Origin of the sequence: Streptomyces sp. P6-2-1, from assembly GCF_050613165.1 — a bacterium.
Taxonomy (GTDB): Bacteria; Actinomycetota; Actinomycetes; order Streptomycetales; family Streptomycetaceae; genus Streptomyces.
In genome coordinates this window covers 775344-831827 of sequence record NZ_CP192513.1, presented here as the reverse complement: position 1 = coordinate 831827, position 56484 = coordinate 775344, and the positions used below count along the sequence as shown (strand labels likewise).

Here is a 56484-nt window from a genome sequence, read left to right as displayed (position 1 = left end):
CCGGGGCACTCGGCCTCGGGCTCGCCGCCTGCGGCTCCGACGACGACTCCGCCAAGAGCGGCTCGGGCGACAGCGACAAGGCGCTCGTCGTCGCCGCGTCCCCGACCCCGCACGCCGACATCCTGAAGTACGTCCAGGACCACCTGGCCGCGAAGGAAGGGCTCAAGCTCAAGGTCAAGGAGGTCACCGACTACGTGACCCCCAACACCGCGACGCAGGACGGCTCCGTCGACGCCAACTTCTTCCAGCACAAGCCGTACCTCGACGACTTCAACAAGAAGAACGGCACCGACCTCGTCCCCGTGACCGCCGTGCACCTGGAGCCCCTCGGCGCCTACTCGCACAAGGTCAAGAGCCTCGACGAGCTGAAGAAGGGCGCGACCGTCGCGCTCCCCAACGACGCCACCAACGAGGCCCGCGCGCTCAAGCTCCTCGAAGGCAACGGGCTCATCACGCTCAAGTCCGGCGCGGGCGACGACGCGACCCCCTCGGACATCGCGAAGAACCCGAAGAACATCTCCTTCAAGGAGCTGGAGGCCGCGCAGGTCCCGCGCTCCCTCGACGACGTCGACGCCGCCGTCATCAATGGCAACTACGCCGTCGAGACGGGCCTCAAGCCCGCGAAGGACGCGCTCGTCCTGGAGAAGGCGAAGGACAACCCGTACGCGAACCTCCTCGTCGTCAAGGACGGCAAGGAGAGCGACCCGCGCGTGAAGAAGCTCGCCAAGCTCCTCCACTCGCCCGAGGTGAAGAAGTTCATCGAGGACAAGTACGAGGGCTCGGTCATCCCGGCCTTCTGAGCACGGCACACAGCCGTACGCGCCCGACGGCCCCGGCCCCCGACCCCGTTGCGGGCGGGGCCGGGGCCTTCGCGTGCCCCGGTGGTGCGCCCCCCTGGCCCCATGCTGCATGCTGGACCACCCGGCACAGCGGCCCCGCGGGCCGCCGAAGACACCGACCAGGCCCGACCATCACGGAGCGGCGCATGACTTCCCTCTTCCCCGATGTCTCCCTCAGTACCGAGCGGCTGGTCCTGCGCCCCTTCGAAGCCGACGACGCCGCCGCCTGCGCCGACATGATGAACGACGATCCCGTGGCCGCCTGGACCACGCTCCCGCACCCCCTCACGCCCGCCCACGCCCGCGACTGGATCGCCCATCAGGCCCCCGGCGCGCGGCTCGGCGGTGACGGACTCGTCCTCGCCGTCACCGAGTTCCTCACCCAGCGCCTCGTCGGCCTCGTCCGGCTCAGCCGCACCGACTGGGACCTGCGGGCCACCGAACTCTCCTGCGTCACCGCCTCCTGGGCGCGCGGCGAGGGCTACGCGGCCGAGGCGGCGCTCGCGATGGCGCAGTGGCTCTTCACCGGCCAGCGCTTCGCCCGCGTCGAACTGCGCACCGCGGCCGACAACACGGCCGCGCAGCAGGTCGCGCAGCGCATCGGCTGCGTCAGCGAGGGCGTGCTGCGCGGCGCCTGGATAGCCAGGCACCGCGACGCCACGGGTGTCCTGCGCCCCAGCCGCACCGACCTCATCGTCTGGAGCCTGCTCCCCGAGGACCTCGACGAGGACCTCGACGCCCCCGCCGTCCACGAGGAGACGCGCTCCGGGCACGGCCCGGTCCGCGCCTACGCGGACTGGAACTGACGGCGGCAGGAGGGGCGTACGCGCCCGGCGGGCGCACCGGTCCGGCGCGGGAATGGGCCTGAGGGGGACGCGCCCGTCCCGGCGCGCGGGCACCGCGCGCACGGCCCCCACCCGGACACGCGTGCGAGGCCACGGGGCGACCGGTACGCTCACCCCTGCCCGTACGGCCCCGCACCCTCACCGGGCCCCCGCTCAGCCCACACCCACAGGAGACTCACGAAGATGGCCGACCGGGTCACGGTGATCGGCTGGGACGGCTCGCCGCTGACCGAGGCGGCCCGCTCCGCGCTCGGCGCCGCGACGCTCGTGGCCGGGGCCGCCCACCACCTCGCCCTCCCCGAAGTACCGCGGGACGCCGAGCGCATCAGGCTCGGCAGCGTCCACCTCGCGGCCCGCCGCATCGCCCTCCACCGGGGCAGCGCCGTCGTGCTCGCCGACGGCGACCCCGGCTTCTTCGGCGTCGTCCGCGCCCTGCGCGCCGGCGAGCACGGACTGGAGGTCGAGGTCGTGCCCGCGGTCTCCGCCGTCGCCTCGGCCTTCGCGCGCGCCGGGATGCCCTGGGAGGACGCCCAGGTCGTCGTCGCCCACCCGCGCACCCTGCGCCGCGCCGTCAACGTCTGCCGCGCCCACCCCAAGGTCGCCGTCCTCACCTCGCCGGGCGCGGGCCCCGCCGAACTCGGCCTGCTCCTCGAAGGCGTGCACCGCACCTTCGTGATCTGCGAGGAACTCGGCACCGCGCGCGAACGCATCACCGTCGTGACATCGGACCGCGCGGCCGACCACGCCTGGCGCGATCCCAACGTCGTCATCGTCATCGGCGGCAACGCCGCCGCGGGCGGCACCGACAACGGCTGGATCGCGGGTCGCGACCCCGGCGGTCCCGTGCGCGGCTGGGCGCTTCCCGCGCGCGAGTACGGGACGGGGGAGCCCCTGGAGGGTGAGGCCCGCGAGCTGCGCGCCGCCCAGCTGGCCCGTCTCGGCCCGCGTACCGGCGACCTCGTGTGGGACATCGGCTCGGGGACCGGGGCCTTCGCCGCGGAGGCGGCCCGCTTCGGGGCCGCCGTGCTCGCCGTCGACGCCGACCCGGACGCCTGCGCCCGCACCACCGCGTCGGCCCGCCGCTTCGGCGCCCGTGTACAGGTCGTGCACGGCAGCGCCCCGCACATACTCGAAGACCTGCCCGAACCCGATGTCGTACGGGTCGGAGGCGGCGGCGAACCGGTCGTCTCCGCCGTCGCCGACCGCCGCCCGGCCGCGATCGTCACCCACGCCGGGACCCGCGACGAGGCCGAACTGCTCGGCCGCACCCTGGCCGAGCACGGCTACGCCGTCGAGTGCGCGCTGCTCCAGTCGGTCGCCCTCGATGTGGGGGAGTGGACCGAAACCGAACGTACCGTCGTGTTTCTCCTTTCCGCCCACCGTCCTGATCGCGCCCCGTGAACCAGTGGCCACAGCCAGCGGGGTAGGCTGGCCGATCGTCGTACAGCTTTCCGAGCTGCCCCCGGCACCCCGAACCGGCCCGTAAACCCCAGGTCGGCCCCGTGATCCGGGGCCCTGAGGGGCGGGCGCGCGCCGACGTGGCGCAGTCCACAGCCGACTGTGGCGGAAAGTGGCCGTCACAACCGTGCCGGGACCGGGAGAATGCCCCGGGACGGCAGGGTTCTGCCCGCATCGTGCCGCAGGGCGCGTGCGCTCGTTGCTCCCCGTGGGAGGCCGAAGGGCCTGCCGGTGAGCGACGGAAGGACCCGGCCGTCGGCGGCAGGTCCCGGAAGGCACGGGAAGCCGGTACGACCGGAGACAAGCGAAACAGCTGACACGTGGGCGAGGGGTACGCATGACGGACACCGGCAAGGGCCCGGCCGAGGGGCAGCCGGAGGCTGCGGCACAGCCGGGCCCGTACCCGTACCAGGGGTACGCCGCAGCTCCGGCCGAGGACGACGACCTCCTCTTCATGCCGGGCGCGCAGGGTGCCTGGACCGAGGCACAGCCCGTACTCGCCCAGCCGGTGCAGGCGCCCTACCAGGGGCCCGGCACCGAGGGGAGCGCGCAGGGGAGTTACGGGGCCGGGCTGCCCGGCACGGAGGCGGTGGGCGGCTACGCGGCGCCCCTCGCCGACGGCGCCGTACCGCAGGCGGCCGCGCAGGCCGTGCCCGTGGCCCCGCTCCCGCAGCCGGCTCCGGTGTCGCCCGTACCGGTCGCCGCGCCCGTCGCCCCGCTGGAGCAGCCGAATCCGGACGGCCTCGCGGTGACGCCGGAGCACGTCCAGGGATATGCCGGGACCGAGGGGTTCGCCGGGCCGGAGGTCTTCGCCGTCCCCCAGCCGCAGGCCACCGGGGGCGCGGCCGCCGAGGCCGCTCCCGAAGCCCGGGCCGAGGAAGCCCCGGTGGCGGAGAGCCAGGCGCCGGAGAGCCAGGCGGCGGAGAACCAGGTGGTGGAGAACCAGGTGGCGGAGAACCAGGCGGTGGACGTTCCCGCCTTCGAGGACGCCTCCGCGCAGCCGCACGCGCCCGAGCCGCACGAGACCGACGGCCGTGACAGCGGCGCCGTCGACCTCTCGGCCGTCCGGGCCGCCGCCGCGCCCGCCCAGGCGCCCCAGCGCCGTCCGCTTCACATGGGCCCCGCGCTCCCCGACCCGCGCAACAGCCCGGTCCGCACGCTCGCCGACCGGGGCCCCGCCGCCCCGCGCCCCGAGTACGCGACGACTCACAGCGGTACGGGATGGACGACCGTTCCCGCGCAGCCCCCCGCCCCGGCGGCGGTCGCGCAGGATGTGACGGGGTGGCAGCCCGTGGCCGACGCCGTCGCCGTCGCCTCGCCCGAGGCCGAGGAGGCCGAGGAGACTCTGCGGACCGCGCCCGCCGTGGAGTCGCAGGCCGCTCCCGCCGAGGTGGCCGCCGCGCCGTCCGCCGCCGAAGCGGAGGCACGGCAGGCCGCCGGGCCGGAGTCCGCCGGGGAAGCGGCGCCGGGTCGCGAGGCCGAAGCGGCGGTGGCGGATCAGGCCGCCTCGGCGGAGGCGGCCGTCGTGGCCGGGCCGGCCGCGGTACCCGAACAGGCCGCCGAGCAGGAACCGCTGGCCGAACCGGAGCCCGCCCCCGTGGCCGAACCTGCCGCCGAGCGGACGCCCGAGGCGGGACCCGCGCCGGTCGCGCCCGCCGAGTCTGTCGCCGCCGCGGGCGCTGTCGACCCCGTCGCCCCTGCCGACCCTGTTGCCTCCGTCGCCGCGGAGCCCGTGCCTGCCGAAGCGGCCGCCGAGCCCTCGGCGGCGCCCGCCGGAGCCGAGGTGCCCGGCCCGGCCGTGGCGATTCCCGCGCAGCAGGCGGCTCCCGCCACGGCCGAGGAGGCTCCCGCGCCGGAGACGCCCGAGCCCGCCGAGACCTCCGAGCCCGCTGAGCTGCCCGCCGAGCCGTCCGCCGCCGAGCCGTCCGTCGCGGCCGCACAGCAGCCCGTACCGGAGCGGCCCCTCGCCGAGGAGCCCTCCGCCGAGCGGCCCGCCGCCCCGGCGGAGACCGCTCAGCCGGTGGCTCCCGAGCCCACCACGGCGGAACCCGCGGCCGAAGAGCCCCCCGCCGCCCACGCCATGACCCCGCCCGCCCCCCTGCCCCACCTCCCCGGCACGCCCGTCGGGGCCGCGCACTGGCCGAGCCCCGCCGGGACCGTGGGCGAGCAGGACCCGGAGGACGTGCCCGAGGTCGCCCAGGACGAGCAGGGCCCGTCCGGCGCCGCCACGCCACCCGAGCCCGAGGCCACCGAGCCCACGACGCGCGAGCCCGCGCCCGAGGCGGAGGCCGCGCCCGAGGTGGAGGCCGCGCCCGAGACCACTGCCACGAACGAGGCCGCCCCCGCCCCCGTCGCGCCCGAGGCCCCCGCAGGGCCGCCCGCGCCCGGGTACGACGAGGCCGAGCGCGAAGCCGTGCTGCGCGTCATGCGCGAGCGCCGCGACATCCGCAACGGCTTCCGCTCCGACCCGATCCCGCACGACGTGCTGCTCCGCGTCCTGGAAGCCGCGCACACCGCGCCCAGCGTCGGGCACTCGCAGCCCTGGGACTTCGTCGTCATCCGCTCCGAGGACACCCGGCGCGCGATGCACGAACTCGCCGAGAAGCAGCGCGACGCGTACGCCGCCTCGCTCCCCAAGGGCCGTGCGAAGCAGTTCCGGGAGCTGAAGATCGAGGCGATCCTCGACACGCCCGTCAACATCGTCGTCACCGCCGACCCGACACGCGGCGGCAGGCACACCCTCGGCCGCCACACGCAGCCGCAGATGGCCCCGTACTCCTCCGCGCTCGCCGTCGAGAACCTGTGGCTCGCCGCGCGCGCCGAGGGCCTCGGCGTCGGCTGGGTCAGCTTCTTCGACGAGCGCGAGATGGTCCGCGCGCTCGGCCTGCCCGAGCACCTGGAGGTCGTGGCGTACCTGTGCGTCGGGTACGTCGACGAGTTCCCCGACGAGCCCGAGCTGACGCAGGCCGGGTGGTCCAAGCGGCGCCCGCTCTCCTGGGTCGTGCACGAGGAGACGTACGGCCGCCGCGTACTCCCCGGCGCCGAACCCGCCGATCTGCTCACCGAGACCGTGCGGCGCATCCGCCCGCTGGACGCGAAGGCGCTCGGCGAGGCGTGGGAACGGCAGAAGCGGATGACGAAGCCGCCGGGGGCGCTCGGGATGCTGGAGATCATCTCCGCGCAGCTCAGCGGCCTCTCGCGGGTCTCCCCGCCGCCCATCCCCGAACCGGCGGCCGTCGCGATCTTCGCGGGCGACCACGGCGTGCACGCCCAGGGCGTCACCGCGTGGCCCCAGGAGGTGACCGCGCAGATGGTCGCCAACTTCCTCGGCGGCGGCGCGGTCTGCAACGCCTTCGCCAAGCAGGTCGGCGCCGAGGTGTGCGTCGTGGACGTCGGCGTCGCGGCCGAACTGCCGCCCACGCCCGGGCTGCTGCCGCGCAAGGTACGGGCGGGCACGGCGGACATGACGGTGGGCCCCGCGCTCAGCCGCGAGGACGTCACCGCCGCGATCGAGGTCGGCATCGAGACCGCCAGGGACCTCGTCGCCGCGGGCAACAAGGCCCTCCTGACCGGCGAGATGGGCATCGCCAACACGACCGCTTCCGCGGCGCTCATCTCCGTCTTCACAGGGACCGACCCGGCCGAGGTCACCGGGCGCGGCACCGGCATCAACGACGAGATGCACGCCCACAAGGTCGACGTCATCCGCCGCGCGCTCGACCTGCACCGCCCCGACCCCGCCGACCCCGTCGGCGTGCTCGCCGCGGTCGGCGGCCTGGAGCACGCGGCGATGGCGGGGCTCCTCCTCGGCGGCGCCTCGCTGCGCACCCCGGTCATCCTCGACGGAGTGAGCGCGGGAGCGGCGGCCCTCGTCGCCCGCGCGATCGCCCCCGAGGTCCTGGCCGCGTGCATCGCGGGCCACCGCAGCGCCGAACCCGGTCACGTCGCCGCGCTCAACAGCCTCGGCCTGCGCCCCCTCGTCGACCTCGACCTCCGCCTCGGCGAAGGCACGGGGGCTCTCCTCGCCCTGCCCCTCGTGCAGAGCGCGGCGCGCGCGATGCACGAGGTCGCGACCTTCGACTCGGCGGGCGTCACCGAGAAGTAGTCCCTGGTGGGCGGTGCGGCACCCCCGCGCCGCCCACCCCCGGCGCACCCATCGGGCGCCGGTCCCACCCGCATTAAGCTGGCCCCCGCGGAGCGACGCCGCACCGCCTTCCCCCGCCCCAAGGAGCCGCTCCGCCATGCCCTCCGCCGTCACCGAGGTCACCCACCCCGCCTACCCCGCCGGACTCCGCCTCGCGGGCCGCAAGGTCGTCGTACTCGGCGGCGGCCAGGTCGCCCAGCGCAGGCTCCCGGCCCTCCTCACGGCCGGCGCCGACGTCCTCCTCGTCTCTCCCTCGGCGACCGCGTCCGTCGAGGCGATGGCCGCGGCGGGCGAGATCCGCTGGGAGCGCCGCCCCTACCGCGCGGGCGACCTCGAAGACGCCTGGTACGCGATCGTCGCGACCGACGACGACGCCACCAACGCCGCCGCATCCGCCGAGGCCGAGGAGCACCGCGTGTGGTGCGTACGCAGCGACGACGCCGACGCGGCGAGCGCCTGGACCCCCGCCACGGGGCACAGCGCCGGCGTCACCGTCGCCGTGCTCACCACCGAGCCCGCCGAGCGCGACCCGCGCCGTACCGCCGCCGTGCGCGACTCGCTCCTGCGCGCCCTGGACGAGGGCCGCGTCGCGGTGCCGAGGCGGGCGGCCGGTGACACACCCAGGGTCGCCCTCGTCGGCGGCGGCCCGGGCGACCCCGATCTCATCACCGTGCGCGGCCGTCGCCTCCTCGCCGAGGCCGACGTCGTCATCGCCGACCGGCTCGGGCCCCGCGACCTCCTCGCCGAACTCCCGCCGCACGTCGAGGTCATCGACGCGGCGAAGATCCCCTACGGGCGCGCGATGGCGCAGGAGGCGATCAACGAGGCGCTCGTCACGCACGCGAAGGCGGGCAGGTCCGTCGTACGGCTCAAGGGCGGCGACCCCTTCGTCTTCGGGCGCGGCATGGAGGAGGCCCAGGCGCTCGCCGCCGCCGGCATCCCCTGCACCGTCGTCCCCGGCATCTCCAGCGCGGTCAGCGTCCCCGCGGCCGCCGGCATCCCCGTCACGCACCGGGGCGTCGCCCACGAGTTCACCGTGGTCAGCGGGCACGTCGCGCCCGACGACCCGCGCTCGCTCGTCGACTGGCCCGCCCTCGCCCGGCTGCGCGGCACGCTCGTGATCCTCATGGGGGTCGACAAGCTCGGCGCGATAGCCGAGGCACTCGTGCGCCACGGCCGCGACCCCGAGACCCCCGTCGCGCTGATCCAGGAGGGCACCACGGCGGCCCAGCGCCGCGTCGACGCGCACCTTTCGACAGCGGCCGAGACCGCCCGCGCGCACGACGTCCGCCCCCCGGCCGTCGTCGTCGTCGGCGCCGTCGCGGCCCTCGGCGCCTGACAGACCCTCGTACGCACGACCCAAGGCGGCACACCGTGGCAGTACCCGAACGAGTCGACGACCCCGCCGACCCCCGGCTCGGCGACTACACCTCGCTCACCGACGTCCAGTTGCGCCGCCGCCGCGAGCCGGAGGAGGGGCTCTTCATCGCCGAGGGCGAGAAGGTCGTGCGCCGGGCCCTGGCAGCCGGGCACGGCATGCGCTCGATGCTGCTCACGGAGAAGTGGCTGCCGTACATGGCCGACGTGATCGAGGCGAGCGAGGCACCCGTCTTCGTCGTGAGCCCCGAGACGGCCGAGCGGGTCACCGGCTACCACGTGCACCGCGGAGCCCTCGCCTCGCTCCACCGCACTCCGCTGCCCGCCCCGGCCGACGTCCTCGCGGGCGCGCGCCGCGTCGCCGTCTTCGAAGACCTCGTCGACCACGCGAACCTCGGCGCCGCCTTCCGCAACGCCGCGGCACTCGGCGTCGACGCCGCGCTCCTCACACCGCGCTGCGCCGACCCGCTCTACCGCCGCGCGGTGAAGGTCTCGATGGGCGCCGTCTTCTCCCTCCCGTACGCGCGCCTGGAGAACTGGCCGAAGGACGCGGACACCATCAAGCGGGCCGGATTCACCCTCGCCGCCTTCTGCCTCTCGGACCGCTCCCTGACCCTCGACGCCCTCGTCGCCCGCGAGGACCCCCGCCTCGCCCTCCTCTTCGGCAGCGAGGGCCCGGGCCTGACTCCGGCGGCGCTCGAAGCGGCCGATGTGCACGTCCGCATCCCGATGGGCGCGGGCATCGACTCGCTGAACGTCGCGGCGGCGACAGCGGTGGTCTTCTACGCGACGCGAGCGACGAACGGCGACGAAGCCGGACCGTCCGGCATCTGACGAGTGGGGCCCGGAGCCCCGCGAGGTGCCCCCGCCGGAAGACCGACTACCGGCGGGCAGCAGGGCGGACCCTCAGCCCCGTGCCCTCAGCCCAGTCCCTGCACCAGCATGATCCCCAGCGCGACAATCAGCGTGACCACGCAGAAGACCACGAGCCGCTGCCGCAGCAGGCGTGGATTGGCGGGACGGCGGCCCGTGCCCGTACGGGTGCCGGGGCGGCTCCTGCCGTCGGTCCGGGCGCCTCCCGGGCGCCGCTGCCTGCCCTCGGTGGCACGCGGCGTACGCCCCGCGACGGCACTCCGCTCGGCGGCGGGGGAGGGACGGGTCTCGGGGCCGGGGCCCTGCGTGCCCGGGCCCTGACGCCGCGCCCCGCGCCCCGCGCCCGTGCCGGTCTGCGCCCGCCCTTCCCGTGCGGGAGCCGGACGCTCGCCGCGCGGCTTGGCCTGCGCGGGAGCCGCGGCCTCCGGCCTCCTGCGGCCGCGCGGCGCCGGGGTCACCGGGCGCTGCTGCGTCGCCTGCTCGGCGTACTGCTCGGCGAGGCGCCCGGTCGGCCGCTCCAGGACCTCCCGCTGCCCCGAGCCGCGCGCACTGCCGGGATGCCGCGTCTCGCGCGCGGCGATCTCCTTGAGCCGCAACGAGAGCTGAAGCGTGCTCGGCCGCTCCTCGGGGTCCTTCGCGAGACAGGCCCGCACGAGCGGGGCGAGCGCGTCGGGGACGCCGCGCAGGTGGGCCTCCTCGTGCACGACGCGGTAGAGCATGACCTCCGAGCTGCCCTGCCCGAAGGGGGAGTCCCCCGTCGCCGCGTAGGAGAGCGTCGCACCGAGCGCGAAGACGTCCGTCGCGGGTGTGACGGCCGCGCCGCGCACCTGTTCGGGCGCGAGGAAGCCGGGGGAGCCGACCGCGGTGCCGACGTGCGTGAGGGTGCTCGCCCCGGTCGCCCAGGCGATACCGAAGTCGATGATGCGCGGGCCCTTGGGGGAGAGCAGGATGTTCGACGGCTTGAGGTCCCTGTGCACGACCCCCGCCTCGTGCACGGCGACGAGCCCCTCCGAGAGCGCGGCGCCCACGGCGGCCACCTCGGCGGCCGTCAGCGGACCCTCCTCGGCGACCTTGTCGTGCAAGGAGGGGCCCGGTACGTACTGCGTGGCGAACCAGGGCCGCTCGGCCTCCAGGTCCGCCGCCACGAGCCGTGCCGTACAGCCTCCGCGAATGCGCCGGGCCGCCGAGACCTCACGGGCGAAACGCGAGCGGAACTCCTGGTCCTCCGCCAGATCCGGGCGGATGACCTTCAGCGCGACGCGCTGGCCCTTGCGATCGGAGCCCAGGTAGACGACGCCCATCCCGCCCGCGCCGAGTCGCCGGTGAAGCCTGAACGAGCCGACGACACGCGGGTCCTCGCGCCGGAGCCGCATCATCGTCATGTCCATCCCCGCTGCCCGTTACTGCTGACGAGCCACAGCTTACGTTTCCACGCGCCGGTGCGCGCTGAGGCCGCGCCCTCCGTGACCGAACGATTGTCTTCGCGGGACGCGCTGGTGAAGGACGCTCACGGTGACGCCCCTTCACCCGCCGTACGGTGTCCCCCTTTTCACCCAATTCCCGCAGGCTGGGGGCCTTTTCGCCGAGGGGGAGCGAGTCGCCCCGCGCCGCGGAGCCGCTGTCGCACTCGCCCCGGCGAGCGCCCGCGGCCCCACCCGCCCCCACCGGAATCCCGCCTTCCGCCCGTGATCCACATCACGGCTCTCAGGGGAGTCCCCCAGGGGATCTCCACCCAGGGGAGTAGGGGACCCCTCCGCCATCCTCCTGGGGGAGGCCCGGGATTCGGTACGAGGGCATGACGACCCCCTCTATCCCGGGGGGCGAGGATGGAGGCACAGCGACGGGAGCGCCACCCACCCCCCGAGGTCACGCCCCCGTCGCTCTCACGACCGACACCTTCGGCAGGAGAAGGACCGATGGCCACGACCGTGCCCGAGGCACCCCGTGCTCGCACGCGCCCCGCGCGCCGCCACCCCCTGGTGGCCGCCGCCATCGTCCTTCCCCTCGCGGCCCTGCTCGTCGTCGTCTTCGGCGGCTGGGAAGCAGTGGTCCTCCAGGCGTCGTCCGTGGGCATGATGCCGTGACGCGCGGTTAGCGTCACGGGCCCGGAAGAGCGGTCCGGGCGGGGACATCCATGCCCGTGAAACCCCGTGGGGACGGGGGTGCGGCGGACGGCAACAGATGCCCGCGCGGCTGGGGAGCCGCGCGGGCATCATTTTTGCCCGCCCGCGCGGAATCCGCGGAGATTCCCTAGGCTCGCACACGTGCACCCGACCACCCGGCCGTCCCTGTGACCGCCCCCCGGCCGCCCGCCCGCCCGGCTCCGCACGGCGAGAGCCAGGGGGCCCCGGCGAGGCCGCACGGCACGCGCCCGGGCGAAGGACGGGACAGCACGAAGGACTGCGCGACGGGCAGCGCGAGGGCGCGCACCGAGACCGAAGGGGCGACACCGTCCCGCTCAGGAACCCCCCGGACGGAGCCCCTGCGGCACGGGGCAGAAGCGGGGACGGGGACGGGCGCCGCCCGGGCCGGGACCGGAGCCGCCCGAACCCGGACCGCGGCAGCCCCTCGGGAGGCTGCCGCCGGAAAGCAGCGGGGCGCGGCCGCCGGGGAAGGCACAGGAACAGGCGCGGATGACGACGGAGCCGGGACACGGGCCGCGCGCCCCGGGCCCCTCCCCGGGCCCCCGCCCTCCGCCACGGACCCGGGTGGGAGCGGGGCCGGTGCCGCGGGGCCGCGCCCCGGCGGGCCGCCCGGCACCGCGGCGGCCGTGCGCGACGGCGGCGATCGCGACCGCCCCTCACCCGGCGCAGCCCGCGCGCCCGGCACGGACCCGCACGGCGAAAGCCCCGGAGCCCTCGCGGGGACGGAGAAGGGCGCCCTGCCAGACTCCCCGCCACCGCGGATCGGGGGCTCCGCCGCAGGCGGCGCCCAGGAAGGGGCCGCACGGGAGGACATCGCTCCGGCGCAGGGGAGCGGTGCCCTCGGTACGGGGGAAGGCGGCCCCGCGCGGGACGGCGGTCGCCCGGTCGGCGGACAGCTCGCAGGGGCGGGGCTGCCCGGGGATCGGGGCGGCCCCGCCCCGGCACGGGACGGTGACGGGCGGCGGACGGGAACGAGCGAAGACCGGGAGGCGGCCGCGGCCGAAGGACCCGGCGGCCCCTCCGGACCCGGGCACGCCGACGTCGTAGCGCCTGGGCACCCCGGCGTCGGGACGCCCGGGCACCCCGGCGTCGGGACGCCCGGGCACCCCGGCGTCGGGACGCCCGGGCACGCCGGGGTCGTGGCGGCGCGGCAGCACGAGGACACCGCGTTCCCCGCGCCTCCGGGGCCCGGGGCGCCCTCGGTGCCCCGTACCGCGGACGATCTCGTCACCGCGCTGCGCGGGCACGCCCGCACGGCCGCGCACCGCCTGGAAGGTCCCTGCTCCTGCGTCCGGCGCGCTGGCGCGGGCATCCCGCGTTCCCCTGACGTCGCCGAGCCCGTGCTCGCCGACCGGCCCGACGGCACCGTCGTACGGCACGGAGACGTCGTCGCGAAGGCGCACGCGCCCGGCACCCCGCCCGCCGAACTCAGCGCGCGCCTCGCGGTCGCCGCGCACCCCGCGCTCGCCGGGGTACTGCTGCCCCCGCTCGGCCCCCTCGCGCACGGCACCCGCCTGATCAGCTGCTGGCCCCACGGCTCCCCCGTGGACCCGCACGCCCCCGAACTGGCCCCCTGGGAAGAGGCGGCCGTCCTCCTGGCCCGCCTGCACACCGCCGACCCGCACGCGCTGCCAGGGCCGCTGCCCGCCATGCGCGGCCCGGTGAAGGCGGCCCGCGCCGTCGCGCGGATGCGGAAGGCCGCGCCGCAGGGCGGCGCCCTCGTCCTGCGCGCCTGGGCGACGCTGCCCGCCTGGGCGCGCGGCGAGACGGCAGGGCCCGCCCTCGCGCTGTGCCACGGCGACCTCCACCTCGGACAGCTCGTGCGCCACCCGGCCCCGCACGGCCCGTGGCGGCTCATCGACATCGACGACCTGGGCCTCGGCGATCCCGCCTGGGACCTCGCCAGACCCGCGGCCTGGCACGGCTGCGGACTGCTCTCGGCCGCCGACTGGTCCACCTTCCTCGGCGCCTACCGGGCCGCGGGCGGCAGCGCGGTGCCCGGCGAGGGCGACCCCTGGCCCCGGCTCGACGTCCCCGCGCGCGCCCTCACCGTGCAGACCGCCGCGCTCGCCCTGGCCAAGGCGACCGAGGCGGGCCGTCCGCTGGACGACGCGGAGACCGCGGTACTCGACGCCTGCGCCCGGATCGCCGAGCTGCCGCCCGCCCGTCCCGAGGGGAACTCCTGACCCCGTCCGCGCGTCCTGACAGGAGGAATGAGGACGGCCCGGTACCCGGGAAACCGTCGCGTCAGGCGAGGAGTTGGAGCCAGGATGCATTGTCCGAAGTGCGGTGCCCCCATGCACACGTACAACCGCAGCGGAGTCCAGATCGAGCAGTGCGGCGGCTGCCGCGGGATATTCCTGGACTACGGAGAGCTGGAGTCGCTGACCCGCCTGGAATCGCAGTGGTCGCAGCCGGCCCCGCCGCCGCAGGCATACCCCGCGGCCCCTGCCGCCCCCTGGGGCGCCCCGCACCACGGCGGTCACCACGGTCACCACGGCGGTCGCCGCGGCTTCGGCCGGATGCTCTTCTCCTCCTGAGCCCTGAGCCCTGAGCCGGGCGCCGGGCAAGCGGGCGGTCTCGTACGTGCGAGAGGCCGCCCGCGCGCGTACGAGACCGCCACGGCCCGCGCACCGCACCGCTCCGGGCCCCCGCGCACGAAGAAGCCCCCGGCCGCAGGGCCAGGGGCTTCGGTGCGTGGACGATACTGGGATTGAACCAGTGACCTCTTCCGTGTCAGGGAAGCGCTCTCCCGCTGAGCTAATCGTCCTCGGGACCACCCTCGCGACCCGAAGGCCGCGAGAGGTGAACTCACGTGCGCGATACTGGGATTGAACCAGTGACCTCTTCCGTGTCAGGGAAGCGCTCTCCCGCTGAGCTAATCGCGCGGGACGAGACGCGCGGCCCGGGGGCCCGGTCTCGGTGGACGATACTGGGATTGAACCAGTGACCTCTTCCGTGTCAGGGAAGCGCTCTCCCGCTGAGCTAATCGTCCTTGGAGGTGGAGACGGGATTTGAACCCGTGTAGACGGCTTTGCAGGCCGTTGCCTCGCCTCTCGGCCACTCCACCCCGTAATGAAGAACTCGGGAAGTCCTTCATCATCGAGCGGACGACCAGGTTCGAACTGGCGACCTCAACCTTGGCAAGGTTGCGCTCTACCAACTGAGCTACGTCCGCTTGTCGGTGTCCGGGGCACTTGGCGCGTCCCGGCGACGAGTGGAACTCTAGCGGATTCCCGGGCCAGTACAAAAACGCGTTTGCGCAGCGTGCGCGTGCACGGCCACGGGGAGCGAGCGGACGGCCACGGCGCACGCCCCGCGCGGAGCCCGCTCCCCGGCGCCTGCCTACACTCCCCGCGTGCACCCCCCGACCCCCCTCGCCCGCTTCGGCGACCTGCTCGCCACCGGTCTGCGGGACGTCACGAGCGACCCCGCCGCGCTCGACAGCTCCGGCTTCTGGGCCGTCGTCGCCGACTTCGACGGCGCCCTCGTCTGCGCCCGCTTCGACGACGTACGCAGGGCGAAGGCCGCGCCCGCGCGCCCCGGCGCCTGGCGCGGCCCGCGCGCGGACGCGTGGACCTCCTCGCTCGACCACGCCGCGTACACCGCGGGGGTACGGGAGATTCGCGCCCGCATCGCGCGCGGCGAGGTCTACCAGGCGAACCTCTGCCGCGTCCTGAGCGCCCCGCTGCCCGATCCCGCCGCCGACGTGGACGCGCTCGGCGCGCTCCTCGCGCGCGACAACCCCGCCCCGTACGCCTGCGTCGTGCGGCTGCCCGCGCACGGCGTCGAGATCGCGAGCGCGTCACCCGAACTCTTCCTGCGCCGCGCGGGCCGCGTCGTGGACTCGGGCCCCATCAAGGGCACGGGACGGACCCCGGACGACCTCCTGGAGAAGGACCACGCCGAGAACGTCATGATCGTGGACCTCGTCCGCAACGACCTCGGCCGCGCCTGCACGACGGGCAGCGTCACCGTCCCCGAACTGTGCGCCGTGGAGCGGCACCCGGGGCTCGTGCACCTCGTCTCGACGGTACGGGGCGAACTCGCGCCCGGCGTGGGCTGGCCAGGACTGCTCGCCGCGAGCTTCCCTCCCGGCTCCGTCACGGGGGCGCCCAAGTCGAGCGCCCTGCGCCTCATCGCGGCGCTGGAGACGGCACCGCGCGGTCCCTACTGCGGTGGCATCGGCTGGGTCGACGCCGATCGCGGTACGGGGCGGCTCGCCGTGGGTATCCGTACCTTCTGGATCGACCGCGCGGAGCCCGCGGGCCCCGTCGTGCGCTTCGGCACGGGGGCCGGTATCACGTGGGGCTCGGACCCGGAGCGCGAATGGCGCGAGACCGAGCTGAAGGCGGCGCGGCTGCTCGCGATAGCGTCGGGCCCCGGAGAGGCCCCCGTACCGGAGCCCGTCCGTCCCCCGGAAACCGCCGTGACCGCCGAGACCGCCGAAAGCGAAGGAAGCCCCCGATGACTGTGCGCACCATCTGGATCAACGGCGGACTGCGGGCCGCCGAGGAGGCGCGCGTCTCCGCGCTGGACCACGGCATCACCGTGGGGGACGGCGTGTTCGAGACGGTCAAGGCCGTCGACGGGGCCCCGTTCGCGCTCAGCAGGCACCTCGACAGGCTCGCCCGTTCCGCCGCAGGACTCGGCCTCCCCGAGCCCGATCTCGACGAGGTGCGCCGCGCGTGCGCCGCCGTGCTCGATGCCGAGCCCGTCGCGCTCGGGCGGCTGCGCATCACGTACACCGGCGGTGTCTCGCCGCTCAGCTCCGACCGCGGTACGGAGGCGCCGACCCTCATCGTCGCCGTCGGCGCCATCGCGCCGCGGCCCGACACCACCGCCGCCGTCACGGTGCCGTGGGTGCGCAACGAGCGCGGCGCGCTGAGCGGGCTCAAGACGACCTCGTACGGGGAGAACGTCCTCGCGCTGGCCCGCGCGCACGAGCACGGCGCCTCCGAGGCGCTGTTCGCCAACACCGTGGGACAGCTCTGCGAGGGCACGGGCTCCAACGTCTTCGTCGTGCTCGACGGGACCCTCTGCACGCCGCCGCTCGCCTCCGGCTGCCTCGCCGGCGTCACGCGCGCCCTCGTCGCCGAGTGGGCGGGCGCGCAGGAGCGCGACCTCCCTCTCGACGTCCTGGAGCGCGCCGACGAGATCTTCCTGACCTCGACGACGCGCGACGTCCAGGCCGTGCACCGCGTCGACGACCGTGCCCTGGGGCAGGCCCCCGGACCCGTCACGGCGAAGGCGATGCGCGTCTTCGCCGAGCGCTCCGCCGCGGAGCGGGACCCCGCCTGAGCACCCTGGTGGGGCGGCGAGGGCGCGGGGTAGAAAGGCCGTGATGACCACGACCCTGCGGCCGACCGAGCCGCTTCAGCAAGATCCCGGCGGGGCCCGTCACCGTGCGTACGAGATCCGCGTCAACAGCCGCCCCGTGGGCGGGCTCGTCCTGAGCGCACGTCCCGGGTACGGACTCGGGTCCATAGTCGGCCTCCGCGTCGCGGAGGACGACCGGGGCAGGGGGCGCGCGGCGGTCGCCGTGCTCGCCGCCGAGGAGGTGCTGCGGAGCTGGGGCTGCCGGCGCGTTGAAGGCGTGGTCCCTGCCGGGTCCGAGGCCGGGCTGCGGCTCGCCACCTCGCTCGGGTACGTGGAGGACGCGCGCGTCCTGCGCAAGGTGCTCCAGGGACGGGCCCCAGGGCTGCCCGCGGGCTCCGTCGCGCGGCCCATGACCGAGGCCGAGTTCGGTGTGTGGCGGGAGCGCGAACAGCTCGCGCACGCCGGGGTGTTGCGCGAGCACCTCGGGCTGGGGGAGGACCAGGCGCGCGAAGTCTCCGCGCACGACCTCGCCGCCTCCTTCCCGCGGGGCCTGCGCAGCCACGGTCAACGGCTGTGGGTCCTGGAGCACGAAGGTGTCGCGGTCGGCACCCTGTGGGTCGCCGACCGCGAGACGGACGTCTACGTGATGGCCGTCGAGGTCGCCGAGGAGCACCGCGGCCGGGGCCACGGACGCTCCCTGCTGCGGTGGACCGAGGCCGACGGGCTCACGGAGGGCCACCGCGCGGCGGAACTCACCGTCCACACAAGCAACGCCCCGGCGCTGCGGCTCTACACCTCGCTCGGCTACCGGCCCTTCCACCACCACTTCGTGAAGCCACTGGGCTGAGCCTGCCGCTGTGGCTGTGGCTGTGGCTGTGGCTGTGGCTGTGGCCGTGGGCGAGTGGCCGTGGGCCCGGCCGGTTCCGGGGCGGGTGTGGGCCGTGCGGCGCGGAACCGGCCGGGTGCGGACCGGAACCGGTCTCGCGCGCTCAGCCCGCCAGAAGCCCGTCCGCGATCTCCTCGATCCGCTCGCGCAGCCCCTCCTGGGACGTGCTGCCGTCGAGGAGCGTGCCGCCGATCTCGTACGTGGGCGTGCCCTTGACGCCCAGGGCCTTGCCCTCGGCCTGATCGGCGTCCACGGCCAGGATGTGCCGCCCGTCGATCAGCGCGGTGTCGAACTCCTCAGCGTTCAGGCCGAGTTCACCGGCGACCTCGACGAGGAACGGTTCCCCCGCCGCGGCGAACTCCGCGACGCGGCGCAGCACGCCCGCCACGAAGGGCCACCCCTGCCCCTGGGCGAACGCCTCCTCGGCCGCCTGCGCGCCGGCGAAGGCGTGCTTGTGCTTCTCCAGCGGGAAGTGGCGCAGCCGGATCTCCAGTCGGTCGCCGTACCGCGCGCGCAGCGCGTCCAGGTCGTCGAGGGCGGTGCGGCAGTCGGGGCACTGAAGCTCGCACCAGACGTCGAGGACGACGGGGGAGTGGGCGGCGGGGGCGGGCGTGGGTTCGTTCATCGGGCCAGTTTCCCACTGGCGTGCGCGGTGCCCGCGCACGCGGGGTTCCCTCGCACACCCCTGAGAAAACCCTGATCCTTTCGGGACGGCGACCCTGAGAAGTCCCCCATTTCGGCACGGGGTGGGGCTGTCCCCATGTCGTCGTTCCCCCGGACGGTGCACGATGGAGGGGAAGAGGACCGGCGAGGCGCACGGGCGCGGAGCCGGTGGATGCCGTACGGAGATGCCTGGAGGGGCCCCGATGCTCGCCGAGACGATCTGTTCCGCCGTATCGGTGGCCGGCCTGGGGATCGCCGCCGTCACCGCCTACCGCAAGCGCTTCCTGAGCGCGGCACGGATCGCCGCGTACTCGCTCGTGCCGATCGGCCTCGTCATGACGGGTGTCGTGAAGTGGCTCGCGCACACCGCGTTCAGCCCGATGGCCTGGGCCGGTTTCGTGGTGCTCGGGGCCGCCTGGCTGCTCTTCCTCGCGACGCGTTCGGTCGAGCGGCGCAAGTACGGGACCCGCAAGGAGCGCAGGGCCGCGGCCCGCGCCGCCAAGGAGAACGAGGCCACCGCACCGGCTGCATCGGGCCCGGCGCTCCCAGGGCGCGAGCCCGCTCGTCCGGCGTCCGGCGGTGCGGGCCGGGCCGCCGGTTCCTCGCGTGGCGCGAAGCCCGACGAGGACTTCAGCGACATCGAGGCGATCCTGAAGAAGCACGGGATCTGAGCCGCCGGCGTGCGTTCCGCGTGGTCCCTGTGTTCCGTGTGTTCCGTGTGTTCCGAGGGGTGAGACACGGCTGTTCGAATCACAGGGGGAACGTGGCAGCTCGGGGTGCCCCATCACTCTGCGTCAATAGAACTCGTACGCGTGAACCGGTGAATTCCGCGACCTGAGGGGCATTTCGGGCCGGGGAGCCGTGGCGGGTGGGTCATGATCGCTGCGTCATGCCCGAGACCTCCCTGGACGAGGGGCAGGCGGCAGCGGTCTCCGTTCCGCCCCTGCCCGTCCCGCCGCACCGCGCAGCGTGCCCCGGCCTCGCCGTCCCCGCTCCCCGCCCACCGTCCGCCACCCAGGTGCCGGCGTCGTCGGCAGGACCGGCGCCCGCGGCGCCACCGAGCGCCCCCGACCCCGTGGACGCCCCCACCCCCGACGAGCGGCCCGAGGCCGTCACGCAGGCGCACCGCACGCCCACGGGGAACGAGGCGGGCTGCCTCTTCGCCCTCTCCCAGCCACCGCTGATGATCTTCCTGACGGTGGTGGGCCTGCTCCTGCTGATGGGCGCGGTCCACGACCTCTACCTGAGCTGAGGCCGCAGGGCAGGGGGGCAAGCGCTCGCCGGGGTGGGCCGTGGCCCGGGCCGCCCCAGTGGGTGGCCCGGGTTCGGGCGTGCCGTCTCCGGCTGGGTCAGTTCGTGGTCGCCTCCTTGCGGCGGGCGCGGTAGGCGGCGACGTGGAGACGGTTTCCGCAGGTGCGGCTGTCGCAGTAGCGGCGCGAGCGGTTGCGGGAGAGGTCGACGAAGGCGCGGCCGCAGTCAGGCGCCCCGCAGCGGCGCAGTCGCTCGCGTTCGTCGGCGACGACGAAGAAGGCGAGTGCCATGCCGCAGTCGGCGGCGAGGTGGTCGGCGAGCGAGGCGCCCGGCGCGAAGTAGTGCACGTGCCAGTCGTAGCCGTCGTGGTCGGTGAGCCGGGGCGTGGTGCCCGCGGTCGCGACCAGCTCGTTGATGATCCGTACCGCCGACACGCTGTCCGGGGCGGCGAAGACCTCCGCGAAGCGGGCCCGCACGTGGTGCAGCGCCTGGACGTCCGAGGTGTCGAGCACCCCGGTGTCGCTGAGGCGGTGCGCGCGTACGAATTCCTCCAGCTCGGCCACCGTGGCGAGCGTCTCGGCCCGGCCCTCCGCCGGAGCGCTGTTGACCAGGTCGACCACCGCCTCCAGTGCGCACCGCGTGTCGTGGGTGATCAGCACCGTGGACCCCCTGCCCCGAGGCGGGCCCCCTGCCCGCCGGTGACGGCCGATGCTAGTCCGGGCCGGGTCGGGACACGACACGGCCGCCGCTCCGGGCGTACCGGAACGGCGGCCGTGCCGTACTCCTCCCACGGCGGGCCGTGGGCGGGGCGGGACCCGTACCGCCGCCCCGAGTCGGGCGGTGCGGGTCGTCGGGGTGGGCCTCCTGACGTCGGCTTCTGGCGGCAGCCGCTCTCAGCTCTCGGCCAGGATGTGCGACAGCTCCGTGTCCAGGTCGAAGTGGCGGTGTTCCGTGCCGGGTGGCACGGCGGCGTCGGTCCGCTTGAGGAAGGACTCCAGGGCCCGCGCGGGGGCCTCCAGCAGCGCCTCGCCCTCCGGCGAGCTGAGCGCGATACAGACGACGCCCTGACCGTGGCTGCGGGACGGCCAGACGCGGACATCGCCGGTACCCGTGGGCCGGTGCAGGCCCTCGGCGAGGAGGTCGCGGGCGAAGACCCACTCGACGGTCTCCTCGGCTCCGGTGTGGAAGGTGGCGTGCACGGCGTAGGGATCGGCCGTGTCATACCGCAGCCCTGCCGGGACCGGCAGGGACGACTCGCTCGACACAACGAGGCGCAGGTGCAGCTCGCAGCTCACCGTGGTGTTCATAAGCGCCAGGGCCTTTCGCTCAGTGTGCGCTCGGGGATTCGCACGTCGGCGAAATCGACATGCCACCTACGGTGCCGTTGTAAACCCCTCTGGGCGGTTTCTTGTGCTTTGCGTCACTCGTACGGGCGAATCCTTTTTGTCGCCTTACCTCCGTTCCGGTGGGCGTGCCACTCGGGTAGAGTCCGGACGCACCGGAGGGGCGGTGCGAGGACAGGATGACGGGGGTCATGAACGAGACGAGGAACGTGCCCGAGCAGCGGGAACAGACGCCGGAGCCCGAGGGCTCGACGCCGGAGGAGCCCGCGAAGGGCCTCGGTTCGCGAGCGCCGCGCTTCGTCCGGGAACGCCGCACGCTTCACCTCAGCTGGCAGGTCGGCGTCTTCGTCGTCGGGCTCGCTGTCGTCGTCGCCGGGGTCCTCATGCTCGTCCTGCCGGGACCCGGCTGGGTGGTGATCTTCGGCGGCATGGCGATCTGGGCCACCGAGTTCGTCTGGGCCCAGCTCGTGCTCCGCTGGACGAAGCGCAAGGTCACCGAGGCCGCGCACAAAGCGCTCGACCCCAGGGTCCGCCGCCGCAACATCGTCCTCACCAGCGTCGGCCTGGTGGTCATCGCGGCGCTCGTCCTCGTGTACGTGGCACGCTTCGGCCTGGAACTTCCCTGGAACATCACGGAGTGAGCGCCCGGCGGCCCCGCGTGACGCGCCCGGGCGGAGCACCCCCTGACATGGGGTAATGTTCTCTCTGCGTCCGGGCGATTAGCTCAGTGGAAGAGCGCTTCGTTCACACCGAAGAGGTCACTGGTTCGAACCCAGTATCGCCCACCCCGGGACCGGCCCGGAGGCTTCACAGCCTCCGGGCCGCAGTCGTGTCAGGGGCGGCGCGGAAGGCGTCCGGGCTCGCGCGGAACGCGTCCGGGGCGTCGCGCGGCGCCCGCCGGGGCAGACTCGCGCCATGCACCCGTACCACTACCGCTTCCGCAGCCGCTGGCTGCTCCCCGCCCCGCCCCGGCGCGTGTACGCGGTGCTCGCGCGGCCCGAGGAGTACCCGCTCTGGTGGCCCCAGGTGCGTGCCGCGCGCACCGCGCCCGACGGCCGCAGCGGCTCGGCGCGCATCCGCTCCGTGCTCCCGTACGACCTGCGCGTCACGATCCGTGAGATGCCCGGGCCCTCGCGGGGGCCCGGCCCCGACGGCGTGGGCGTGCTGCGTGCCGCGGTCGGCGGGGACATCCGCGGGGAGCTGGGCTGGCGGCTGAGCCCCTGGGGCGCGGGGACGCTCGCCGAGTTCGAGCAGCGGGTCGAGGTCGTGACCCTCCCGCTGCGGCTCATGTCGCTGCCCGGCCGGCCGCTGCTGCGGCTCAACCACCGGCTCATGATGCGGGCGGGGGAGCGCGCGCTGCGGGCCGCGCTCACCAGGGCGGAAGACGGTGCGCCGGGGCCTGGGGAAGCGGTTTGAACGAAGGGCGCCGGGCCCTGTATGGTTCCTTGCGTCCCGGGCGATTAGCTCAGTGGAAGAGCGCTTCGTTCACACCGAAGAGGTCACTGGTTCGAACCCAGTATCGCCCACCGGGTAGGCCGGTCCGTCGAGTTGACGGACCGGCCTTTTTGTCGGCCGCCGTTCTCCCGGACCCTAGGCGGCGCCCGTCAGCGCGGGGCCCAGCGGCCAGCCCTCCTCCGGCTCCGGCGCGCGCGTCGCCTGGAGCCCGAACCACGGAACGGCGGGGCCGCGCGTGCTCCATGTCGCCTGGAGGGCGTGGAGTTCGGCCGCGTTGAGGCGCCCGAGGCGGGCAGCGAACCGGCGTCCCAGCGCGCGGACGACGTGCAGCGCGGCCAGGGCGCGCGCCACCGGGTCGTGCGGATCGCCGCCCGGCACGCGGTAGACCGAGCACAGGGTCCGCAAGGCGCGGTCGCCCTTGCGGAAGCGATCCAGCCGCGTGTCGAGCAGCACCGGGTCCAGGACCCGCAGCGGCTTCGGGCCGAGCCTGGCCGTCAGCGAGGTGGCCCGGTGGCGGCGCAGCTCGCGGTCGAGCAGGGCCAGCGCGACGGGGGCGTCGAGGACGACGAGGGGGCGCCCGGTGAGCGCGTGCTCGTGCAGGGAGCGGGCCACCTCGTCCATCACGGGGGCGGGCCAGCGCCCGTTGCGGCGGATGTGTTCCTCGCTCAGGCCGAGCGCCGCCCGCGCGGACCGCGGGACCGGGGTGCCGGGGCAGACGAGCCAGCGTTCGCAGCGGGGCGGGGCGTCCGCGTGATCCTGCGCGACGACCGCCGCCGAGAGGATGCGGTCCTGCGCGGTGCGGGGGCCTGTGGGGGTTGCGGTGTAGGCGGCGAGTGGTCCCTCGTACCAGCTCATTCTTGTCAACCTCTCCTGGCGGGTGGGTGGTTGGCGCCCCTGATGCCGACGAATGGATACCCCTTCCTCCGGAGGGTCAGTCGGGGGCGGGCCGTTGTGCGGGAGCGGGGGCCCCCTCCGCGCGTGCGCCCCTTCGCGGGGCTCCGCCCCCGCGTCCGGCTCCTCGACCTGCCCCGGCCTTCGGCCCGGACCCCCGGAGAGGCGTGTTTTTCCGGCCGATCACCGGAAGAACCCGAGGGGCGCGGCCCGGTAGCATGGAAGGCCCGCGTGCCTCGGCGCGTGTCCATTTCCAGTCAGGAGAGACCGGTGTCAGACGTCCGTGTGATCATCCAGCGCGATTCCGAGCGGGACGAGCGTGTGGTGACGACGGGGACTACGGCCGCCGACCTCTTCCCCGGTGAGCGCACCGTCATCGCCGCCCGCGTGGACGGCGAGCTGAGGGACCTCGCGTACGTGCTGGGCGAGGGCGAGACCGTCGAGCCCGTCGAGATCTCCTCCGAGGACGGCCTCAACATCCTGCGGCACTCGACCGCGCACGTCATGGCGCAGGCCGTGCAGGAGATCTTCCCCGAGGCCAAGCTCGGCATCGGCCCGCCGGTCAAGGACGGCTTCTACTACGACTTCGACGTCGAGAAGCCGTTCACGCCCGAGGACCTCAAGGCCGTCGAGAAGAAGATGCAGGAGATCCAGAAGCGCGGCCAGCGCTTCTCGCGCCGCGTGGTGAGCGAGGAGGACGCCCGCGCCGAGCTGGCCGACGAGCCGTACAAGCTGGAGCTGATCGGCCTCAAGGGCGGCTCGACCAGCGAGGACGGCTCCGCCGTCGAGGTCGGCGGCAACGAGCTGACGATCTACGACAACCTCGACGCGAAGACCGGCGAGCTGTGCTGGAAGGACCTCTGCCGGGGCCCGCACCTGCCCTCGACGCGACTCATCCCCGCCTTCAAGCTCATGCGCAACGCCGCCGCCTACTGGCGCGGCAGCGAGAAGAACCCGATGCTCCAGCGCATCTACGGGACCGCCTGGCCCTCCAAGGACGAGCTGAAGGCGCACCTCGACTTCCTCGCCGAGGCCGAGAAGCGCGACCACCGCAAGCTCGGCAACGAGCTGGATCTCTTCTCCTTCCCCGAGGAGGTCGGCCCCGGGCTCGCCGTCTTCCACCCCAAGGGCGGCATCATCCGCCGGGCGATGGAGGACTACTCGCGCCGTCGGCACGAGGAGGAGGGCTACGAGTTCGTCTACAGCCCGCACACCACCAAGGGCGCCCTCTTCCAGAAGAGCGGTCACCTCGACTGGTACGCGGACGGCATGTACCCGCCCATGCAGCTCGACGAGGGCGTGGACTACTACCTCAAGCCCATGAACTGCCCGATGCACAACCTGATCTTCGACGCGCGCGGGCGCTCCTACCGTGAGCTGCCGCTGCGCCTCTTCGAGTTCGGGACCGTGTACCGGTACGAGAAGTCCGGCGTGGTGCACGGGCTGACCCGCTCGCGCGGCTTCACGCAGGACGACGCGCACATCTACTGCACCAAGGAGCAGATGGCGGAGGAGCTGGACAAGACCCTCACCTTCGTCCTCAACCTGCTCCGCGACTACGGGCTCGACGACTTCTACCTGGAGCTGTCCACCAAGGACGAGGAGAAGTTCGTCGGCTCCGACGAGGTCTGGGAGGAAGCGACGGCGACCCTCCAGCAGGTCGCCGAGAAGCAGGGCCTGCCGCTCGTGCCCGACCCGGGCGGGGCCGCCTTCTACGGGCCGAAGATCTCCGTGCAGGCGCGCGACGCGATCGGCCGCACCTGGCAGATGTCGACCGTCCAGCTCGACTTCAACCTGCCCGAGCGCTTCGACCTCTCCTACACGGCCGCCGACGGCTCGCGGCAGCGGCCCGTCATGATCCACCGGGCGCTCTTCGGCTCCATCGAGCGCTTCTTCGCCGTGCTCCTCGAGCACTACGCGGGCGCCATGCCGCCGTGGCTCGCCCCGGTGCAGGCGGTCGGCATCCCGGTCGGTGACGCGCACGTCCCGTACCTCAAGGAGTTCGCCGCCGAGGCGCGCAAGAAGGGACTGCGCGTCGACGTCGACGCCTCCTCGGACCGGATGCAGAAGAAGATCCGCAACCACCAGAAGCAGAAGACGCCGTTCATGGTCATCGTCGGCGACGACGACATGAACGCGGGTACCGTCTCCTTCCGCCACCGCGACGGCTCGCAGGAGAACGGCATCCCGAAGGACGAGGCCATCGCCAAGCTCCTCGACGTCGTCGAGCGGCGCGTGCAGGTCTGAGCGGTCCCGAAGTGACGGCCGGTCCCCGCGGGGGACCGGCCGTTCCCTGTTCTCAGCCGTCCCGCTCCTCGTTCTCAGCTGTCCCGCTCCTCGTCCGGTCCGCTGTCGAAGACCCGCAGGAGGTACGTCGAGAAAGCGCCCGTGACGGCGCCGAGCAGCGCGACCCCGCAGGCCATGAGGGCCACCGCCACGACGCGCCCCCACACCGTGACGGGCACCGCGTCCCCGTAGCCGACCGTCGCGAGCGTCGCGCACGTCCACCACACCGCGGTGCCGAAGCCGCGGATCGAGGCGCCGGGTGCGCTCCGCTCCAGCCAGTACACGGTGAGCGCCGCGGTGAAGCCCGTCATGACCACGGCGATCCCGGTGTACGTGATGACGCGGGCGGGCACCGAGAGCGCCGGGCGGCGCCGCTTGCGCCGTACCGCCTCGTAGATCGGCACGAACTGGAGCGGGCGCAGCAGCGGGAGCACCGCGACCAGGAGCGCGAGCGGGTGGTGGCGCGGGAAGCCGCGCCCGAGGCGGGAACGGCGCCAGCGCACCGCGAGATCGAGGAGGGCCACCGCCCAGGCGAGGGCCATCGCGCCGTGGCAGACGTCCTGGGCCCACGCGGGCAGGTCCTCGACGAGTACGCGCACCGCGTACGCCGCGAGGAAAAGGAGGGCGGCGAGGCTGAGGGGCGCCTCACGGTGCGGGACGGGGGTGACAGGCGGCACCGGCACAGCTTCGCGCGGGGGCAGGGGTGCACCGGAGGGACGACACGCCCCGCGAGGGTGACGCAATATGCTGCCTCGTATGACGAGTGAGCCGGAGCAGCAGATCGGAGTGGGGACGCCCGACGCGTTCCAGCGGCTGTGGACCCCGCACCGGATGGCGTACATCCAGGGCGAGGGGAAACCGAGCGGCCCGGCGGCGGGCGACGGCTGCCCCTTCTGCGAGATCCCCGGCAAGTCGGACGAGGACGGGCTGGTCGTCGCGCGCGGCGAGCACGTCTACACGGTCCTCAACCTCTACCCGTACAACGGCGGGCACGTCATGGCGGTCCCGTACCGGCACGTCGCCGACTACACGGCGCTGACGCCGCAGGAGACGGACGAGCTGGCCGCGCACACGAAGCGGGCGATGGAGACCCTGCGGCTCGCCTCGGGGGCGCACGGCTTCAACATCGGGATGAACCAGGGCACCGTCGCGGGCGCGGGCATCGCGGCCCACCTGCACCAGCACATCGTGCCGCGCTGGGGCGGGGACACGAACTTCATGCCCGTCGTGGGGCAGACGAAGGTACTGCCGCAACTCCTCGGCGAGACCCGGCGGATGCTCGCCGAGGCGTGGCCGGGGAAGAACAGGCCGTAGCAACCCCCGCGGACGGGCCGGGCGGTACGCATGCGGGGCTCCCCGTAGCCGTACCGCCCGGCGTCCGTACCGCCCGGCGTCCGTACCGCCCGGCCCGTCGCCGTACCCGCCGGGTGCCGCTCCTCAGGCGTCGTACACGTCCGCCTTGCGCGGTGCCGCCTCCTGGACGCCGCCGCTCAGGACGCCGGAGCGGGCGCCGAACTTGGTCGTGTCCACCCCGTGCTCGTCGAGCACCCGCAGCGCCGCCTGGTGCACGACGCGCAGCACCGGGGTCGCGGTGCGCAGCGCGTCGTCCGCCATGAAGCGGTGCCGCCAGGGCTGCGCGGCCCAGGCGTGCCGCAGGCCGAAGGGCTCGGGCAGCGAGAGCTTGCCGCCCAGGAAGTCGAGCACCGGCGGGTACCACGTGAGCGGGGCGCGGGCCGCGAGCCGGACGACCTCGCTCGCGTCGACGAGCGGGAGCATGTGGTCCTTCGTCTCCCAGAACCGCACCGGCTTCGGCTTGGTGATCTTCTTCGGCGAGGGCTTGCCCATGAAGAGCGAGTGGACGGGGCCGAGCGCGTGCCCGGTGACCTCGATGCGCAGCGTCTCGTGGAGCACCGTCACCGTCGTCATCATCGTGATGACGAGCTGGCCGTCCCAGAGCGTGAACTGCGTGCCGAGGTAGTGCCGGTCCCCGGCGTCGAACTGCTGCTCGTTGCAGATCCGCTGGACCTCGTGGTCGCGGATCTGGAAGTCGTCGACGTGGGTGCCCTCGGGGCGCGAGACGGAGTCCGCGTTCTCGCCGATCGGCGTGACGATCCAGTGCCGTACGTCCGGCTCGGGGAAGCCCCCGGTGTGCAGCGGGCCGCGCGCGAGGAGCTTGAGCTGGTCGTGGATCGCGCGGACCACGTCGTAGCTGCGGAAGGGGTGGATCTCGGCGCCGGGCTCACGCGGCACCAGCTCCTCGGCGAGCTGCCAGCTGCCCCAGCGGGTGCCGAGACCGAGGATGCCCTTGGGGCCCGCGTAGAAGACCGAGTTGGAGCGCTGCTCGGCGGAGAGCTTGGCGAGCGACTGGCGCAGCACCTCGGCGGCCTTCTGGTTCGGGTCGCGCGGCACCGCCTCGGGGATCTTCGCCCCGATGCCGCCGCCCGAGAGCAGCCCCTCCCAGCGCTCCCGCAGGTCCCGCGCGGTCGTCTCGCAGGCCCGCTTGGCGAACCACCAGCCGGCCGGGGGCGCGACGACGCAGGCCCGCAGGTACCAGGCCCAGAAGCCGCCGAAGGGCAGCTTGAGGAGGAAGAGCACCCCGAGCACGCCGAGCGCGATGAGCAGCGGGGTCACGAGGAGCCCCGCGCGCTTGTTCGCCGACTCGGCGACGCTGCGGCGCAGCGCGAAGACACCCAGGTAGAGGAGGAGGCCGGGCAGGAACAGCACGCCGAACAGGAGCATGATCACGGTGAGCCGGGTGTCCCTGGCCCGCCGGATGCTGTTCGCCGCGAGGCAGTGCTCGACGACGACCTGCGGCTCCATCCCGAAGGACTGGATGAGCGGTTTGCGGCCGCCGCCGAGCAGCCGGGTCTGCACCGCGTGCGCGAAGGCCTCGCCGAGGTCGGGCCGCAGCAGCTTGATCTTCGGCGGCGAGACGCTGCATTGGTGCCACTCGGTGTTGGCCGCGAGTATCCCGTCCACCGGGCCGTCGCGGTACGCGGCGGAGGCGAGCGCACCGGTCGGGGCGGTCTGTCCCGCACCGCCCGCGAGCGGCACCTGCGCCCCCGGACTGAAGTCGAAGCTGCTCATCCTGCCCCCATCACGCCGGCGCGGCGCCGGACCGTCTCGTCGGGCCTTCCCGACTCCCGCCGCCCGCACACCTGTTGATCAGTTCATCAGCGTATCCGGCCGTACGGGGGACGTCACCGATTCCACGGAGCGGGAGGCGGCGCCGGGGGGCGCACGGGGGCTTCGGCGGTCGCGCCGGTAGGACCGTCGGTTCTTCGTACGGTGGAGGGAGTCCAACGGGCGGCGGCCGGGTCCGCGCCCACGGCACGGGGCGGGCGTGACTACGATGGGGCAGCCGGTGGCCGTGGTGGTCGCAGGGCACCCGAACCCTCTGGAAAGGCCATGCTGAACAAGTACGCGCGTGCGTTCTTCACGCGTGTCCTCACGCCGTTCGCCGCGTTCCTGCTCCGGCGGGGGGTGAGCCCGGACACCGTGACCCTCATCGGTACGGCGGGCGTCGTCGCGGGGGCCCTCGTGTTCTTCCCGCGCGGTGAGTTCTTCTGGGGCACCATCGTCATCACGCTGTTCGTCTTCTCGGACCTCGTGGACGGCAACATGGCCCGTCAGGCGAAGATCTCCAGCCGCTGGGGCGCGTTCCTCGACTCGACGCTCGACCGCGTCGCCGACGCCGCGATCTTCGGCGGCTTCGCGCTCTGGTACGCGGGCAAGGGCGACAACGACATGCTCGCCGCCGTCGCCATCTTCTGCCTCGCGAGCGGCCAGGTCGTCTCGTACACGAAGGCGCGCGGCGAGGCGATCGGGCTCCCGGTCGCCGTCAACGGGCTCGTCGAACGCGCGGAGCGCCTCGTCATCACCCTCGTACTCGCCGGTCTCGCGGGCTTCCGCGTCACCTTCGGCGTCCCGCACATCGACATCCTGCTGCCGATCGCGCTGTGGGTCGTCGCCGCGGGCTCCCTCGTCACCATCGTCCAGCGGGTCGTCACCGTGCGCCGCGAATCGGCCGAGGCCGACGCCGCCGCCCAGCACCTCCAGGAGAGTGAGGCCACCTCGTGAGCCGACTGCCGGGCGGACTCGCCCGCCGCCTGCCGGACAAGGACGACGTCGCCGACCGGCTCTACGGCCTCGGCTGGGCGACGGTACGCACGCTCCCCGAGCCCGCGGCCGTCGCGCTCGGCCGCTCGATCGCCGACCAGACCTGGAAGAAGCGCGGCAAGGGCGTGCGCCAGCTGGAGGCGAACCTGCGCCGGGTCGTGCCCGAAGCGAGCCCCGAGCGGCTCTCGCAGCTCTCGCGCGCCGGGATGCGCTCGTACCTGCGGTACTGGATGGAGTCCTTCCGGCTGCCCGCCTGGAGCGAGCGACGGGTACGGCTCGGCTTCGCGCCCGACGGCCTCGACCACCTCGACCGCCCCCTCGCCGAGGGGCGCGGCGTGATACTGGCTCTCCCGCACCTCGCCAACTGGGACCTCGCGGGCGCCTGGGTCACCACCGAGCTGGGCATACCGTTCACCACGGTCGCCGAGCGGCTCAAGCCCGAGTCGCTCTACGACCGCTTCGTCGCCTACCGCGAGGGGCTCGGCATGGAGGTCCTGCCGCACACGGGCGGCGCGGCCTTCGGGACCCTCGCGCGGCGCCTGCGCTCCGGCGGCATGGTGTGCCTCGTCGCCGACCGCGACCTGTCCGCCTCCGGAGTGCCCGTCGACTTCCTCGGGGAGCCGACCCGGATGCCCGCGGGGCCCGCGATGCTCGCGCAGCACACCGGGGCCGCGCTCCTGCCCGTGACCCTCTGGTACGACGAGTCGCCCGTCATGCGCGGGCGCGTCCACCCCGAGATCACGCCGCCCGCGGCCGGCTCGCGGGCCGAGAAGACGGCTCTCATGACGCAGGCGCTCGCCGACGTCTTCGCGAGCGGCGTCGCCGCGCATCCGCAGGACTGGCACATGCTCCAGAAGTTCTGGCTCGCCGACCTCGACCCGGCCAAGGACCCGGGGCGCGGCGGGACGGAGTCCGAGGCGGGTACGCCCGAGGAGCCCCGTACGCCGGAAGCTCCCCGTACCTCCGACGGGGGCCCGCCCGCCGAGGTGGGCCCGTGAGGATCGGCATCGTCTGCCCGTACTCCTGGGACGTGCCCGGCGGCGTCCAGTTCCACATCAGGGACCTCGCCGAGCACCTCATCAGGCTCGGCCACGAGGTCTCCGTGCTCGCGCCCGCCGACGACGAGACGCCGTTGCCGCCGTACGTCGTCTCGGCGGGCCGGGCCGTCCCCGTGCCGTACAACGGCTCGGTCGCGCGGCTCAACTTCGGCATCCTCTCGGCCGCCCGGGTCCGCCGCTGGATCCAGAACGGCCACTTCGACGTCATCCACATCCACGAGCCCTCCTCGCCCTCGCTCGGGCTGCTCACCTGCTGGGCCGCGCGGGGACCGATGGTCGCCACCTTCCACACGTCGAACCCGCGCTCGCGCGCGATGACGGCCGCGTACGGAATCCTCCAGGCGGCCCTGGAGAAGATCAGCGCGCGCATCGCCGTGAGCGAGTACGCGCGCCGCACGCTCGTGGAGCATCTCGGGGGCGACGCGGTCGTCATCCCCAACGGCGTCGACGTCTCCTTCTTCGCGGACGCCGAGCCGAAGCCCGAGTGGCAGGGCGGCACGATCGGCTTCATAGGGCGCATCGACGAGCCCCGCAAGGGCCTGCCCGTGCTCATGCGCGCGCTGCCCCGCATCCTCGCGGCGCGCCCGGGCACACGGCTGCTCGTCGCCGGGCGCGGGGACGCGGAGGAGGCGCTGGAACCGCTGCCCCGCGCGTACCGCGACCGCGTCGAGTTCCTCGGCATGGTGAGCGACGAGGACAAGGCGCGCTTCCTGAGCAGCGTCGACCTGTACGTGGCGCCCAACACCGGCGGCGAGAGCTTCGGGATCATCCTCGTCGAAGCCATGTCGGCGGGCGCGCCCGTCCTCGCGAGCGACATCGACGCCTTCGCCCAGGTACTCGACCAGGGCGCGGCGGGCGAGCTGTTCGCGAACGAGGACGCCGAGGCGCTCGCCGAGGCCGCGATCCGCCTGCTCGGGGACCCGGAGCGGCGCGCGGAGCTGCGCGAGGCGGCGACCGCGCACGTGCGGCGCTTCGACTGGTCGACGGTCGGCGCGGACATCCTCGCGGTCTACGAGACGGTCACGGACGGCGCGGCCTCGGTCGCCGCCGAGGAACAGCGGGGACTGCGCAGGCGGTTCGGGCTGGCACGGGAGTAGGGGAGCGGCGGGGCACGGGGCCGGGGCGCCGCTTCGGGAACGCGACCGCCCCGTACTCCCGCTTCGGGAACGCGACCCGGCCCCGTACCCCCGCCCCTTAGGCTGGTGCGGTGATCACAAGTTTCGTGTGGGCCGGTATCGCGCTGCTGCTCATCGCCGTCTACCTGAGCTGGACCGCGGGGCGGCTCGACCGCCTGCACGCGCGCATCGACGCGACGCGGGCCGGGCTCGACGCGCAGTTGCTGCGGCGCGTATCGGTCGCCCAGGAACTCGCCACCTCCGGGCTGCTCGACCCCGCCGCTTCGCTCGTCCTCTACGAGGCCGCCTTCGCCGCGCGGCAGGCCGAGGAGGAGCAACGGGAGGTCGCCGAGAGCGAGTTGAGCCAGGCCCTGCGGGCCGTGCTCGGGGACGCCGAGGACATCGCAGCGGTGCGCGAGGCGCCGGGGGGCGAGGCGGCGCTCGACGAACTCGCCGAGGCGGTACGGCGGGTGCCGATGGCGCGGCGCTTCCACAACGACGCGGTACGGGCCGCGCGGGCGCTGCGGCGGCACCGGACCGTGCGGTGGTTCCGGCTCGCGGGGCACGCGCCGTTCCCGATGGCCTTCGAGATGGACGACGAGCCACCGGGGCCGCTCGCGGAGCGGGTGGCGGCGTAGCACAGCAGCCGGCCCGCCAGGCCCCGCCCCGGGCCCGCCCCGGGCCCGCCCCGGGCCCGCCCAGGCGCCCGGTTCGCCGAGGCGTCCGGCCTGCCCAGGCGCCACACGGTTCGGCCCGGCACCCGCTTCGCGCGAGCGCGCGGGGGCCACGACCTCACGATTGGCCCTTGTCCGCCGACGGCCGCACGGAGTTTGCTTCTGGTGTCTCCCACCAGCGGTTTTCCTGTGAGGTTCGTCGTGCCTGAAACTACTGAGACCAGCCCTGTGACCGGTACCGCGCGCGTCAAGCGCGGGATGGCGGAGCAGCTCAAGGGCGGCGTCATCATGGACGTCGTGACGCCCGAGCAGGCCAAGATCGCCGAGGACGCGGGGGCCGTCGCCGTCATGGCCCTGGAGCGCGTCCCCGCCGATATCCGCAAGGACGGCGGCGTGGCCCGGATGTCCGACCCGGACATGATCGAGGGCATCATCGAGGCCGTCTCCATCCCCGTCATGGCCAAGTCCCGCATCGGCCACTTCGTCGAGGCCCAGGTGCTCCAGGCACTCGGCGTCGACTACATCGACGAGTCCGAGGTCCTCACCCCGGCCGACGAGGTCAACCACAGCGACAAGTTCGCCTTCACGACGCCCTTCGTGTGCGGCGCCACCAACCTCGGCGAGGCCCTGCGCCGCATCGCCGAGGGCGCCGCGATGATCCGCTCCAAGGGCGAGGCCGGGACCGGCAACGTCGTCGAGGCCGTGCGCCACCTGCGCCAGATCAAGGGCGAGATCGCGAAGCTGCGCGGGTGCGACCACAACGAGCTGTACGCGGCGGCGAAGGAACTGCGCGCCCCCTACGAGCTGGTCAAGGAGGTCGCGGAACTCGGCAAGCTGCCCGTCGTGCTGTTCTCGGCGGGCGGCGTCGCGACCCCCGCGGACGCCGCGCTCATGCGCCAGCTCGGCGCCGAGGGCGTCTTCGTGGGCTCCGGCATCTTCAAGTCGGGCGACCCCGCCAAGCGCGCGGCGGCGATCGTCCGCGCCACGACGTTCTACGACGACCCCAAGGTCATCGCGGACGCCTCGCGCAACCTCGGTGAGGCGATGGTCGGCATCAACTGCGACACGCTCCCCGAGACCGAGCGGTACGCCAACCGTGGCTGGTGAGCCGGCGGCCGGTGGCGCGTCGGCCGGTGCGCCGCTGATCGGGGTGCTCGCGCTCCAGGGCGACGTACGCGAGCACACCGCCGCGCTCACCGCGGCGGGCGCGCGCCCCGTCCCCGTACGCACCCCGCGGGAACTCGCCGCCGTCGACGGACTCGTGCTGCCCGGCGGGGAGTCCACGACGATCTCCAAGCTCGCGCGCCTCTTCGGGCTCCTGGAGCCGCTGCGCGCCGCCGTCGCAGGCGGACTGCCGGTCTACGGGACCTGCGCGGGCATGATCCTGCTCGCCGACAAGATCCTCGACCCGCGCGCGGGCCAGGAGACGATCGGCGGCATCGACATGATCGTGCGCCGCAACGCCTTCGGCAGGCAGAACGAGTCCTTCGAGGCGCCCGTACCGGTCACCGGCGTGGCGGGGCCGCCCGTCGAAGGAGTGTTCATCCGCGCGCCGTGGGCCGAGTCGACGGGCGCGGGGGTCGAGGTGCTCGCCACGTACGAGGGAAGGCCCGTCGCCGTGCGCCAGGGCACCGCCCTCGCCACCGCCTTCCACCCCGAGCTGACCGGCGACCACCGGGTGCACGGGCTCTTCACCGCGATGGTGCGGGCGAGGAGCGGTGGCGCGTCCCGGTAGGATCTCTCGGGTTCGTAGGTGAATGGGTAACGCGAAGGAGACAGGCAGATGTCCGGCCACTCTAAATGGGCGACGACGAAGCACAAGAAGGCCGTGATCGACGCCAAGCGCGGCAAGCTCTTCGCGAAGCTCATCAAGAACATCGAGGTCGCGGCGCGCATGGGCGGCGCGGACCTGGAGGGCAACCCGACGCTCTTCGACGCCGTGCAGAAGGCGAAGAAGCAGTCGGTCCCCAACAAGAACATCGACTCCGCCATGAAGCGCGGCGCCGGTCTCGAAGCCGGTGGCGCCGACTACGAGACGATCATGTACGAGGGCTACGGCCCCAACGGTGTCGCCGTCCTCATCGAGTGCCTCACCGACAACCGCAACCGCGCGGCCTCCGACGTGCGCGTCGCGATGACCCGCAACGGCGGCTCGATGGCCGACCCCGGCTCCGTCTCGTACCTCTTCAACCGCAAGGGCGTCGTCGTCGTCCCCAAGGGTGAACTGAGCGAGGACGACGTGCTCGGCGCGGTCCTGGACGCGGGCGCCGAGGAGGTCAACGACCTCGGCGACAGCTTCGAGGTGCTGAGCGAGGCCACCGACCTGGTCGCGGTGCGCACCGCGCTCCAGGAGGCCGGTATCGACTACGACTCCGCCGACGCCAACTTCGTCCCGACCATGCAGGTCGAGCTGGACGAGGAGGGCGCGCGCAAGATCTTCAAGCTCATCGACGCGCTGGAGGACAGCGACGACGTGCAGAACGTCTTCGCCAACTTCGACGTCTCCGACGAGGTCATGGAGAAGGTCGACGCCTGAGCGGTGCACGAGGTGCGCGCGGCGCGGGCCGGGGGCGACACGCCCCGGGCCCGCGCCGCGTCGTTGCGGGCCGCCGCTGTCGGTGACGGCTAGTAGGGTGCACCGCACGTGACACGGGCCGTTCGGACTGGTGAGCGAGGGGGTGGCGCGGTGCGCGTGCTCGGGGTGGACCCGGGGCTGACCCGTTGCGGGGTCGGCGTGGTCGACGGGGTGCCGGGGCGGGCGCTGACGATGGTCGGCGTCGGGGTCGTGCGCACCTCCGCCGACGCGGAGCCGGCGCAGCGGCTGCTCGCGGTCGAGGCCGGGATCGAGGAGTGGCTCGACACGCACCGGCCGGAGTACGTGGCGATCGAGCGTGTCTTCAGCCAGCACAACGTGCGCACCGTGATGGGCACCGCGCAGGCCAGCGCCGTCGCGATGCTGTGCGCCGCGCGGCGCGGGCTGCCCGTCGCGCTGCACACGCCGAGCGAGGTGAAGGCCGCCGTCACGGGCAGCGGCCGCGCGGACAAGGCGCAGGTCGGCGCGATGGTCACGCGCCTCCTGCGGCTCGCCGAGCCGCCGAAGCCGGCCGACGCCGCCGACGCCCTCGCGCTCGCCATCTGCCACATCTGGCGGGCGCCCACGAAGAACAGGCTCCAGGAGGCGCACGAACGGGCCCGCTCCGCCGCCCGCGCCACGCGCCCCGTACCCCCCGTACCCCCCGTACGAAAGGCCGTGCGATGAACAGCCCACGTCCCAGCGACGCGCAGCACCCGGCGCGGTACGAGGTGGCCAGGTGATCGCCTTCGTCAGCGGGCCCGTCGCCGCACTCGGCCCCACGAGCGCCGTCGTCGAGGTCGGCGGGATCGGCATGGCCGTGCAGTGCACCCCGCACACGCTCGCGACCCTGCGGATCGGTGAGCAGGCCCGTATCGCCACCTCGCTCGTCGTGCGTGAGGACTCCCTCACGCTCTACGGCTTCGCCGACGACGACGAGCGGCAGACCTTCGAGCTGCTCCAGACCGCGAGCGGCGTGGGCCCCCGGCTCGCCCAGGCCATGCTCGCCACGCTCTCGCCCGACGCCCTGCGCCTCGCCGTGTCGACCGCCGATGAGAAGGCCCTCACCGCCGTGCCCGGCATCGGCAAGAAGGGCGCGCAGAAACTCATCCTCGAACTCAAGGACCGCCTCGGGCAGCCGCTCGGCACCGGCGCGCTCGGCGCCCAGCGCCGGGCCGCCGCGGGGCCGCCCCCGTGGACCGAGCAACTGCACACCGCCCTCGTCGGCCTGGGGTACCAGCCGCGCGAGGCCGAGGAGGCCGTCGAGGCGGTCACCCCGCAGGCCGAGGCGCAGCAGGGCGTCCCCGAGATCGGCCCGCTGCTGCGCGCGGCACTCCAGACCCTCAACCGCACCAAGTGACGTACGGCACACCCGTACCGGCGAGAGAAACACCGACGAGAGAAACAGAGGCCACCGTGAACTGGGACGACGAGACACCGGACAGCGCCGCCGGCGCCGACCCCCGGCTCGTCGACGCCGGGGCCGACACCGAGGACACCGCCGTCGAGGCGGCGCTGCGCCCCAAGGACCTGGACGAGTTCATCGGCCAGGAGAAGGTGCGCGAACAGCTCGACCTCGTCCTCAAGGCGGCCCGCGCGCGCGGCGCCACGGCCGACCACGTCCTGCTCAGTGGTGCCCCGGGGCTCGGCAAGACGACGCTCTCCATGATCATCGCCGCCGAGATGGGCGCCCCGATCCGCATCACGTCGGGCCCCGCGATCCAGCACGCGGGCGACCTCGCCGCGATCCTCTCCTCGCTCCAGGAGGGCGAGGTCCTCTTCCTCGACGAGATCCACCGCATGTCCCGGCCCGCCGAGGAGATGCTGTACATGGCGATGGAGGACTTCCGCGTCGACGTGATCGTTGGCAAGGGCCCCGGAGCCACCGCCATCCCGCTGGAGCTGCCGCCCTTCACGCTCGTCGGCGCCACGACCAGGGCCGGGCTGCTGCCCCCGCCGCTGCGCGACCGCTTCGGCTTCACCGCGCACATGGAGTTCTACGCGCCCGCCGAGCTGGAACGTGTGATCCATCGCTCGGCGCGGCTCCTCGACGTCGCGATCGACCCCGCGGGCGCCGCCGAGATCGCCGGGCGCTCGCGCGGCACGCCCCGTATCGCCAACAGGCTGCTGCGCCGCGTACGGGACTATGCGCAGGTCAAGGCGGACGGGCACATCACCGAGGACATCGCGTCCGCGGCCCTCGGCGTGTACGAGGTCGACACGCGCGGACTCGACCGCCTCGACCGCGCCGTGCTCGAAGCGCTGCTCAAGCTCTTCTCCGGCGGCCCTGTGGGTCTTTCCACTCTCTCTGTCGCCGTCGGCGAGGAACGTGAGACGGTGGAGGAAGTGGCGGAGCCCTTCCTGGTGCGCGAGGGCCTCCTCGCCCGCACTCCGCGCGGCCGGGTCGCCACTCCAGCGGCGTGGGCCCACCTCGGGCTCGCCCCACCCCAGGGCGCACCAGGACAAGCCGGTCTCTTCCCGGCGTGAGCCGCCCGAGCCACCGGTCCCGGCCGCACGAGATCGCCGTTCGAGCCGCACGAGATCGCGGCCCGAGCCGCACGAGTGTGGCCACACAAGGAACTGCGGTGCGATGCTGAACGTTGTTCCCTCGACGGAGACTCGCCTAGACTCCGCCGATGCCGTCCCTTGTGGCCGGCGTGCCCCCCGATCCCGACAGGCCGCAGCATCGCGCGGTCGTGCTAAGGACTCCCTACCGTGCCCTCCTCTATCGTCTCCCTCCTCCCTTTCATCCTGATCATCGGGGCGATGTTCCTGATGACCCGCTCCGCAAAGCGGAAGCAGCAGGCCGCTGCCAACATGCGGAGCGAGATGCAGCCCGGCTCCGGCGTGCGCACGATCGGCGGCATGTACGCGCTGGTCAAGGAGGTCGGTGAGGACACCGTGCTCCTGGAGGTCGCCCCCGGCGTCCACGCCCGCTACGCCAAGAACGCCATCGGCTCGGTCATCAGCGACGAGGAGTGGGACCGCATCGTCAGCGACGGCGAGGACTTCGACGCCGTCGTTCCCGACGACGCCTCCTCGCTCACCGAGGGCGAGACCGCCGAGCACGAGGACGAGGACGCGCGCATCGACCTGTCCAAGGACACCACCCCCGCCGAAGCGCTCGCCGACAAGGCCGAGGAGACTGCTCCCAAGAAGGCCGACAGCGAGGCCGAGGGCAAGTAGGCGCGGACCGAGGCCGGGCCCGGCGAGCGGCCGGGCGCGGTCCCGGGGCATGCGTGGCACACGGGCCCGCGCGGACGGTGGCACCCGGACGCCCACGACCATGAAAGCCTTGCCCGGTCGTGGGCGGACGGACGCGGATTCCCCACATCACTTCAGCGCCGCCTCAGCCGGTTGTTCTCACCGTGCGGAGCGGTTGGACAGGGAGAAACGAGAAGGTGGCAGCACCTAACAAGAGCAGAGGGCGCAGCAGCAGCCAGTCCAAGCCTGGCCGCGCACTCGCTCTGATCCTGGTCGCCCTCGTGGCGCTCACGGGCGGGATGTTCCTCTCCGGGCACACGACGCCCCGCCTCGGCATCGACCTCGCGGGCGGTACGAGCATCACGCTCAAGGCCCAGAACGAGCCGGGGCAGAAGAACGCGGTCAACAAGACCAACATGGACACGGCGGTCGACATCATCAACCGCCGCGTCAACGGGCTCGGGGTCTCCGAGGCCGAGGTCCAGACCCAGGGCAGCGACCACATCGTGGTCAACATCCCGCGCGGCACCAACGAGAAGCAGGCGAGGGAGCAGGTCGGTACCACCGCCCAGCTCTACTTCCGCCCGGTCCTCCAGATCGCCGCGGGTACGCCCGCCGCCGACCCCTCGGCGAGCAGCAGCCCCTCCGCGACGTCGAGCCCCTCCGGCACGGCCAGCCCCTCGCCGGAGTCGAGCGCGGGCGCGGGCGGCTCCACCGCCTCGCCGTCGGCCTCGTCGAGCGCGAGCGGCACCACAGCCGGGTCGGGCGACACGTCCTCGCAGGGCCGCGCGGTGCCGCAGGCCCTCAAGGCCGACGCCACGCCCTCCGCGACCGCCAAGAGCGACACGGACGCCAAGGACGCCGCCGCGAGTCCCTCGCCGGACGCCTCCACCTCGCCCGACGACAAGACCACGGCTCTCTTCAGCTCCCTGGACTGCTCCGACAAGTCCGCGCGCGTGAAGGCCACCGCGGGCGTCAAGCCCACCGCGTCGATGGTCGCCTGCGGCAACGAGGGCGGTCAGTGGGCCAAGTACCTCCTCGGCCCCGCCGAGGTCGAGGGCAAGAACGTCAAGAGCGCCGACTCCGTCCTGGACCCGCAGCGCAACCAGTGGATCGTGCAGATGAAGTTCAACGGGGAGGGCAAGAAGAAGTTCTCCTCGATCACGGGCAAGCTCGCGCAGCAGCAGTCCCCGATGAACCAGTTCGCCATCGTCCTCGACGGCGACGTCGTCTCCGCGCCCAGCGTCAGCGAGCGCCTCGGCGGCAGCGCCGAGATCTCCGGCAGCTTCAGCCAGGAATCGGCGAAGGACCTCGCCAACGTCCTCTCCTACGGCGCCCTCCCGCTCACCTTCCACGAGGAGACCGTCACCACGGTGACCGCCGCCCTCGGTGGTGAGCAGCTGCGCGCCGGGCTCATCGCCGGTGCCGTCGGGCTCGCGCTCGTGATCATCTACCTGGTGGTCTACTACCGCGGTCTCGCGCTCATCGCGATCGCCTCGCTCGTGGTCTCCGGCATCCTCACGTACACGATCATGACGCTGCTCGGCCCGGGCATCGGCTTCGCGCTCAACCTCCCCGCCGTCTGCGGGGCGATCGTCGCGATCGGTATCACGGCCGACTCCTTCATCGTCTTCTTCGAACGCGTCAGGGACGAGGTGCGCGAGGGACGCAGTCTGCGCCCCGCCGTCGAGCGCGGCTGGCCGCGCGCCCGGCGCACCATCCTCGTCTCCGACTTCGTCTCCTTCCTCGCCGCCGCCGTGCTCTTCGTCGTCACGGTCGGCAAGGTGCAGGGCTTCGCCTTCACGCTGGGCCTCACCACGCTCCTGGACGTCGTCACGGTCTTCCTCTTCACGAAGCCGCTCCTGACGCTCCTGGCCCGCCGGAAGTTCTTCAGCCAGGGCCATCCCTGGTCCGGGTTCGACCCCAAGCGGCTCGGCGCCAAGCCGCCGCTGCGCCGCACCCGCACCCCCCGCGTCCACGCCGACCACCCCAAGGAGGCGTGACATGTCGCGACTCGGTACTCTCGGCGCCCGGCTCGTCCGCGGTGAAATCGGGTACGACTTCATCGGCAAGCGCAAGATCTGGTACGGCGTCTCCATCCTCATCACGATCACGGCGATCGTCGGGCTCGCGGTGCGCGGCCTGCACATGGGGATCGAGTTCGAGGGCGGCGCCGTCTTCACGACGCCGAAGACGAGCGTCTCGGCCGCGGCCACCGAGCAGGCGGCCGAGGACGCCTCCGGTCACGACGCGATCGTCCAGAAGCTGGGCAACGGCGGGATGCGCGTCCAGATCAGCGGCATCGACACCGGCAAGTCCGACGAGATCAGGACCCAGCTCGCCAAGGACCTCGACGTCAAGGCCGAGGACATCAACGCCGACCTCGTCGGTCCCTCCTGGGGTGAGCAGATCGCCAACAAGGCGTGGACGGGCCTCGGCATCTTCATGGTGCTCGTGGTCATCTACCTGGCGATCGCCTTCGAGTGGCGCATGGCGGTCGCGGCCCTCGTCGCGCTGATCCACGACATCACGATCACGGTCGGGGTCTACGCCCTCGTCGGCTTCGAGGTCACCCCGGGCACCGTGATCGGTCTGCTCACCATCCTCGGGTACTCGCTCTACGACACCGTGGTGGTCTTCGACAGCCTCAAGGAACAGTCGAAGGGCATCACGAAGCAGACGAAGTCCACCTACGCGGAAATCGCCAACCAGAGCATCAACGGCACCCTGGTGCGCTCGATCAACACCACGGTCGTCGCGCTCCTCCCGGTCGCCGGGCTGCTCTTCATCGGGGGCGGCTTCCTCGGCGCCGGCATGCTCAACGACATCTCCCTGTCGCTGTTCGTGGGCCTCGCCGCCGGTGCCTACTCCTCGATCTTCATCGCGACCCCGCTGGTCTCCGACCTCAAGAGCCGGGAGCCGCAGATGAAGGCCCTCACCAAACGGGTGCTCGCCAAGCGTGCCGCCGCCGCGCAGGGCGAAGCCCTCGGCGACGGACCGCGGGACGGGGACGGACCGCAGGGGGCCACCGCGGCCGCCGGACCGGTCGTCGCCCCCGCCCGGGGCGGCGCCCCCGCCCGCGGCCGCGACGGCCGGGGCGGACGTACGACCGGAAAGCGCCGATGACCGACAACAAGGAGCTGTTGCTCAGCCGTATCAGGGACGTCCCGGATTACCCGGAGCCGGGTGTGGTGTTCAAGGACATCACCCCGCTCCTGGCCGATCCGGCCGCCTTCACGGCCCTCACCGAGGCCCTCGCCGCCCTGTGCGCGAAGCACGGCGCGACGAAGGTCGTGGGCCTGGAGGCCCGGGGATTCATCCTCGGCGCCCCCGTCGCCGTCCGGGCCGGGCTCGGCTTCGTGCCGGTCCGCAAGGCGGGCAAACTGCCGGGCGCGACGCTCTCGCAGCAGTACGAGCTGGAGTACGGCACCGCCGAGATCGAGGTGCACGCCGAGGACCTCGGCGCCGACGACCACGTCATGGTCATCGACGACGTGCTCGCCACCGGCGGCACCGCCGAGGCGTCCCTCGGTCTCATCCGCCGGGCAGGCGCGCAGGTCGCCGGGGTCGCCGTGCTCATGGAACTGGGCTTCCTCGACGGGCGCGCGCGGCTCGCCCCCGTACTCGACGGGGCACCCCTGGAGGCACTGCTCCAGGTCTGAGCGCGGCCCACCACGCGGGCCGCAGCGACACCGGGAAGGGCCGGTCCGCCGTCACGGCGGACCGGCCCTTCGCCTCACCGCTTGACCGCGGCCCCGCCACGACCAACCATTGACACTGTGCCGCAAGCGAAATAAAGCCCTCGAAAGGGATGTTTCAGCACCAAGTGGCGCAGTGCCCCTGTGCCGCCCGCCGAATCGCCCGCAGGCGCGGCAGCGCGCCAGGCTCTCGCTACGATGGCAGCCTCCGGACCACGTCCGGGACGCACGCACACGCGCTCGCGCCCACGGGCAGGTCGCCAGGGGCCTACAGGAGGAGCGCTCTTGCCAGACGAGGCCCAGTCACTCACCACCGGCGCCCAGGACCCCGAGGCCGCGCCGAAGCCCGCCCCGCCCGCCAAGAAGCCGGCGCCGGGCGGCGCGGCGCAGGGCGCCTCCGGGCGCCCCGCCGGCGCTCAGCCGCGTCCCGCGCCGCCCGTGACGCACCGCGGCGGCTCCTCCAACCGCGTCCGCGCCCGCCTCGCACGCCTCGGTGTGCAGCGCTCCAACCCGTACAACCCGGTCCTGGAGCCCCTGCTCCGTACCGTGCGCGGCAACGACCCGAAGATCGAGACGGCGACCCTGCGCCAGATCGAGCACGCCTACCAGGTCGCCGAGCGCTGGCACCGCGGGCAGAAGCGCAAGAGCGGCGACCCGTACATCACGCACCCGCTCGCCGTCACCACGATCCTCGCCGAGCTGGGCATGGACCCCGCGACCCTCATGGCCGGGCTGCTCCACGACACCGTCGAGGACACCGAGTACGGACTCGACACGCTCCGTGAGGACTTCGGCGACACCGTCGCGCTCCTCGTCGACGGCGTCACCAAGCTCGACAAGGTCAAGTTCGGCGAGGCCGCGCAGGCCGAGACGGTCCGCAAGATGGTCGTCGCGATGGCCAAGGACCCGCGCGTCCTCGTCATCAAGCTCGCCGACCGCCTGCACAACATGCGCACGATGCGGTACCTCAAGCGCGAGAAGCAGGAGAAGAAGGCCCGCGAGACCCTGGAGATCTACGCCCCGCTCGCCCACCGCCTGGGCATGAACACCATCAAGTGGGAGCTGGAGGACCTCGCCTTCGCGATCCTCTACCCGAAGATGTACGACGAGATCGTCCGTCTCGTCGCCGAGCGCGCCCCCAAGCGCGACGAGTACCTCGCCGTCGTCACCGACGAGGTGCAGTCCGACCTGCGCGCCGCCCGTATCAAGGCGACCGTCACGGGCCGCCCGAAGCACTACTACAGCGTCTACCAGAAGATGATCGTGCGGGGTCGCGACTTCGCGGAGATCTACGACCTCGTCGGCATCCGTGTCCTGGTGGACACCGTCCGTGACTGCTATGCGGCACTCGGCACCGTGCACGCGCGATGGAACCCGGTCCCGGGCCGGTTCAAGGACTACATCGCGATGCCGAAGTTCAACATGTACCAGTCGCTGCACACGACGGTCATAGGACCCGGCGGCAAGCCCGTCGAACTCCAGATCCGCACCTTCGACATGCACCGCCGCGCCGAGTACGGCATCGCCGCGCACTGGAAGTACAAGCAGGAAGCCGTCGCGGGCGCCTCCAAGGTGCGCACCGACGTGCCGAAGAAGTCCGGCAAGGACGACGGCGCGATCAACGACATGGCGTGGCTGCGCCAGCTGCTCGACTGGCAGAAGGAGACCGAGGACCCGGGCGAGTTCCTGGAGTCGCTGCGCTTCGACCTCTCGCGCAACGAGGTCTTCGTCTTCACGCCCAAGGGCGACGTCATCGCGCTGCCCGCGGGCGCGACGCCCGTCGACTTCGCGTACGCCGTGCACACCGAGGTCGGCAACCGCACGATCGGCGCGCGGGTCAACGGCCGCCTCGTGCCCCTGGAGTCCACGCTCGACAACGGTGACGTCGTCGAGGTCTTCACCTCCAAGGCCGCGGGCGCCGGGCCCTCGCGCGACTGGCTCGGCTTCGTCAAATCCCCCCGCGCGCGCAACAAGATCCGCGGGCACTTCTCCAAGGAGCGCCGCGAGGAGGCGATCGAGCAGGGCAAGGACGCCATCGTCCGCGCGATGCGCAAGCAGAACCTGCCGATCCACCGCATCCTCACGAGCGACAGCCTCGTCACGCTCGCGCACGAGATGCGCTACGCGGACATCTCCTCGCTCTACGCGGCGATCGGCGAGGGCCACGTGCCCGCGCAGAACGTGCTCCAGAAGCTCGTGCAGTCCTACGGCGGCGAGGAGGAGACCAAGGACGACCTCGCCGAGTCCCAGCCGCCCTCGCGGGCCCGGCGCAAGCGGCGCGCCAAGTCCGACCCCGGCGTCATCGTCAAGGGCGTCGAAGACGTGTGGGTCAAGCTCGCGCGGTGCTGCACGCCGGTGCCCGGGGACCCGATCGTGGGTTTCGTGACGCGCGGCAACGGCGTCTCGGTGCACCGCAAGGACTGCGTCAACGTGGACTCGCTCTCGAAGCAGCCGGAGCGGATGCTCGACGTCGAGTGGGCGCCGACGCAGTCCTCGGTCTTCCTCGTCGCCATCCAGGTCGAGGCGCTCGACCGCTCGCGGCTGCTCTCGGACGTCACGCGGGTCCTCTCCGACCAGCACGTCAACATCCTCTCGGCGGCGGTGCAGACCTCGCGGGACCGGGTGGCGACCTCGCGGTTCACCTTCGAGATGGGGGACCCCAAGCACCTCGGGCACGTGCTCAAGGCGGTGCGGGGCGTGGAGGGCGTGTACGACGTGTACCGGGTGACCTCGGCACGGCGCCCGTAGCGGAGGCACGCGAAGGGGCCCACCGGAACATTCCGGTGGGCCCCTTCCGCGTAGCCAACGAGCCGTACGAGCCGTACGAGCGCTGTCCGCGGGCGCGCCGGCCGAAGCCGGCCCCGAGGCCGAAGCCGGCCCCGGTGTCAGCCGTGTCAGCCGGTGTCAGCCCCCGAACTCCTCCAGGCCCTTCAGCGCCTGGTCGAGCAGGGCCTGGCGGCCCTCCAGCTCACCGCGCAGCTTCGCGGCCTTCGCCGTGTTGCCCGCCGACTCCGCCTGCGCGATCTGCGCGTGCAGCTTGTCGACGGCGCCCTGGAGCTGCCCGGTGAGACCGGCGGCACGGGCGCGGGCTTCGGGGTTGGTACGGCGCCACTCGGCCTCCTCGGCCTCCTGGATCGCCCGCTCCACGGCGTGCAGGCGGCCCTCGACCTTCGGCCGCGCGTCGCGCGGCACGTGCCCGATGGCCTCCCAGCGCTCGTTGATGCCGCGGAACGCCGCCCTGACCGCCTTGAGGTCCTTGACAGGGAGCAGCTTCTCCGCCTCGTCGGCGAGCGCCTCCTTGAGCTTCAGGTTCTCGCCCTGCTCGACGTCACGCTCGGCGAACAGCTCGTTGCGCGCCGAGAAGAAGACATCCTGCGCGGCCCGGAAGCGGGTCCACAGCTCGTCCTCCGCCTCGCGCTGCGCGCGCCCCGCCGCCTTCCAGCGCGTCATCAGCTCGCGGTAGCGCGCGGCCGTCGGGCCCCACTCGGTCGAGTTCGAGAGCGACTCGGCCTCGGCGACCAGGCCCTCCTTGACCTTGCGGGCCTCCTCGCGCTGCGCGTCGAGCGCGGCGAAGTGCGCCTTGCGCCGCTTGGAGAACGCGGAACGGGCGTGCGAGAAGCGGTGCCACAGCTCGTCGTCGGACTTGCGGTCCAGACGGGGCAGCCCCTTCCAGATGTCCACGAGGGCCCGAAGACGCTCCCCCGCGACCCGCCACTGCTCGCTCTCGGCGAGCTGCTCGGCCTCGGCGACCAGCTCCTCCTTGGCCTTGCGGCTCTCCTCGCTCTGCTTGGCGCGCTCGGCCTTCCGTACCTCCTGGCGCTCCTGGACCGTCGCCAGGAGCTTCTCCAGACGCTTGTCGAGCGCGTCGAGGTCACCCACCGCGTTCGCGCCGCGCACCTGCGCGCGCAGGTGCTCCACGGCGGCCTGGGCGTCCTTCGCCGAGAGATCCGTCGTCCGCACGCGGCGCTCCAACAGCCCGATCTCGACGACGAGCCCCTCGTACTTGCGCTCGAAGTACGCGAGGGCCTCGGCGGGCGAACCGGCCTGCCAGGAACCGACCTCCCGCTCACCCTCGGCGGTCCGCACGTACACGGTCCCGGTCTCGTCGACTCGGCCCCACGGGTCGCTGCTCACAGCGCCTCCATCCACATGATGCCGGGCCCCTGGTCGGGGGCCCTCGGCATCGTCCACATTTTCGTCACGGCCAACATAGGCGACCTGTGGGGCGGCTGTCCGCATTCTTGAGCGGCGGACTTGCCCGTACACGCGGTAAAGCCGCCCCCAGAGGTCAGGACTTCGCGACGGTCGCCTTGTCGATCACCACGGTCGCGTTCGGCGCCCCGTCGCCCTGCCCGGTGTTCTCGCCCGCGTCCGCGATCTTCTTGAGCACCTTCATGCCGTCGGCGGAGATGGTGCCGAAGGGCGTGTAGTCGGGCGGGAGCTGGCTGTCCTGGTAGACGAGGAAGAACTGGCTGCCGCCGGTGTGCCGCCCCTCCTTCGTCTGCGCGTTGTACTGGTTGGCCATCGCGACCGTGCCCGCCGGGTACACGTTCCCCTTGAGCTTCTTGGACTTCAGGTTCTCGTCGGGGAGCGTGTAGCCGGGCCCGCCGGTGCCGTTGCCGGAGGGGTCGCCGCACTGGAGGACGTAGATGCCCGCCGTCGTCAGGCGGTGGCACTTCGTGTGGTCGAAGTAGCCCTTGCCCGCGAGGAAGTCGAAGGAGTTCACGGTGTGCGGCGCGTTCTTCGCGTCCAGCGCGATGTCGATGGCGCCGCACGTCGTCGCGAGCTTCATCGTGTAGTCGGCCGACGTGTCGATGCCGACCGCCGGTTCCTTCTTGTACGAGAGCTTCTTGACCGAACCGGCCGCGGGCTTGTCGCAGGGGTCGGGGGCCTTGCTCGGGCTCGCGCTCGCACTCGGCGCGGCGGCGGCATCGGTGCTCTTGTCGTCCTTCGCCTTGTCGCTGTCGAAGGCGCCGCCCGCCCAGGCGCCGCCACCGGCGACGACCAGTACCGCGAGGGTGGAGGCGATGACCACGTTGCGCCTGCGGGCGCGGCGCCGTGCCGTCTGCCGCCGCTCCTGCTGGCGCAAGAACTTCTCCCGGGCGAGCTGGCGCCGCCGCTGATCGTTGCTGACCACCGGGTGTCTCCTCGTCGTCTACTCGTCCGCAACCCTGTTCGGACGGGGGGCCGTGTGTGCCCCGTACCGTATACGGGTTGGCTGTGGAATCGGCACCGCCGGTAGTCTCGAACCCTGCCGCGCGCCCGATGCGGCCCCGCTCACCCGTGGACACAAAGGACGAACGTGCTCATTGCCGGTTTCGCCGCCGGGGCCTGGGAGACCAACTGCTACGTGGTCGCCCCCGCCGCCGGTGAGGAATGCGTGATCATCGACCCGGGCCACCAGGCCGCCGCGGGGGTCGAGGAGACGCTCGCGAAGCATCGGCTCAAGCCCGTCGCCGTCGTCCTCACCCACGGCCACATCGACCACGTCGCCTCGGTCGTCCCGGTCTGCGGGGCGCACGACGTCCCCGCCTGGGTCCACCCGGCGGACCGCTTCATGATGAGCGACCCCGAGGCGGGTATCGGCCGCTCCATCGGGATGCCGCTCCTGGGGGAGCTGACGATCGGCGAGCCCTCCGACGTCGAGGAGCTGAGCGACGGGGCCCGCCTGAGCCTCGCGGGACTCGACTTCTCCGTCGCGCACGCTCCCGGGCATACCAAGGGGTCGGTGACCTTCAGGACCCCCGAGGGGGCGGACCTGCCGTCCGTGCTCTTCTCCGGGGACCTGCTCTTCGCCGGCTCCATCGGACGCACCGACCTGCCCGGTGGCGACCCGGACGAGATCATCGCTTCGCTGGCCCGTGTGTGCCTGCCGCTCGACGACTCGACCGTGGTCCTGTCCGGACACGGTCCCCAGACGACCATCGGCCGCGAACGCGCCACCAACCCGTATCTGCGGCAGGTGGCGGCCGGCCAGGAGAACGCCCCCACGGCGCTCCCCCGACGAGGAATGTGACAGCGAACAACCGTGAGCACCTTCAAGGCACCCAAGGGCACCTACGACCTCCTGCCCCCCGAATCGGGCCGCTTCCTCGCCGTCCGCGAGGCCATCGCCGCACCGCTGCGGGACGCGGGGTACGGCTACATCGAGACGCCCGGATTCGAGGACGTCCGCCTCTTCGCCCGCGGTGTCGGTGAGTCCACCGACATCGTCAGCAAGGAGATGTACGTCTTCACGACGAAGGGCGGCGACGAGCTGGCGCTGCGCCCCGAGGGTACGGCCGCCGTGCTGCGCGCCGTCCTGGAGTCCAACCTCCACAAGGCGGGGAACCTGCCCGTCAAGGTCTGGTACTCGGGCTCGCAGTACCGCTACGAGCGCCCGCAGAAGGGCCGTTACCGTCACTTCTCGCAGGTCGGCGCCGAGGCGATCGGCGCCGAGGACCCGCTGCTCGACGCCGAGCTGATCATCCTCGCCGACCAGGCCTACCGCTCGCTCGGGCTCACGGGGCACCGCATTCTGCTCAACTCGCTCGGCGACGCCACGTGCCGCCCCGTCTACCGCGCCGCGCTCCAGGACTTCCTGCGCGCGCTCGACCTGGACGAGGAGACGCGCCGCCGCGTCGAGATCAACCCGCTGCGCGTCCTCGACGACAAGCGCGCCGAGGTCCAGGCGCAGCTCACCGGGGCCCCGCTCCTCGCCGACTACCTGTGCGACGCGTGCAAGGCGTACCACGAGGAGGTGCGCGCGCTCCTGGACGGCGCGGGCGTCGCCTACGAGGACGACCCGAAGCTCGTGCGCGGCCTCGACTACTACACCCGCACCACCTTCGAGTTCGTCCACGACGGCCTCGGCTCGCAGTCCGCCGTCGGCGGCGGCGGACGCTACGACGGGCTCTCGGAGATGCTCGGCGGTCCGGCGCTGCCCTCGGTCGGCTGGGCGCTCGGCGTGGACCGCACGGTCCTCGCCCTGGAGGCGGAGGGCGTCGTACTCGACCTCCCGCCCGTCACGAGCGTGTACGTCATCCCGCTCGGCGACGCCGCCCGTCGTGTCCTCTTCGAGAAGGTCACCGAGCTGCGCAGGGCCGGGATCGCGACCGATCTCTCCTTCGGCGGCCGCGGTCTCAAGGGCGCGATGAAGAGCGCGAACCGCTCGGGCGCGCGCCTCGCGCTCATCGCGGGCGAGCGCGACCTCGCCGAGGGCGGCGTCCAGCTCAAGGACCTGGAGTCGGGAGAGCAGCACGCGGTGCCGCTCGCGCAGGCGGTCGCGGAGATCCGGCGGCTGCTGGGCTGAGACAGCGCGCGGGGGCGGTACGGGTACGGGGGCGCCCCGTCCCCGTACCGCCCCCGCCTCGTCCCCGTACCGGCCCGTGCCGCCGCCCTGCCTCGCCCCGTGCGCACGTCAACGTGCCGCCCCTGAAACCACTCGCCCGAGTGGATTGCCTCACGTGCGGCGTGGGCGAACTCGGGCCGTCCGCCGGGACAGTGGCGCTTCTCGTACCCCATGAAGCCCTCCCGTTCAAAGGCGGGTGGGGCACAATGCAGGAGCCCCTGCAAACCGAGTGACGGAAACGGCGTGATGAGCGACACGATGGAAGTCAGCGACGAGGTCGACCACGAGCACGACCCCCGGCACCCCGAGGGCCCGGTCTCCCGGCTCGGCGCCTCGCGTGCCTTCGCCGTCATGCTGGTGCTCACCGGAGCGGCGGGCCTGCTCGCCGCCTGGGTCATCACGCTCGACAAGTTCAAGCTCCTGGAGGACCCGAGCTTCACCCCCGGGTGCAGCCTCAACCCGGTCGTCTCCTGCGGCAGCGTCATGAAGAGCGACCAGGCGGCTGCCTTCGGCTTCCCGAACCCGATGCTCGGGCTCGCCACCTACGCCGTGGTGATCTGCGTCGGCATGACCCTGCTCGCCGGGGCCCGGATGCCGCGCTGGTACTGGCTGACCTTCAACTTCGGCACGCTCTTCGGCGTCGGCTTCGTCACCTGGCTCCAGTACCAGTCGCTGTACAACATCAACGCCCTGTGCCTGTGGTGCTGCCTCGCCTGGGTCGCGACGATCATCATGTTCTGGTACGTCACCGCGCACAACGTGCGCAACGGCTACCTCCCGGCGCCTCGCTGGGCGCGCGGCTTCTTCGGCGAGTTCCCCTGGGTGCTGCCGGTCCTGCACCTCGGGATCATCGGCCTCCTCATCCTGCTGCGCTGGTGGGACTTCTGGACCAGCTGAGCCGGGACCGTACGGCCTGGTGAGGACGGCACCGAGCGCGCCCGAGGCGTTGTCGGTGCCGTCCTTTAGGCTTTCGGCGTGGAACCCGACTTGTTCACCGCGGCCGCCGAAGAGCGCCAGGAGAAGGACCCGAGCAACAGCCCCCTCGCCGTCCGGATGCGCCCGCGCACCCTCGACGAGGTGGTCGGCCAGCAGCACCTGCTCGGGGCCGGCTCCCCGCTGCGGCGGCTCGTGGGGGAAGCGAACGGCGGCCCGGCCGGGGCCTCGTCGGTGATCCTGTGGGGCCCACCAGGCACCGGCAAGACGACGCTCGCCTACGTGGTGAGCAAGGCGACCAACGCCCGCTTCGTGGAGCTGTCCGCGATCACCGCCGGGGTCAAGGAGGTCCGCACCGTCATCGACGGGGCCCGCAGGGCGAGCGGCGGCTACGGCAAGGACACGGTCCTCTTCCTCGACGAGATCCACCGCTTCAGCAAGGCCCAGCAGGACTCCCTGCTGCCCGCCGTCGAGAACCGCTGGGTCACCCTCATCGCGGCGACCACCGAGAACCCGTACTTCTCCGTGATCTCGCCGCTCCTGTCCCGCTCCCTGCTCCTGACGCTCGAACCGCTCACGGACGAGGACATCCGCGCCCTGCTGCACCGCGCGCTCACCGATGAGCGGGGGCTCAAGGGAGCGGTGACGCTGCCCGAGGACGCCGAGGAACACCTGCTGCGGGTCGCGGGGGGAGACGCGCGCCGCGCGCTGACCGCCCTGGAGGCGGGCGCCGGTGCCGCGCTCGCCAAGAAGGAACCCGCGATCACCCTCCAGACCCTGGAGGAGACGGTCAACAAGGCGGCGCTGAAGTACGACCGCGACGGTGACCAGCACTACGACGTGGCGAGCGCCCTCATCAAGTCCATCCGCGGCTCGGACGTGGACGCGGCCCTGCACTACCTGGCGCGGATGATCGAGGCAGGCGAGGACCCGCGCTTCATCGCGCGGCGCCTCATGATCTCCGCGAGCGAGGACATCGGCCTCGCCGACCCCACCGCGCTCCAGACCGCCGTCGCCGCCGCGCAGGCCGTCGCGATGATCGGCTTCCCGGAGGCCGCGCTCACCCTCAGCCACGCGACCATCGCCCTCGCGCTCGCGCCGAAGTCCAACGCCGCGACGCTCGCGATCGGCGCCGCGCTCGAAGACGTCCGCAAGGGCCTCGCCGGCCCCGTCCCGCCGCACCTGCGCGACGGCCACTACAAGGGCGCCAAGAAGCTCGGCCACGCACAGGGGTACGTGTACCCGCACGACGTCCCCGGCGCGATCGCCTCGCAGCAGTACGCCCCTGACGCGCTCAAGGACCGGCAGTACTACACGCCGACGCGGTACGGGGCCGAGGCACGGTACGCGGACGTCGTGGAGATGGTGCGCGAGCGCCTGCGGGGGACGCGGGAGTAGCGGTGCGGGTGCGCTTGGCGGCGGGCGCGCTTGACGGCGGGTGGCCGGGCGGTGGCCGGCCGGACGGTGTGCGCCGGTGGACGGCCTCGCGCCTCGGCGCGTACGAGCGGCCCGGGTGCTTCGCGGGGGAGCGGGTCCGCCGCCCTTCGCGCACCACCCCGCCCGTCCCCCCTCGGACGGTGGCCCCTCCCCTGGGGCCGCGGGTCCGTCCGTACGGGCTCCTGGGGCGGCTCAGTCCTCGGCCGTGTCGAAGTCTTCGGCGGCGTCGAAGAGCGCGGCCATCGCGCGCCGGAGACCGTGCACGTCGCCGACCGGCTCGGGGAAGTCGAAGCGCGCGTCGAAGCAGCGCACCCCGGTGAAACGGACGCGCAGCCCGAAGCGGTCGAGCGCGAGCGGCACCACGGCCGCGCAGCGCGCCTCGGCCCGCTCCCCGATCAGCCCGCGCAGCTGCCGCACCTGCGGGGAGTGGGCCGCGTGCAGGTGCTGGAGGAGTTCGGCCTCGTACTCGCGCAGCGGGTCGGGCGCGGCGGCGGCGAAGTCCTCGATGTCGACGCGGGCCACGTCCCACAGGTCGTCGACGCGGATCTCGTACGGCTCCAGGCGCAGCGTGACCCAGGCGGGACCCCCGGGCCCCGCCGGGCCCGCGACCGCGTGGGCCTCGGGCGCGTCGTCGGGCAGCCGCGTGAGCCAGCCGGAGACCCAGGCCCGGCCGCGTACCCGGTGCGGTACCGAGACGGGAGCGACGTCGGTCAGCTCCAGGACGACGGGGAGTTCGTCCCCGCGGGCGCGCGAGGCGGCCCGTACGACGGGGGTCGCGGCCGCGTAGACGAGGTGGATGTCGCCCTCGGGCGTCACGGTGCGCAGTTCGGGCACGAGCGGGAGCGAGCCGGCGGTCTCGGGGCCCGGCAGGAGCAGCACCGCGGAGCATGTACCCTGTACGAGAGTTCGTGTGCGCTCGGCTGCTGACGGCATCCGGGTGGATTCAAGCCCCCTTTCCCCTTGGGAGTCTCCCTCAAGACTCCCGTCGTGGGCGTCCTGGCCGCCGTGGCTGTCAGGGCGGGGACGCGGCTGACCACGATCTGATCGGACCTCCGTCGATGCGTCGCCTTTCCGAGCGCGACGGGCGTTCGTGATGCGCGTGGTGTTCCCAGGGCGAGACATGCGATCTCCTTGAGTAAGGTGAGCCTAACCTAACCTATTTCGGAGGTCTGGAGAACGTGCCTAACCAGTCGCGTCCCAAGGTCAAGAAGTCCCGTGCGCTCGGTATCGCGCTGACGCCGAAGGCCGTCAAGTACTTCGAGGCCCGTCCCTACCCGCCGGGTGAGCACGGCCGTGGCCGCAAGCAGAACAGCGACTACAAGGTCCGTCTGCTGGAGAAGCAGCGTCTGCGCGCGCAGTACGACATCTCCGAGCGCCAGATGGCCCGCGCCTACGACCGCGCCCGCAAGGCCGAGGGCAAGACCGGTGAGGCCCTGGTCATCGAGCTGGAGCGTCGCCTCGACGCCCTGGTCCTGCGTTCGGGTATCGCCCGCACCATCTACCAGGCCCGCCAGATGGTCGTCCACGGCCACATCGAGGTCAACGGCCAGAAGGTCGACAAGCCGTCCTTCCGTGTCCGTCCCGACGACGTCGTGATGGTGCGCGAGCGCAGCCGCTCGAAGCACCCCTTCCAGGTCGCCCGTGAGGGTGGCTACGACACGGACGGCGAGACCCCGCGCTACCTCCAGGTCAACCTGAAGGCCCTCGCCTTCCGCCTGGACCGTGACCCGAACCGCAAGGAAATCCCGGTCATCTGCGACGAGCAGCTCGTCGTCGAGTACTACGCCCGCTGACGACCCCCCGAGGTCGCCGCGCGCCGCGCAGCACTCCGGCCCGCTTCCCCGCCGTGTCCGCACGGCCGGGGGAGCGGGCCGCTCGCGTTCGCGCGCGAGCCGTCCGCGTGCGGGCCGTCCGTGCGCGGGCCGTTCGTCTGCGGGCGCGGGCGGATTCGTACGGGTACCGCCGGGCCGCGCGGACGGGAGCGACCCCGCGTCGCGATAGGCTCGGTGCCACGACTGTGCCGGTCGCGACGAACGAGCAGAAGGAGCGGTGCCGCAGTGTCCGGAGGAGAGGTGGCAGGGCTGCTTGTGGCCGTGTTCTGGGCGATTCTCGTCTCCTTCCTCGCGGTCGCGCTCGCGCGGCTCGCGCAGACGCTCAGGGCCACGACGAAGATGGTCGCCGAAGTCACCGAGCAGGCCGTGCCCTTGCTCACGGACGCGTCGGCGACCGTGCGCTCCGCGCAGACCCAGCTCGACCGGGTCGACGCGATCGCCTCCGACGTCCAGGAAGTCACATCGAACGCCTCCGCGCTCTCGACGACCGTCGCGTCGACCTTCGGCGGCCCCCTCGTCAAGGTCGCCGCCTTCGGCTACGGAGTGCGCCGCGCCCTCGGCCGTCGCGCCGAACCGCCGCCGCCGCGCACCGTCGTCGGCCGCACCGTCAAGGGCAAGCGCCGCTCCCGGCGCAAGGGCGTCTGACGCCGGCCCGTCCCGTACCACCACCGGAAGGACCGCTGCCGCGATGTTCCGCCGTACGTTCTGGTTCACCGCCGGAGCGGCCGCGGGGGTCTGGGCCACCTCCAAGGCGCACGCCAAGCTCCGCAAACTGGCCCCCGAGTCGCTCGCGGCCCAGGCCGCGGACCGCGCCGTCGAAGCGGGCGGCCGACTCCGCGCCTTCGCCGCCGACGTGCGCGACGGCATGGCCGTGCGCGAGGCCGAACTCGACGAGGCACTCGGCCTCACGAGCGAACCGCCGGCCCTTGCCGCCCCGCGCCGCCCGGCACTTGAGGCCGGGGACGGCCGCCGGACGCCACGCGTCATCGAGGGCCGCGTCGAGCCCGCGCGGCCGCAGCATCCCGTACACCCCACCACCCCGAACAACCGGAATGAGGACCACTGATGGAGTCGGCTGAAATCCGCCGCCGCTGGCTGCGCTTCTTCGAGGAGCGCGGGCACAAGGTCGTGCCGTCGGCGTCGCTGATCGCGGACGACCCCACGCTGCTGCTCGTCCCCGCGGGCATGGTCCCTTTCAAGCCCTACTTCCTCGGCGAGGTCAAGCCGCCCGCGCCGCGCGCCACGAGCGTGCAGAAGTGCGTGCGCACCCCCGACATCGAGGAGGTCGGCAAGACCACCCGGCACGGGACCTTCTTCCAGATGTGCGGGAACTTCTCCTTCGGCGACTACTTCAAGGAAGGGGCCATCAAGTACGCGTGGGAGCTGCTGACCTCCTCCGTCGCCGACGGCGGCTTCGGCCTGGACGCCGAGCGCCTGTGGATCACCGTCTACCAGGACGACGACGAGGCCGAGCAGATCTGGCGCGACGTCGTCGGCGTCCCCGCCGAGCGCATCCAGCGCCTGGGCAAGGCCGACAACTTCTGGTCGATGGGCGTCCCGGGACCCTGCGGACCCTGCTCCGAGATCAACTACGACCGCGGCCCCGAGTTCGGGGTCGAGGGCGGCCCGGCCGTCAACGACGAGCGGTACGTGGAGATCTGGAACCTGGTCTTCATGCAGTTCGAGCGCGGGGCCGGGCGCGGCAAGGACGACTTCGAGATCCTCGGCGACCTCCCGAGCCAGAACATCGACACCGGCCTCGGCCTCGAACGCCTCGCGATGATCCTCCAGGGCGTCCGCAACATGTACGAGACGGACACCCTGCGCGTCGTCATCGACAAGGCCACCGAGCTGACCGGAGTCGCCTACGGCGCGGCCGACGCGAGCGACGTCTCGCTGCGCGTCGTCTCCGACCACATGCGCACCTCCGTCATGCTCATCGGCGACGGCGTGACCCCCGGCAACGAGGGCCGCGGCTACGTGCTGCGCCGCATCATGCGCCGCGCCATCCGCAACATGCGCCTGCTCGGTGCCACCGGGCCCGTCGTGCGGGACCTCGTGGACGTCGTCATCGAGACGATGGGCCAGCAGTACCCGGAGCTGATCACCGACCGCAAGCGCATCGAGACCGTCGCGCTCGCCGAGGAGGCCGCCTTCCTCAAGACCCTCAAGGCCGGCACCAACATCCTCGACACCGCCGTCACCGAGACCCGCGCGACCGGCTCCACCGTGCTCCCCGGCGACAAGGCGTTCCTCCTCCACGACACGTGGGGCTTCCCGATCGACCTCACCCTGGAGATGGCCGCCGAACAGGGCCTGTCCGTGGACGAGGACGGCTTCCGGCGACTCATGAAGGAGCAGCGCGAGCGGGCCAAGGCCGACTCGCAGGCGAAGAAGACCGGCCACGCAGACCTGCACGCCTACCGCGAGATCGCCGACACCGCGGGCGCCACCGACTTCACCGGCTACGTCCAGCTGGAGGGCGAGGCCCGCATCGTCGGGCTGCTCGTCGACGGCGTGCCCGCGCCCGCGGCGAGCGAGGGCGACGAGGTCGAGGTCGTGCTCGACCGCACCCCCTTCTACGCCGAGGGCGGCGGCCAGATCGGCGACACCGGGCGCATCCGGCTCGACAACGGCGCGGTCATCGAGATCCGCGACGTGCAGAAGCCCGTTCCCGGCGTGCACGTCCACAAGGGCCGCGTCCAGGTCGGTGAGGTCACCGTCGACGCCCCCGTGTG

51 protein-coding genes and 7 tRNA genes (2 of these 58 running past the window's edge) are annotated in these 56484 nt (G+C 73.1%); 43 read left to right on the top strand and 15 right to left on the bottom strand.

What is annotated here, in order from left to right:
* The 6 genes from ACQYWQ_RS03725 to ACQYWQ_RS03700 all read left to right on the top strand — a co-directional run.
* Positions 1 to 800: the 3' portion of a MetQ/NlpA family ABC transporter substrate-binding protein gene (locus tag ACQYWQ_RS03725; protein WP_431039053.1), read on the top strand. Its footprint begins 58 nt before the window's first position; only the last 800 of its 858 coding nucleotides appear in the window; its start codon lies off the left edge, out of view; its stop codon occupies positions 798 to 800.
* Positions 801 to 985: 185 nt separating this feature from the next.
* On the top strand, positions 986 to 1645 hold the full coding sequence (locus tag ACQYWQ_RS03720; protein WP_431032429.1) for a GNAT family N-acetyltransferase: 660 nt from the start codon (positions 986 to 988) through the stop codon (positions 1643 to 1645).
* Positions 1646 to 1867: 222 nt separating this feature from the next.
* On the top strand, positions 1868 to 3085 hold the full coding sequence (gene cbiE / locus ACQYWQ_RS03715; RefSeq protein ID WP_431032428.1) for a precorrin-6y C5,15-methyltransferase (decarboxylating) subunit CbiE: 1218 nt from the start codon (positions 1868 to 1870) through the stop codon (positions 3083 to 3085).
* A gap of 394 nt (positions 3086 to 3479) precedes the next feature.
* A complete protein-coding gene (gene cobT, locus ACQYWQ_RS03710) occupies positions 3480 to 7247 on the top strand; it encodes a nicotinate-nucleotide--dimethylbenzimidazole phosphoribosyltransferase (protein ID WP_431032427.1) in 3768 nt (1255 codons plus the stop codon).
* A 136-nt stretch (positions 7248 to 7383) separates the two neighbouring features.
* Positions 7384 to 8625 (top strand): uroporphyrinogen-III C-methyltransferase, encoded by a 1242-nt coding sequence (gene cobA / locus ACQYWQ_RS03705; protein WP_431032426.1) that lies wholly within the window; start codon positions 7384 to 7386, stop codon positions 8623 to 8625.
* A 35-nt stretch (positions 8626 to 8660) separates the two neighbouring features.
* Positions 8661 to 9497: a TrmH family RNA methyltransferase gene (locus ACQYWQ_RS03700; protein WP_431032425.1), complete on the top strand. Its 837-nt coding sequence runs from the start codon at positions 8661 to 8663 to the stop codon at positions 9495 to 9497.
* Between the two features lie 86 nt (positions 9498 to 9583).
* Here ACQYWQ_RS03700 and ACQYWQ_RS03695 read toward each other — a convergent pair whose 3' ends face one another.
* Positions 9584 to 10924: a protein kinase domain-containing protein gene (locus ACQYWQ_RS03695; RefSeq protein ID WP_431032424.1), complete on the bottom strand. Its 1341-nt coding sequence runs from the start codon at positions 10922 to 10924 to the stop codon at positions 9584 to 9586.
* Between the two features lie 528 nt (positions 10925 to 11452).
* On the opposite strand from ACQYWQ_RS03695, the gene ACQYWQ_RS03690 reads away from it, so the two are divergent.
* The 3 genes from ACQYWQ_RS03690 (at position 11453) to ACQYWQ_RS03680 (ending at position 14220) form a co-directional block, all read left to right on the top strand.
* Positions 11453 to 11620, top strand: a complete 168-nt coding sequence (locus ACQYWQ_RS03690; protein WP_010263598.1) for a hypothetical protein — start codon at positions 11453 to 11455, stop codon at positions 11618 to 11620.
* Positions 11621 to 12882: 1262 nt separating this feature from the next.
* Positions 12883 to 13866, top strand: coding sequence for a phosphotransferase family protein (locus ACQYWQ_RS03685; RefSeq protein WP_431032423.1), 984 nt, complete (start codon positions 12883 to 12885; stop codon positions 13864 to 13866).
* 84 nt (positions 13867 to 13950) lie between these two features.
* Positions 13951 to 14220, top strand: coding sequence for a zf-TFIIB domain-containing protein (locus ACQYWQ_RS03680; RefSeq protein ID WP_431032422.1), 270 nt, complete (start codon positions 13951 to 13953; stop codon positions 14218 to 14220).
* A 158-nt stretch (positions 14221 to 14378) separates the two neighbouring features.
* Here the strand turns inward: ACQYWQ_RS03680 and ACQYWQ_RS03675 are convergent.
* The 5 genes from ACQYWQ_RS03675 to ACQYWQ_RS03655 form a co-directional block, all read right to left on the bottom strand.
* Positions 14379 to 14450 (bottom strand) — tRNA-Val (locus ACQYWQ_RS03675).
* A gap of 46 nt (positions 14451 to 14496) precedes the next feature.
* Positions 14497 to 14568: transfer RNA gene (locus tag ACQYWQ_RS03670), tRNA-Val, on the bottom strand.
* Between the two features lie 35 nt (positions 14569 to 14603).
* Positions 14604 to 14675 (bottom strand) — tRNA-Val (locus ACQYWQ_RS03665).
* Position 14676: 1 nt separating this feature from the next.
* Positions 14677 to 14750, bottom strand: a tRNA-Cys gene (locus tag ACQYWQ_RS03660).
* Positions 14751 to 14785: 35 nt separating this feature from the next.
* Positions 14786 to 14858, bottom strand: a tRNA-Gly gene (locus tag ACQYWQ_RS03655).
* A gap of 180 nt (positions 14859 to 15038) precedes the next feature.
* Here ACQYWQ_RS03655 and ACQYWQ_RS03650 point away from each other — a divergent pair.
* The 3 genes from ACQYWQ_RS03650 to ACQYWQ_RS03640 are packed head-to-tail and all read left to right on the top strand — an operon-like array spanning position 15039 to position 17846.
* The gene (locus ACQYWQ_RS03650; RefSeq protein ID WP_431032421.1) at positions 15039 to 16151 is read left to right on the top strand and encodes a chorismate-binding protein; all 1113 of its coding nucleotides are present in this window, start codon (positions 15039 to 15041) and stop codon (positions 16149 to 16151) included.
* Positions 16148 to 16981, top strand: a complete 834-nt coding sequence (locus ACQYWQ_RS03645) for an aminotransferase class IV (RefSeq protein ID WP_431032420.1) — start codon at positions 16148 to 16150, stop codon at positions 16979 to 16981. Before ACQYWQ_RS03650 ends, ACQYWQ_RS03645 begins: the two co-directional genes overlap by 4 nt.
* A 43-nt stretch (positions 16982 to 17024) precedes the next feature.
* Positions 17025 to 17846: a GNAT family N-acetyltransferase gene (locus ACQYWQ_RS03640; RefSeq protein ID WP_431032419.1), complete on the top strand. Its 822-nt coding sequence runs from the start codon at positions 17025 to 17027 to the stop codon at positions 17844 to 17846.
* 142 nt (positions 17847 to 17988) lie between these two features.
* Here ACQYWQ_RS03640 and ACQYWQ_RS03635 read toward each other — a convergent pair whose 3' ends face one another.
* Positions 17989 to 18510, bottom strand: a complete 522-nt coding sequence (locus tag ACQYWQ_RS03635) for a DsbA family protein (protein WP_431032418.1) — start codon at positions 18508 to 18510, stop codon at positions 17989 to 17991.
* Between the two features lie 241 nt (positions 18511 to 18751).
* On the opposite strand from ACQYWQ_RS03635, the gene ACQYWQ_RS03630 reads away from it, so the two are divergent.
* Together ACQYWQ_RS03630 and ACQYWQ_RS03625 are read left to right on the top strand one after the other, a co-directional pair.
* Complete coding sequence (locus tag ACQYWQ_RS03630) at positions 18752 to 19219, top strand: hypothetical protein (protein ID WP_431039052.1); 468 nt, start codon at positions 18752 to 18754, stop codon at positions 19217 to 19219.
* 218 nt (positions 19220 to 19437) lie between these two features.
* Complete coding sequence (locus ACQYWQ_RS03625; protein ID WP_431032417.1) at positions 19438 to 19800, top strand: hypothetical protein; 363 nt, start codon at positions 19438 to 19440, stop codon at positions 19798 to 19800.
* 97 nt (positions 19801 to 19897) lie between these two features.
* Here the strand turns inward: ACQYWQ_RS03625 and ACQYWQ_RS03620 are convergent, their stop codons facing one another.
* The gene (locus tag ACQYWQ_RS03620; RefSeq protein ID WP_431032416.1) at positions 19898 to 20458 is read right to left on the bottom strand and encodes a CGNR zinc finger domain-containing protein; all 561 of its coding nucleotides are present in this window, start codon (positions 20456 to 20458) and stop codon (positions 19898 to 19900) included.
* Positions 20459 to 20692: 234 nt separating this feature from the next.
* Positions 20693 to 21106 (bottom strand): SsgA family sporulation/cell division regulator, encoded by a 414-nt coding sequence (locus tag ACQYWQ_RS03615; RefSeq protein WP_003959770.1) that lies wholly within the window; start codon positions 21104 to 21106, stop codon positions 20693 to 20695.
* Positions 21107 to 21333: 227 nt separating this feature from the next.
* On the opposite strand from ACQYWQ_RS03615, the gene ACQYWQ_RS03610 reads away from it, so the two are divergent.
* From ACQYWQ_RS03610 to ACQYWQ_RS03595, 4 genes are all read left to right on the top strand, one after another.
* Positions 21334 to 21783: a TIGR02611 family protein gene (locus ACQYWQ_RS03610; RefSeq protein WP_431032415.1), complete on the top strand. Its 450-nt coding sequence runs from the start codon at positions 21334 to 21336 to the stop codon at positions 21781 to 21783.
* A gap of 72 nt (positions 21784 to 21855) precedes the next feature.
* Positions 21856 to 21927 (top strand) — tRNA-Val (locus ACQYWQ_RS03605).
* Between the two features lie 130 nt (positions 21928 to 22057).
* Positions 22058 to 22558 carry an SRPBCC family protein gene (locus ACQYWQ_RS03600; RefSeq protein ID WP_431032414.1) on the top strand — a complete coding sequence of 167 codons (501 nt, stop codon included), beginning with the start codon at positions 22058 to 22060 and terminating at the stop codon, positions 22556 to 22558.
* 38 nt (positions 22559 to 22596) lie between these two features.
* Positions 22597 to 22668, top strand: a tRNA-Val gene (locus ACQYWQ_RS03595).
* A 64-nt stretch (positions 22669 to 22732) separates the two neighbouring features.
* Here ACQYWQ_RS03595 and ACQYWQ_RS03590 read toward each other — a convergent pair.
* The gene (locus ACQYWQ_RS03590; protein WP_431032413.1) at positions 22733 to 23452 is read right to left on the bottom strand and encodes a 3'-5' exonuclease; all 720 of its coding nucleotides are present in this window, start codon (positions 23450 to 23452) and stop codon (positions 22733 to 22735) included.
* A 306-nt stretch (positions 23453 to 23758) separates the two neighbouring features.
* Between ACQYWQ_RS03590 and thrS the strand changes: the two genes are divergently transcribed.
* On the top strand, positions 23759 to 25735 hold the full coding sequence (gene thrS / locus ACQYWQ_RS03585; protein WP_431032412.1) for a threonine--tRNA ligase: 1977 nt from the start codon (positions 23759 to 23761) through the stop codon (positions 25733 to 25735).
* A gap of 74 nt (positions 25736 to 25809) precedes the next feature.
* On the opposite strand, the gene ACQYWQ_RS03580 is transcribed toward thrS, so the two are convergent.
* Positions 25810 to 26451, bottom strand: coding sequence for a potassium channel family protein (locus tag ACQYWQ_RS03580; protein ID WP_431032410.1), 642 nt, complete (start codon positions 26449 to 26451; stop codon positions 25810 to 25812).
* 67 nt (positions 26452 to 26518) lie between these two features.
* On the opposite strand from ACQYWQ_RS03580, the gene ACQYWQ_RS03575 reads away from it, so the two are divergent.
* Positions 26519 to 27088, top strand: coding sequence for an HIT family protein (locus ACQYWQ_RS03575; protein WP_431032409.1), 570 nt, complete (start codon positions 26519 to 26521; stop codon positions 27086 to 27088).
* A gap of 123 nt (positions 27089 to 27211) precedes the next feature.
* Here ACQYWQ_RS03575 and ACQYWQ_RS03570 read toward each other — a convergent pair whose 3' ends face one another.
* Complete coding sequence (locus tag ACQYWQ_RS03570) at positions 27212 to 28861, bottom strand: hypothetical protein (protein WP_431032408.1); 1650 nt, start codon at positions 28859 to 28861, stop codon at positions 27212 to 27214.
* 321 nt (positions 28862 to 29182) lie between these two features.
* Here ACQYWQ_RS03570 and pgsA point away from each other — a divergent pair, with 321 nt between their 5' ends.
* The 15 genes from pgsA to ACQYWQ_RS03495 all read left to right on the top strand — a co-directional run bounded on the left by pgsA (position 29183) and on the right by ACQYWQ_RS03495 (position 44962).
* A complete protein-coding gene (gene pgsA, locus ACQYWQ_RS03565; protein ID WP_030997242.1) occupies positions 29183 to 29854 on the top strand; it encodes a phosphatidylinositol phosphate synthase in 672 nt (223 codons plus the stop codon).
* Complete coding sequence (locus ACQYWQ_RS03560) at positions 29851 to 30891, top strand: phosphatidylinositol mannoside acyltransferase (protein ID WP_431032407.1); 1041 nt, start codon at positions 29851 to 29853, stop codon at positions 30889 to 30891. Before pgsA ends, ACQYWQ_RS03560 begins: the two co-directional genes overlap by 4 nt.
* Positions 30888 to 32048: a glycosyltransferase family 4 protein gene (locus tag ACQYWQ_RS03555; RefSeq protein WP_431032406.1), complete on the top strand. Its 1161-nt coding sequence runs from the start codon at positions 30888 to 30890 to the stop codon at positions 32046 to 32048. The genes ACQYWQ_RS03560 and ACQYWQ_RS03555 overlap by 4 nt, the downstream gene beginning before the upstream one ends.
* Positions 32049 to 32158: 110 nt before the next feature.
* Positions 32159 to 32704: a hypothetical protein gene (locus ACQYWQ_RS03550; RefSeq protein ID WP_431032405.1), complete on the top strand. Its 546-nt coding sequence runs from the start codon at positions 32159 to 32161 to the stop codon at positions 32702 to 32704.
* Positions 32705 to 32941: 237 nt separating this feature from the next.
* The gene (gene pdxS / locus ACQYWQ_RS03545; RefSeq protein ID WP_431032404.1) at positions 32942 to 33847 is read left to right on the top strand and encodes a pyridoxal 5'-phosphate synthase lyase subunit PdxS; all 906 of its coding nucleotides are present in this window, start codon (positions 32942 to 32944) and stop codon (positions 33845 to 33847) included.
* Positions 33837 to 34475, top strand: coding sequence for a pyridoxal 5'-phosphate synthase glutaminase subunit PdxT (pdxT, locus tag ACQYWQ_RS03540; RefSeq protein ID WP_431032403.1), 639 nt, complete (start codon positions 33837 to 33839; stop codon positions 34473 to 34475). Before pdxS ends, pdxT begins: the two co-directional genes overlap by 11 nt.
* Before the next feature lie 48 nt (positions 34476 to 34523).
* Positions 34524 to 35276: a YebC/PmpR family DNA-binding transcriptional regulator gene (locus ACQYWQ_RS03535; protein WP_431032402.1), complete on the top strand. Its 753-nt coding sequence runs from the start codon at positions 34524 to 34526 to the stop codon at positions 35274 to 35276.
* Positions 35277 to 35426: 150 nt separating this feature from the next.
* Positions 35427 to 35999 (top strand): crossover junction endodeoxyribonuclease RuvC, encoded by a 573-nt coding sequence (gene ruvC, locus ACQYWQ_RS03530; RefSeq protein WP_431032401.1) that lies wholly within the window; start codon positions 35427 to 35429, stop codon positions 35997 to 35999.
* A gap of 52 nt (positions 36000 to 36051) precedes the next feature.
* Positions 36052 to 36672: a Holliday junction branch migration protein RuvA gene (gene ruvA / locus ACQYWQ_RS03525; RefSeq protein WP_431032400.1), complete on the top strand. Its 621-nt coding sequence runs from the start codon at positions 36052 to 36054 to the stop codon at positions 36670 to 36672.
* A 56-nt stretch (positions 36673 to 36728) separates the two neighbouring features.
* On the top strand, positions 36729 to 37799 hold the full coding sequence (gene ruvB / locus ACQYWQ_RS03520; protein ID WP_431032399.1) for a Holliday junction branch migration DNA helicase RuvB: 1071 nt from the start codon (positions 36729 to 36731) through the stop codon (positions 37797 to 37799).
* A 228-nt stretch (positions 37800 to 38027) separates the two neighbouring features.
* The gene (gene yajC, locus ACQYWQ_RS03515) at positions 38028 to 38498 is read left to right on the top strand and encodes a preprotein translocase subunit YajC (protein WP_431032398.1); all 471 of its coding nucleotides are present in this window, start codon (positions 38028 to 38030) and stop codon (positions 38496 to 38498) included.
* Between the two features lie 215 nt (positions 38499 to 38713).
* Positions 38714 to 40519, top strand: a complete 1806-nt coding sequence (gene secD, locus ACQYWQ_RS03510) for a protein translocase subunit SecD (RefSeq protein ID WP_431032397.1) — start codon at positions 38714 to 38716, stop codon at positions 40517 to 40519.
* A 1-nt stretch (position 40520) separates the two neighbouring features.
* Entirely contained in the window at positions 40521 to 41642 is a 1122-nt protein-coding gene (gene secF / locus ACQYWQ_RS03505; RefSeq protein ID WP_431032396.1) for a protein translocase subunit SecF, read from the top strand.
* Positions 41639 to 42178, top strand: coding sequence for an adenine phosphoribosyltransferase (locus ACQYWQ_RS03500; RefSeq protein ID WP_431032395.1), 540 nt, complete (start codon positions 41639 to 41641; stop codon positions 42176 to 42178). The genes secF and ACQYWQ_RS03500 overlap by 4 nt, the downstream gene beginning before the upstream one ends.
* A 321-nt stretch (positions 42179 to 42499) precedes the next feature.
* Positions 42500 to 44962: a RelA/SpoT family protein gene (locus ACQYWQ_RS03495; RefSeq protein WP_431032394.1), complete on the top strand. Its 2463-nt coding sequence runs from the start codon at positions 42500 to 42502 to the stop codon at positions 44960 to 44962.
* A 156-nt stretch (positions 44963 to 45118) separates the two neighbouring features.
* Here ACQYWQ_RS03495 and ACQYWQ_RS03490 read toward each other — a convergent pair whose 3' ends face one another.
* The gene (locus tag ACQYWQ_RS03490; protein WP_431032393.1) at positions 45119 to 46348 is read right to left on the bottom strand and encodes a DUF349 domain-containing protein; all 1230 of its coding nucleotides are present in this window, start codon (positions 46346 to 46348) and stop codon (positions 45119 to 45121) included.
* 154 nt (positions 46349 to 46502) lie between these two features.
* Positions 46503 to 47351 carry a peptidylprolyl isomerase gene (locus tag ACQYWQ_RS03485; protein ID WP_431032392.1) on the bottom strand — a complete coding sequence of 283 codons (849 nt, stop codon included), beginning with the start codon at positions 47349 to 47351 and terminating at the stop codon, positions 46503 to 46505.
* Positions 47352 to 47516: 165 nt separating this feature from the next.
* On the opposite strand from ACQYWQ_RS03485, the gene ACQYWQ_RS03480 reads away from it, so the two are divergent.
* The 4 genes from ACQYWQ_RS03480 (at position 47517) to ACQYWQ_RS03465 (ending at position 51875) form a co-directional block, all read left to right on the top strand.
* A complete protein-coding gene (locus tag ACQYWQ_RS03480; RefSeq protein WP_431032391.1) occupies positions 47517 to 48230 on the top strand; it encodes an MBL fold metallo-hydrolase in 714 nt (237 codons plus the stop codon).
* A 12-nt stretch (positions 48231 to 48242) separates the two neighbouring features.
* A complete protein-coding gene (gene hisS, locus ACQYWQ_RS03475; protein ID WP_431032390.1) occupies positions 48243 to 49505 on the top strand; it encodes a histidine--tRNA ligase in 1263 nt (420 codons plus the stop codon).
* Positions 49506 to 49802: 297 nt separating this feature from the next.
* Positions 49803 to 50441: a vitamin K epoxide reductase family protein gene (locus ACQYWQ_RS03470; protein WP_431039051.1), complete on the top strand. Its 639-nt coding sequence runs from the start codon at positions 49803 to 49805 to the stop codon at positions 50439 to 50441.
* 78 nt (positions 50442 to 50519) lie between these two features.
* A complete protein-coding gene (locus ACQYWQ_RS03465) occupies positions 50520 to 51875 on the top strand; it encodes a replication-associated recombination protein A (protein ID WP_431032389.1) in 1356 nt (451 codons plus the stop codon).
* Between the two features lie 231 nt (positions 51876 to 52106).
* On the opposite strand, the gene ACQYWQ_RS03460 is transcribed toward ACQYWQ_RS03465, so the two are convergent.
* Positions 52107 to 52847, bottom strand: coding sequence for a hypothetical protein (locus ACQYWQ_RS03460; RefSeq protein ID WP_431032388.1), 741 nt, complete (start codon positions 52845 to 52847; stop codon positions 52107 to 52109).
* Positions 52848 to 53092: 245 nt separating this feature from the next.
* Here ACQYWQ_RS03460 and rpsD point away from each other — a divergent pair, with 245 nt between their 5' ends.
* The 4 genes from rpsD to alaS all read left to right on the top strand — a co-directional run.
* On the top strand, positions 53093 to 53707 hold the full coding sequence (gene rpsD / locus ACQYWQ_RS03455) for a 30S ribosomal protein S4 (RefSeq protein ID WP_363148051.1): 615 nt from the start codon (positions 53093 to 53095) through the stop codon (positions 53705 to 53707).
* A gap of 264 nt (positions 53708 to 53971) precedes the next feature.
* Positions 53972 to 54391, top strand: a complete 420-nt coding sequence (locus ACQYWQ_RS03450) for a DUF948 domain-containing protein (protein ID WP_431032387.1) — start codon at positions 53972 to 53974, stop codon at positions 54389 to 54391.
* Between the two features lie 43 nt (positions 54392 to 54434).
* Positions 54435 to 54812 carry a hypothetical protein gene (locus ACQYWQ_RS03445; RefSeq protein ID WP_431032386.1) on the top strand — a complete coding sequence of 126 codons (378 nt, stop codon included), beginning with the start codon at positions 54435 to 54437 and terminating at the stop codon, positions 54810 to 54812.
* On the top strand, positions 54812 to 56484 hold the 5' portion of the coding sequence (gene alaS, locus ACQYWQ_RS03440; RefSeq protein ID WP_431032385.1) for an alanine--tRNA ligase. It continues 997 nt past the right edge of the window; 1673 of the gene's 2670 nt are visible here — the first part of the coding sequence; the start codon lies at positions 54812 to 54814; its stop codon lies off the right edge, out of view. Before ACQYWQ_RS03445 ends, alaS begins: the two co-directional genes overlap by 1 nt.

Coding starts and splice junctions, on each gene's coding strand:
- cobA (WP_431032426.1), top strand. CDS start 7,384: ATGCCCTCCGCCGTCACCGAGGTCACCCACCCCGCCTACCCCGCCGGA.
- ACQYWQ_RS03635 (WP_431032418.1), bottom strand. CDS start 18,510: ATGAACGAACCCACGCCCGCCCCCGCCGCCCACTCCCCCGTCGTCCTC.
- ACQYWQ_RS03645 (WP_431032420.1), top strand. CDS start 16,148: ATGACTGTGCGCACCATCTGGATCAACGGCGGACTGCGGGCCGCCGAG.
- ACQYWQ_RS03690 (WP_010263598.1), top strand. CDS start 11,453: ATGGCCACGACCGTGCCCGAGGCACCCCGTGCTCGCACGCGCCCCGCG.
- ACQYWQ_RS03575 (WP_431032409.1), top strand. CDS start 26,519: ATGCTGCCTCGTATGACGAGTGAGCCGGAGCAGCAGATCGGAGTGGGG.
- ACQYWQ_RS03640 (WP_431032419.1), top strand. CDS start 17,025: ATGACCACGACCCTGCGGCCGACCGAGCCGCTTCAGCAAGATCCCGGC.
- ACQYWQ_RS03680 (WP_431032422.1), top strand. CDS start 13,951: ATGCATTGTCCGAAGTGCGGTGCCCCCATGCACACGTACAACCGCAGC.
- cbiE (WP_431032428.1), top strand. CDS start 1,868: ATGGCCGACCGGGTCACGGTGATCGGCTGGGACGGCTCGCCGCTGACC.
- ACQYWQ_RS03720 (WP_431032429.1), top strand. CDS start 986: ATGACTTCCCTCTTCCCCGATGTCTCCCTCAGTACCGAGCGGCTGGTC.
- ACQYWQ_RS03590 (WP_431032413.1), bottom strand. CDS start 23,452: ATGAGCTGGTACGAGGGACCACTCGCCGCCTACACCGCAACCCCCACA.
- ACQYWQ_RS03535 (WP_431032402.1), top strand. CDS start 34,524: ATGTCCGGCCACTCTAAATGGGCGACGACGAAGCACAAGAAGGCCGTG.
- secF (WP_431032396.1), top strand. CDS start 40,521: ATGTCGCGACTCGGTACTCTCGGCGCCCGGCTCGTCCGCGGTGAAATC.
- ACQYWQ_RS03570 (WP_431032408.1), bottom strand. CDS start 28,861: ATGAGCAGCTTCGACTTCAGTCCGGGGGCGCAGGTGCCGCTCGCGGGC.
- ACQYWQ_RS03600 (WP_431032414.1), top strand. CDS start 22,058: ATGCACCCGTACCACTACCGCTTCCGCAGCCGCTGGCTGCTCCCCGCC.
- ACQYWQ_RS03610 (WP_431032415.1), top strand. CDS start 21,334: ATGAACGAGACGAGGAACGTGCCCGAGCAGCGGGAACAGACGCCGGAG.
- cobT (WP_431032427.1), top strand. CDS start 3,480: ATGACGGACACCGGCAAGGGCCCGGCCGAGGGGCAGCCGGAGGCTGCG.
- ACQYWQ_RS03625 (WP_431032417.1), top strand. CDS start 19,438: ATGCCCGAGACCTCCCTGGACGAGGGGCAGGCGGCAGCGGTCTCCGTT.
- ACQYWQ_RS03445 (WP_431032386.1), top strand. CDS start 54,435: ATGTTCCGCCGTACGTTCTGGTTCACCGCCGGAGCGGCCGCGGGGGTC.
- ACQYWQ_RS03615 (WP_003959770.1), bottom strand. CDS start 21,106: ATGAACACCACGGTGAGCTGCGAGCTGCACCTGCGCCTCGTTGTGTCG.
- pgsA (WP_030997242.1), top strand. CDS start 29,183: ATGCTGAACAAGTACGCGCGTGCGTTCTTCACGCGTGTCCTCACGCCG.
- ACQYWQ_RS03470 (WP_431039051.1), top strand. CDS start 49,803: ATGGAAGTCAGCGACGAGGTCGACCACGAGCACGACCCCCGGCACCCC.
- ACQYWQ_RS03500 (WP_431032395.1), top strand. CDS start 41,639: ATGACCGACAACAAGGAGCTGTTGCTCAGCCGTATCAGGGACGTCCCG.
- ACQYWQ_RS03630 (WP_431039052.1), top strand. CDS start 18,752: ATGCTCGCCGAGACGATCTGTTCCGCCGTATCGGTGGCCGGCCTGGGG.
- ACQYWQ_RS03695 (WP_431032424.1), bottom strand. CDS start 10,924: ATGGACATGACGATGATGCGGCTCCGGCGCGAGGACCCGCGTGTCGTC.
- ACQYWQ_RS03460 (WP_431032388.1), bottom strand. CDS start 52,847: ATGCCGTCAGCAGCCGAGCGCACACGAACTCTCGTACAGGGTACATGC.